The organism is Streptococcus sp. DD10, from assembly GCF_001578805.1.
In the GTDB taxonomy this organism is placed as follows: domain Bacteria; phylum Bacillota; class Bacilli; order Lactobacillales; family Streptococcaceae; genus Streptococcus.
In genome coordinates this window covers 557,523-598,605 of the sequence record NZ_KQ969157.1, presented here as the reverse complement: position 1 = coordinate 598,605, position 41,083 = coordinate 557,523, and the positions used below count along the sequence as shown (strand labels likewise).

Here is a 41,083-nt window from a genome sequence, read left to right as displayed (position 1 = left end):
TTTTGTTGAAACGATCCACGCGTCCATCTGCTTGAGTGAACTTTTGACGACCAGTATAGAATGGGTGTGAGTCAGATGAAATTTCCACACGGATTAATGGGTAAGTTTCTCCTTCGAACTCAACAGTTTCATTTGAGTTCTTAGTTGAACCACTGAGAAATTGGTAGCCAGTAGTAGTGTCCATAAATACAACTGAGCGATATTCTGGATGGATATCTTTTTTCATTTTTAAAAATTCCTTTCTGCCATGGTCACTTGTGTGCCATAGATGTTACCAAATAAGTTTATCAAATTATGAGGTATTTGACAAGTGTTTTTCTTAATTTTAGACAAAATTATTTTTTAGATAAATTTTGTCGATTTCATGATTTTCAGCTTTATGGAGGATAATTTCAGCACGGTTACGAGTTGGTTCGATATAATTTTCCAAATTGACTAAGTTTATAGTAGACCAAACTTGGTGGGCAAATTCTTTAGCTTCTGTTAAAGACATGTTGGCGAACTTGTAGTAGTAACTGTTAGGATTTGTTTTTGCAATGTCAAGTAACTTAAGGAAACGATCTTGATACCAATTTTCGATATTTTCTGTATCTGCATCAATATAAATTGAAAAATCAAAGAAATCTGTCATATAAAGTCGTTCGTTTTGAGGATTCTGAAAGACATTGATTCCTTCAACGATAACAAAGTCAGCTGCGGTAACAAGTTGCTTTTTGTTAGCCACAATGTCATAAACATCGTGAGAATAGAGAGGGACAGCAAATTCTTGCCCATTTTTAATGCTATCTAGAAAATTAGTTAAAAGGCCCATGTCATAACTTTCAGGGAAACCTTTACGGTTTAAGATACCCTTTTGGATTAAAGATTCATTGGGGAACAAAAAACCATCCGTAGTTACCAGTTCAACCCTACAACTTGGTAAGCTTCGGGAGAGAAGGATTTGTATAAGGCGACTGGCAGTTGATTTTCCAACGGCAACGCTTCCTGAAACTCCTATCAAAAAGGGTTGTTTTTTACTTTCCTCTTGTAGAAAGATTCCTTTTGAAAAAGCTAGATCCTCTTTGGCTCTCTTATAAATGTGAATCAGATTGGTTAGAGGCAGATAAACATCGATGACGTCTTGTAAACTAATTTTATCGTTAAAGCTTTTGATGGAATTTAATTCATGTTCTGTCAGGGGAGGAGTGGTTTTTCGGTGGAGGTTTTGCCAAGTTTCCCGACTGATTTTTCCAAAATGCAGAAATTCGTTAGTCATTTTCGCTTCTCCCGACTATTTTTGTTTATCATATCATAAAAAAATAAAAAAATACAGTATTTTATTGAAATAAGTCTGGTTTATATTATATAATAGAAATGGTTCAAGATGGTCAGTTGTTTTGGATAATATTATATAGGAGTTATCATGATGAGAAAGCTCAGGAATTATATATTGGAAATCTGTTTTGGGTTGAGTTTCTCATTGCCATTTTTAAAGTGGGCAAATGTTGATGATGGTAAGAGATTACTAGAAACTTATTATGGTTATGCTTTCTTACTAGATCACTTCTTAGTAACTTCCGTCTTTCTTTTGTCGCTCTTCTTTGCATGGAAACTTCAAAAAAAGTGGAGTATATGGTTGGCTGTAGGTAGTTATGTTTTTTTGGCTATTTGGGTTTCTACTGAGGGATATCTATTCCGTATGTCGCTCGAAGAATTGATTAGACTCTGGACCAGTTTAGATATTCTAACACAGATTTATCAACCGGGATTCTATCCCAACATTTTACTAGGTTTCCTTCTCTCGGTCAAGTATTTGAAGTTAAGCAATAAACATTGAGTAACAATGTTTGAATCAATAAAGATTGAAGAATAGGTTCTTATTTTGAGCTGAACTTCTTCAATCTTTTTATTTTCTATTCTATAACTAAATTGTAAACGATTTACAAAGCTATCTTCTTTGTGGTAAAATGATTCTATGAGTAAAATGTATTATGCAGAAAATCCCGATGCAGCTCACGACATTCATGAGTTGAGAGTGGAGCTTTTGGGAAACAAGATGACCTTTTTGACGGACGCGGGGGTCTTTAGTAAGAAGATGATTGACTTTGGTAGCCAAGTCCTGCTCAAAAATGTCTCAGCAAAAGAGGGAGAACGTCTCCTTGATGTAGGCTGTGGTTACGGTCCATTGGGATTGTCGTTGGCTAAAGCTTATGGGATAATCCCTACTATGGTTGATATCAATAATCGTGCTTTGGAACTTGCTCAACAAAATGCAGTAAAAAACAGGGTGGAAGCAGAGATATTTCAATCCAATATTTATGAACAAGTGAAAGGACAGTTTGATCAAGTTATTTCAAACCCACCTATTCGTGCTGGAAAGCAGGTGGTACATGAGGTTATTTCGGGTAGTTTTGATCACTTGGTAGCTGGTGGTGTTTTAACCATTGTCATTCAGAAAAAACAAGGAGCACCAAGTGCAAAAAACAAAATGGAAGAAGTCTTTGGAAATTGTGAGATTGTAAGAAAGGAAAAAGGGTATTATATCCTTAAAAGTGTGAAAGTATGAGAGCAGTGGATATCATCCAAAAAAACGAGATGGTTTTGAGTTATCTTCTGAAGAAATTACATGGTTGATAGAAGGGTATGTTACTGGTGTTATACCGGATTATCAAATGTCAGCATTAGCCATGGCGATTTATTTCAAAGGCATGACAACTAGGGAGATTTCTGATTTAACCATGAACATGGTAAAAACTGGTCAGGAGTTTGATTTATCTCAAATTCAAGGTATTAAAGTGGATAAACATTCAACAGGTGGAGTCGGTGATAAAGTTACCTTGATTTTAGCTCCTTTAGTTGCTAGTTTCGGCGTACCTGTTGCCAAGATGAGTGGACGTGGTTTAGGTCATACTGGCGGTACGATAGATAAGCTGGAAGCTATCAAAGGATATGAAATTGAGCGAAATCAAGCGGATTTTATCAAACAAGTTCAGGAAATCGGTTTATCTGTTATTGGACAATCTGATCAACTTGTGAAAGCTGATAAGCTTCTTTACGCTCTTCGTGATGTCACTGCGACGGTGGATACTATTCCTTTAATTGCAAGCTCAGTTATGAGTAAAAAAATTGCAGCGGGAGCGGATGCTATCCTACTAGATGTAACAGTAGGTGAGGGCGCTTTTATGAAAAATATAGAAGATGCTCGGAAATTAGCACGAACTATGGTTGATTTGGGAAATGCAGTAGGGCGTAAAACAGTTGCAGTTATCACAGATATGAGTCAACCTTTGGGGAGTGCAATAGGAAATCGACTAGAGATTTTGGAAGCACTGGAAATTTTACAAGGCAAGGGCCGCGAAGATATCACAAACTTTATTTGTGAGTTGGCGCAAATTATGCTAAGTTTAGCAAATGTTGAAAAAACAAAAGAACAAGTTCGTGAGCATCTGGTAAATGGAAAAGCTCTTCAAAAATTTGAAGAAATGATTGTTTATCAAGGCGGAGATATCGAGGATCTTTATAGAACATCATCAGCAGAATACGTGGAAGAAATTCGCTCAAGTGAAGATGGTTTTATTGTAGCCTTACCTGCTAAGGAGTTTGGTCTATTTGCTATGAGACTAGGTGCTGGACGTGCTGTTAAGTCAGATAAACTTGATTATGAAACGGGGATAGTATTTTCGAAAAAAGTAGGTGAATCTGTAAGAAAAGGTGAGGTAATTGCAAAAGTGTATGCGAATAAAAAAATTTCACAAGATTTAGTTACAGAATTCCAAAAATATGTTAAAATAAATGATGGAGTGAAAAGTTTACGAGAAATTTTAGAAATTATCTCGTAAAATGTGAAAAATACGAAAATGAACTTGAATAAATTAATTGATCATACGCTTTTAAAGCCTGATGCTACAAAAGAACAAATCGGTCATCTTTTGCTAGAAGCAAGAAAATATGACTTTGCAAGTGTTTGTGTCAACCCAACATGGGTAGCTTATGCAGCACAAAAATTAAAACAGTCTGATGTTAAGGTTTGTACCGTGATTGGTTTTCCGCTTGGAGCTAATACTCCTGAAGTTAAAGCTTATGAAACACAGAATGCAATAGAGAATGGGGCTGATGAAATTGATATGGTAATCAATATCGGTGCCTTAAAGTCTGGGGAAGTGGAAATAGTAGAGCAGGACATTCAGGCGGTTGTTAATGTAAGTGGTGACAAACTTGTCAAAGTGATTATTGAAACTTGTTTATTAACGAATGACGAAAAAGTTCTTGTCTGTCAGCTGGCTAAAAAGGCTGGAGCAGACTTTGTCAAAACTTCTACTGGCTTCTCAACAGGTGGAGCTACTGTAGTAGATGTCTCTTTGATGAGGCAGACAGTAGGCACAGAAATGGGTGTCAAAGCTTCAGGAGGTGCTCGCTCTTACAAAGATGCATTAGAATTTATAAATGCAGGTGCGAATAGAATTGGGACTTCATCTGGAGTAGCTATCCTGAAAGGAGAAGAGGTTAGTGGCGACTATTGAATTAATAGAGTTAGCAATTGAGACCAGTAGACGGGCGTACGTCCCTTATTCCCATTTTCCAATTGGAGCTGTATTAGTTTCCAAAGATGGAGACATTTATACAGGTGTCAACATAGAAAATGCGAGTTATCCATTAACCAATTGCGGTGAGAGGACAGCTATTTTTAAAGCAATTTCTGAAGGGGAAAGAGACTTTGATGAGTTGATTGTTTATGGGGAAACAGAAAAACCAATTTCTCCCTGTGGTGCTTGTCGTCAGGTGATGGCAGAGTTTTTTGAAAAGGATTTTAAAGTTACTTTAGTTGCTAAAGATAAATCGACGGTCGAGATGACGGTCGGGGAGTTACTTCCATATTCTTTTACTGATTTGAAATAATCGGTAAAATTGGTCATAGTGACCAGTCTATTCCAAACCGCAACAACGTTGCATAAATTATTTAGGAGGTTCAGTAATGAACAAGAAACAATGGCTAGGCCTTGGTCTAGTTGCAGTAGCAGCAATTGGTCTTGCTGCATGTGGTAGTCGTTCTTCTCGTAATGCTGCATCATCTTCAGATGTAAAAACAAAAGCAGCAATTGTAACAGATACTGGTGGTGTGGATGACAAATCCTTTAACCAATCAGCTTGGGAAGGACTTCAAGCTTGGGGAAAAGAGCATGGTTTAACCAAAGATAACGGTTTTACTTATTTCCAATCAACAAGTGAAGCTGACTACGCTAATAACTTGCAACAAGCTGCTGGTACTTACAACCTTATTTTTGGTGTAGGTTTTGCTCTTCATAATGCTGTTGAGGAAGCGGCAAAAGATCATACTGATATCAACTATGTTTTGATTGATGACGTTATCGAAGGTCAGAGTAACGTTGCAAGTGTTACATTTGCGGATAATGAAGCAGCTTATTTAGCTGGTGTTGCAGCAGCTAAGACAACAAAGACGAAACATGTTGGTTTTGTCGGTGGTATGGAATCAGAAGTTATCTCACGCTTTGCCGCTGGTTTTAAAGCTGGTGTTGAATCCGTAGATAAAACAATTCAAGTAGATGTTGCCTATGCTGGTTCATTCTCAGACGCAGCTAAAGGTAAGACACTTGCTGCAGCTCAATATACCTCTGGAGCAGATGTGGTATATCAAGCGGCAGGTGGTACAGGAACTGGTGTTTTCTCAGAAGCACTAGACCGTAACAAGGCAGCTAACGAAGCAGACAAAGTATGGGTTATCGGTGTAGACCGTGACCAAGCTGAAGAAGGTAAGTATACCTCAAAAGATGGTAAGGAATCTAATTTTGTTCTTGCATCAACTTTGAAGGAGGTTGGAACAACAGTTAAAGACCTTGCTAACAAAACTGAAAAAGGTGAGTTTCCAGGTGGTAAAACAACAACTTATTCATTGAAAGATAAAGGTGTTGATTTGGCAGAAACTAATCTTTCAGAAGATGCAAAAGCGGCTGTTAAAGAAGCAAAAGAAAAAGTTCTTGACGGTAGTGTAACAGTGCCTGAAAAATAATTATAAGTGGAAGTAATTTCTTAGGAAAGCGGCCATTGGTCGCTTTTTTAGGAGTTGAGACAGTATTTGTCTCAATAAAGCTTGTTACGCCTGAAAAATTTTTGTACAAATGATTCAGCTTAACAGGTTTTATTGACACAAAATAAGTTTCTGAAAGGAAGAGTACATGGCACAGAAAAATGTCATTGAAATGCGTGAGATTACCAAAAAATTTGGTGAATTTGTTGCGAATGATAAAATTAATTTGCAACTTCGCAAGGGTGAAATTCATGCACTTTTAGGGGAAAATGGAGCTGGAAAGTCAACATTGATGAATATGTTAGCGGGCCTCCTAGAACCTACTAGTGGTGAAATTTTAGTCAATGGGCAATCTGTAAAATTAGATTCACCATCTAAAGCAGCTAGTCTAGGTATTGGTATGGTTCATCAACACTTTATGTTGGTTGAAGCTTTTACTGTTGCTGAAAATATTATCCTTGGTAGTGAGTTGACTAAAAACGGAGTTTTAGATATTGCTCGTGCGACAAAAGAAATCAATGAGTTATCTGAACGTTATGGATTAGCTATTGATCCAACTGCGAAAGTTGATGATATTTCGGTTGGAGCTCAACAAAGAGTTGAGATTCTAAAAACCTTATATCGAGGAGCGGATATTCTTATTTTTGATGAACCTACGGCAGTTTTAACTCCTTCCGAAATTGAGGAATTGATTGCTATTATGAAAAATCTGGTAAATGAGGGGAAATCAATTATTTTAATTACCCATAAGCTAGACGAAATTCGTGCTGTTGCAGATCGAGTAACAGTAATACGAAGAGGGAAATCGATTGAAACAGTTGAGATTGCAGGGGCTACAAATGCTGATTTAGCAGAAATGATGGTTGGACGTTCAGTTTCGTTTAAAACAGAAAAACAAGATGCTCAGCCAAAAGAGGTTGTTTTATCCATTAAAGATTTAGTAGTTCTTGAAAATCGTGGTGTTCCAGCTGTAAAAAATTTCTCACTTGATGTTCGTGCAGGTGAAATAGTTGGTATTGCAGGAATTGACGGAAATGGTCAATCTGAGTTGATACAGGCTATTACGGGCCTTAGAAAAGTACAATCAGGTAGTATTCAACTAAAAGGGAAAGAAATTGTTGGCTTACATCCTCGTCAAATCACTGAGATGAGTGTCGGCCATGTGCCTGAAGATCGTCATCGTGATGGCCTTGTTTTAGATATGATGATTTCTGAAAATATCGCTCTTCAAACCTATTATAAAGAACCTCTAAGTAAAGGTGGTATTTTAAATTATTCCAATATTACATCTTATGCAAAGAAATTAATGGAAGAATTTGATGTTCGTGCTGCAAGTGAAGTAGTCCCCGCTTCCGCCCTTTCAGGAGGAAATCAGCAAAAGGCTATTATTGCAAGAGAAATCGACCGGAATCCTGAACTACTCATTGTTAGTCAACCAACTCGTGGTTTGGATGTTGGTGCTATCGAGTATATCCATAAGCGTCTAATAGAGGAACGTGATAATGGAAAAGCGGTACTTGTGGTTAGTTTTGAATTGGACGAAATCCTCAATGTTTCAGATAGAATAGCTGTAATCCATGATGGCCACATTCAAGGGATAGTTGCACCTGAAACAACCAATAAACAAGAACTGGGAGTTTTAATGGCTGGAGGTACATTGGGAAAGGAGAGCAGTAATGTCTAAAAAAATTCAAGAACTTTCGGTACCGTTAATTTCGGTATTATTGGGCATTTTTCTCGGTGCCATTGTTATGTGGATTTTTGGCTATGATGCGATTTGGGGATATGAGGAACTCTTTCGAACAGCTTTTGGTACCGTTCGTGGAATAGGTGAAATATTCCGTGCCATGGGACCACTTATCTTGATTGCTTTAGGATTTGCGGTGGCAAGTCGAGCTGGTTTCTTTAATGTTGGGCTCCCTGGACAGGCTTTAGCAGGATGGGTCTTGAGTACTTGGTTTGCATTGTCAAATCCTGATATGCCTCGGATTTTTATGATTCCTATGACTGTTATCATTGCTTTAATAGCTGGCGGGATTGCAGGTGCTATCCCAGGAATACTCCGGGCTTATTTAGGGACATCTGAGGTTATTGTAACCATTATGATGAACTATATTATTTTGTATGTAAGTAATGCTTTTATACACTCTTTCCCACAATCATTCATGCAAAGTACAGATTCAACAAATCGTGTTTCTGAAAATGCAAGTTACCAAACAGCGTGGTTATCTGAATTAACAGATAATTCACGGATGAATATTGGAATTTTCTTTGCCTTAGTCGCTGTATTTGTGATTTGGTTCTTATTGAAAAAAACGACACTTGGTTTTGAAATCCGGGCAGTAGGTTTAAATCCTCATGCTTCAGAATATGCTGGGATTTCAGCTAAACGAACAATCATCTTATCTATGATTATTTCCGGTGCACTTGCCGGACTTGGAGGGGCAGTTGAAGGACTGGGAACCTTCCAAAATGTTTATATTCAAGGTTCTTCTTTATCCATTGGATTTAATGGAATGGCAGTTAGCTTGCTGGCAGCTAACTCACCGATAGGTATTTTGTTTGCAGCTTTTCTTTTTGGAGTTTTGCAAGTCGGTGCCTCAGGTATGAATGTGGCTCAGGTTCCGAATGAATTGGTCAGCATTGTGACAGCTTCTATTATTTTCTTTGTCAGTGTTCATTACATTATTGAACGCTATGTCAAACCAAAAAAACAAGCAAAGGGAGGTAAATAAGGATGTCGATAGTAACAATGCTCGCTCTTTTAGTCTCATCAATGCTCATTTATTCCGCTCCACTTATTTTCACCAGTATTGGAGGTGTTTTCTCTGAACGTGGTGGAGTGGTTAATGTCGGACTTGAGGGAATTATGGTTATGGGTGCTTTCTCAGGAGTAGTTTTTAATCTTGAATTCGCAGATTCCTTAGGACTTGCCACACCTTGGATAGCTCTACTTGTTGGAGGTTTTGTTGGTGGAATCTTTGCTTTGCTTCATGCAATAGCCACTGTTCATTTCCGTGCAGACCACGTTGTCAGCGGTACTGTTCTTAACTTGATGGCTCCTGCCTTAGCTGTGTTTTTAGTAAAGGCTTTCTATGGAAAGGGGCAAACAGATAATCTTAGACAAACATTTGGTCGTTTTGATTTCCCTGGTTTGTCCGATATTCCAGTAATTGGAGATATCTTTTTCAAGTCTACTAGTTTGTTAGGGTACTTGGCTATTTCACTTTCTTTCCTAGCCTGGTTTGTACTCTTTAAAACTCGTTTTGGATTACGTCTTCGTTCGGTCGGGGAACATCCTCAAGCTGCTGATACGCTTGGAATTAATGTGTATTTGATGAAATATCTTGGAGTTATCATTTCTGGAATATTAGGTGGAATTGGTGGTGCAGCATATGCTCAATCTATTTCAGTAAATTTTTCAGTAACAACGATTGTAGGACCTGGATTTATCGCTTTAGCAGCAATGATTTTTGGTAAATGGAATCCTGTTGGTGCTATGTTTTCAAGTTTATTCTTTGGACTTTCACAAAGTTTGGCTGTTATCGGTACACAGTTACCATTTCTTCAAGGAGTTCCTGCAGTATACTTACAAATTGCTCCTTATTTATTAACCATCGTTGTCTTAGCAGCCTTCTTTGGTAAATCTGTTGCTCCAAAAGCAGATGGTGTAACTTATATTAAATCAAAATAAACAGAATAAATGATTTATCAAACTTGTCTTCCAACTTAAAATGTAACAATTTTTAAAAGTCTGGAGAGTTACAACATCAATTTTTATTTCAAATGCTCTATAATATCAAAGTGTAGTAACTTAAGGATATTCTAGAGCATTTTTTAATATTTGAGAAAAATCATTTACTCTTGTTTTTCTACTGTACTAAATTTAGGAAAAAGGGAGATTGTTATGATTGAAGAAGATTATACGAAGTATAGACTAAATCGTTTATGCTAAACTGAACAGATTTTATAAGGTATTCTCGACTAAAGGAAACAGGAGAGCAATAAAAGCTTTGTTGTCAGTTTATAGCTGTTTCAAACGACAAATCGTTGACTTTCAAGAGGTAAGAATGAAGGGGAATACCATTATCAAAAAATACAATCTAATCACTTTAACCTTGTCGATAATCTTATAAATGAACAGCATGAGCTCACTATCTTTAGAAAAGCAACAAAGAACTGGAAATACAAAGGATATTCTAAAGAAATAAAAAGTACTTGTGGTATAAAAAGCAAATAATCACTGTCAATACTGTTTTCATTTCTTAAACTGTGGAATTTTGCTGGGTGTAGTAAAAATCCCCCTATAATGAATAGTGAAATATCTATAATTTCACTATTCATTATAGGGGGATTATGTAAATAAAGTCTCACTTTACTCTTTTTAGAGTATTTTCTTGTTATATTTGTTCTAATAATTAGAAAGACTATTTTAAACGTTTTTCTGACTTTATTCCGACTTGTTTTCGAATTTTACTTCGTTTAAAAGATTCTCAATAAACTTTTCACCCATTTTTGAGAGACTCGTTTTTTCGTGTTTGATGTAAACTAATTCAATAGGATCTTCAATATCTAAAGGGATAGATACAATATTGTTTCCATTAAGATTACTGTTAAGAATACCTGTAGCTATAGTATAGCCATCTAAACCTATTAGGAGGTTAAAAAGAGTGGCTCGGTCACTTACTACAATAGACTTTTTATGGTGCTCTTGAGAAAGTATTTCTTCTGAAAAGTAAAAGGAATTATGTGTTCCTTGGTCATAGCTAAGATAAGGAAAATCCTCAAGATCTGATAACTTCACTAAGTCTTTTTTAGCTAATGGATTTGTCTTACTGACAAAAATATGTGGTTTTGCAGTAAAAAGATGTGTGGCTGTTAAATGATTATCATCTAACATTTTTGAAAGGACATCTCGATTGTAACTGTTTAAAAATAGAACACCGACTTCACTACGAAAGTTTTTTACATCGTCAATGATTTCCCAAGTGCGGGTTTCTCTCAGGAAGAGTTCATATTTTTCCATATCACTTTTCTTGAGAAGGGCGACAAAAGCTTCGACAACAAAGGCATAATGTTGAGAAGAAACACTGAAAAGTTCCCGATTTCCAACAGGATTCTTGTATCGTTCAGATAAGAGATCAATTTGCTCAATCACTTGGCGTGCATAAGAGAGAAACTCCATGCCGTCTTTTGTTAATGTAATCCCTTTTGGGTTTCGAATAAAAATTTCAATGCCCATCTCGTTTTCCAAGTCTCGTACCGCATTGGATAAACTGGGCTGGGTAATGAATAGCTGTTTGGCTGCTTCATTCATTGACCCTGTTTCCACGATTTTTATTATATATTGTAATTGTTGAATACGCATAGTTCTATTTTACCATATTTCTGTTGACAAACGTTCTTTTATGATGTAAAATATAGAAAATTAACCTTTAAAGCAGTTCAGAGAGACAGCAAAGGTTGAACGGTGAAAGGGGTTGAATTCCCCATTTTTCGTGGAACCTTGCTGCAAGCAGGTTCTTTTTTGATTCTGTTTTGCTGTCTAAAGTGAGGAGTTATGATGCGTGAAACACGGCCTATAATTGCATTGGATTTTTCAAGTTTTCAAGATGTGAAAGATTTTCTTGAACTTTTTCCGAATGAGGAAAAACTATATGTTAAAATTGGCATGGAGTTATATTATGCAGTAGGACCGGATATTGTAACCTATGTGAAACAGCTTGGACACTCTGTTTTTCTTGATTTAAAATTACATGATATACCAAATACGGTAAAATCAGCAATGAAGGTTTTAGCAAAACTAGGTGTTGATATGACAAATGTACATGCAGCTGGGGGAGTTGAGATGATGCGTGCAGCTAGAGAAGGGTTAGGAAATGGTCCTAAGCTAATTGCTGTAACCCAGTTAACTTCTACAAGCCAAGAAGCTATGCAAGAAGACCAGCTGATTGGGACAAGTTTAATGGAATCGGTGCTTCATTACGCTCAGAAAACTTCCGAAGCTGGTTTGGATGGTGTTGTCTGCTCTGCTCAGGAAGTAGAACTTATTAAACAGAGTACACCATATGGTTTTACCTGCTTAACACCAGGTATTCGTCCGAAGGGAGTGGAAGCAGGTGATCAAAAGCGAGTGATGACACCATCAGAAGCCTGCTCGATTGGGAGTGACTATATTGTTGTAGGTCGCCCAATTACTCAAGCGGACAATCCAGTTTTAGCTTATCGGGCTATAAAGGATGAATGGAACCTAGCGTAAAGGAAAGAAAACGAAAGCTATCTGTTTGAAAACTTGATTGAGCAGTATATAAAGGAGAAGACAAATGACATTAGCCACGAAAATTGCAAGCCATTTATTGAAAATTGAAGCTGTTTATCTAAATCCTCAAGATCCTTTTACTTGGGCATCAGGGATTAAATCTCCAATTTATACGGATAACCGTGTGACTTTAGCTTATCCTGAAACACGCACTTTGATTGAAGATGGTTTTGTTGAAACTATTAAAGAAGCGTTTCCAGAAGTAGAAGTGATTGCGGGTACTGCGACTGCGGGTATTCCACATGGAGCTATTATCGCTGATAAGATGAATCTTCCATTTGCCTATATTCGTAGCAAACCCAAAGCACATGGTGCTGGAAATCAAATTGAAGGACGTGTTATTGCGGGTCAAAAAATGGTTATTATAGAGGACTTGATTTCAACAGGAGGATCGGTCTTAGAAGCAGTAGCAGCTGCAAAACGTGAAGGTGTTGAAGTGCTTGGTGTTGTAGCTATTTTCACCTATCAACTAAAAAAAGCAGATAAAAACTTTGCAGAAGCTGGTGTAAAACTAGTCACATTGTCAAATTATTCAGAGTTGATTAAATTGGCTCAAAAAGAAGGGTATGTAAGCAAAGAGGGATTAGCTTTATTAGAGCGATTCAATGAAAATCAAGAGAACTGGCAAAATTAAATACTCGAGTGTTAAACGGTTGGGGCAACATTTCCCAGCTGTTTCGTTTTTGAGTATTATTTGGTGATAATCAATCCATGCTCTAGATGGATATTTTACAAAAGTCAGATAGAGTAAGAAGGAGAGAGTGAACTATAAGGGGCGTGTTGAATGCTTTTGTTTCTCTTCGATTGGTTAGCGGCTCTCTGATAATGGATGAAAAAAAGGGAGAATTCTGCTATAATAGACATATGTTATCAAGTATTAATAAGATTTTTTTTTCACTTTTACAAAAAGTCATGCTTTTTTTAGGTATTCATTGGGTAGTTGTGGCTCTTATTCGAATGGGAATGTTAGGTTTGTGGACGATTCCAATTGGGATTCTTATCGCTTTACTAGTTTGGTACTTTAGGAAGAAACTAACTATTTTTTATCGTAGGCTAATCGTCCATAAATGGCAAATTATGTTTGCCGCTGTTATCGTACAACTACTCTTTCTTTTTTCAGCTGAATTGCTAATTAGGCGGGATGCTGCGGTCGTCTTCAATGGGGCCTTTGGTTTTTTAAATGACCTGTCTATCGCAAGTTATCTGACTAGAAATCCCAATAATCTCTTTCTTTTTTATACGAACGTTTTTTCTTCCGTCTATTTGGAGAAGCTGGGCTCTGGATTTTACAAGGATTGAACCTACTATATGTAAACTTAGGTGCACTCGTTTTATATAAGGGAGCAAAAATTCACTTTAATCAAGCAGTTTCCGATACTAGTTTTGCATTTTACATGATTTTTCTTGGCTTTTCTCCTTACTTTTACGCTATGTACACAGATATTCCTCCTTTACCTGTAATTGCTTGGCAGATTTTTCTCGCTCTAGATATTTTACAGTCGGATGATAAAAAGAAAAACATATTACTAACAGCTACACTTGGTGTGGTTACGGGAGTGGTTATCCTTATGCGACCACCGGGTTTTGTTTTATTAATTGCATTTTTTATGGTTTTATTTTTAAAAGGAAATGCAAAAAAGATGGTATTGTTTTTTTTGACGTTTCTTTTGTCATTTGGACTTACCTTTGGGGCAGGAAACTATCTTATCAAGCATCAAAGAGAAGTAACTTTACTGCAAGGAGAAGGGTTATCGAAGGGAGCACTCTTATTTGTAAATCTTGGTTTAACACAATATGGACACAATCAAGAAGATATGAAGAAAGGATTACTTCAATATGTTGAACCTGAGAAACAGAAAAAATATAATAACGGGATGTTTAAAACGGAATATATCGTAAAAGAAATTAAAAGACGATTAGCAGAGTTCACTCCTTTAACATTCCTCTGGCACTTAACTTTAAAACAATCAATAACAGTATCAGATGGTGCTCTTGGTTGGCCCTACACAGCTGTATCCAAAGAAAAAACAGCCTATATTAATCCTCTCTATACATTTACGAAGAATAATATGATTGCTGAATGGATTAGACAATTCATTTTAACCAAGGATCACCCTAACTATTCATATTACAATTTCTTAAAACAACTAGTTTGGATTCTGTTAAGTATTGGTTTCTTTTTAGTTTTTAGATACTATCGTAATCTAGACAGTTGGAATTTTTTGAGTTTAGCTGTTTTCGGTGGATTTCTCTTTTTATTGGTTTTTGAAGGAGGAAAAACTCGCTATCTTATTCAATTCTTACCACAAATTTTCCTCTTATCAAGCCTAGGTTTAACAAATAAAAAGCAGAACTGAAATCCAAAATTGGATTTCAGTTTTTCTTCTAAAAAAATGAGCAAAAACAGTCAAAATTTGATATAATAGAGTGATAATTTGTAGGAAAGAGATGCACATGGTATTAGATTTAATAAAATCCGAATTAAATGGAATTGATATCCGGTATGATGAACCTTTGAAGCACTATACTTATACTAAGGTGGGCGGGAATGCGGATTTTCTGGTTTTTCCTAGAAACCGATTTGAGCTCATCAGAGTAGTAAAATTTGCGAATCAGCACGCTATCCCTTGGATGGTCTTAGGAAACGCCAGCAATTTAATCGTGCGAAATGGTGGAATAAAAGGCTTTGTAATCATGTTTAATAAACTGAATACAATCTCCGTTGATGGCTACGTAATTGAAGCAGAGGCAGGAGCAAGTTTGAGAGATACAACTCATGTTGCTCTTTTTCATAGTCTGTCGGGGTTTGAATTCGCCTGCGGCATCCCTGGTAGTGTAGGAGGGGCTGTTTACATGAATGCTGGTGCTTATGGGGGAGAAATTGCACATGTTCTTATCTCCTGTAAGATATTGACTCGAGAAGGAGAGGTTAAAACTCTTGAAGCGCAAGATCTTCGTTTTGGATATAGATACTCGGCTATCCAAGATAGTGGTGATGTAGTGATTTCAGCTAAGTTTGCACTTTCTCCAGGGACACATTCTATCATTAAGCAAGAGATGGATAGACTAACTTATCTAAGAGAGCTCAAACAGCCACTAGAGTACCCTTCGTGTGGTTCAGTTTTTAAACGTCCATTGGGACATTTTGCTGGTCAATTAATTGCAGAAGCGGGACTAAAAGGATACCGTATAGGTGGAGTTGAGGTTTCTAAAAAGCATGCAGGTTTTATGGTGAATATCGAAGATGGAACTGCACAGGATTATGAAGAGTTGATTGCGGATGTTATTACGAAAGTAAGAGAACATTCAGGTATTATTTTGGAACCTGAAGTTCGTATTATTGGCGAAAAACTATAGATTGAATGATTTGTAACATTCAGTAATGTTTTACAAGTTTAGTTTGTGACAAATTGACTTTGTCTGGGTAATTATAGAAAAAGGAATGTATGTGAATTGAATAAACCAATTATTGAGTTTAAAAATGTTTCAAAAGTTTTTGAAGATAGTAATACTGTTGTACTTAAAGATATCAACTTTGAGTTAGAAGAGGGAAAATTCTATACCCTGCTTGGAGCATCAGGGTCTGGAAAATCAACTATTCTGAACATAATAGCAGGTTTACTGGATGCTACCACTGGTGATATCTTACTAGATGGAAAACGAATTAATGATGTCCCGACTAATAAGCGTGATGTGCATACTGTTTTTCAATCCTATGCTCTCTTTCCGCATATGACTGTTTTTGAAAATATAGCTTTTCCATTAAAATTACGAAAGATAGAGAAGGATGAAATTAAGAAGCGTGTGACTGAAGTCCTGAAAATGGTGCAACTCGAAGGCTATGAAAAACGTTCTATCCAAAAGCTTTCAGGAGGACAACGGCAGCGTGTAGCAATTGCGCGTGCAATTATCAATCGCCCGCGTGTTGTTTTGTTAGACGAACCTTTATCAGCCCTTGATTTAAAATTACGGACAGATATGCAATATGAGCTTAGAGAATTGCAACAAAGTCTAGGGATTACCTTTGTTTTTGTTACCCATGATCAGGAAGAAGCCTTGGCTATGAGTGACTGGATTTTTGTTATGAACGAAGGAGAAATTGTCCAGTCAGGGACACCAGTTGATATCTATGATGAGCCTATTAATCATTTTGTAGCTACCTTTATTGGTGAGTCAAACATTTTATCTGGTACCATGATTGAGGATTATTTGGTGGAGTTCAATGGCAAACGCTTCGAAGCTGTGGATGGAGGGATGAAACCAAATGAAGCAGTAGAGGTAGTTATCCGGCCAGAAGACCTCCGAATCACTCTTCCTGAAGAAGGAAAACTGAAGGTAAAAGTTGATACCCAACTCTTTCGTGGAGTTCATTATGAGATAATAGCTTATGATGATTTGGATAATGAGTGGATGATTCATTCGACGCGTAAGGCTATAGTGGGAGAGGTTATCGGTCTTGATTTTGAACCAGAAGATATTCATATCATGCGACTCAATGAAACAGAAGAAGAATTTGACGCTCGTATCGAAGAGTACGTAGAGATTGAAGAGCAAGAAGCCGGTTTAATTAATGCTATTGAGGAGGAGCGCGATGAAGAAAACAACATCTAGCTTGTTTGCAGTTCCATATGTTATTTGGATTTGTTTGTTTGTTCTAGCACCTGTAGCCTTGATTGTATACCAGTCTTTTTTGGGATTAGATGGCGGTTTTACTTTAGCAAATTATCGTGAGTATTTTGCTTCTCAAAATCTAACTTACTTAAAAATGAGTTTCAATTCAGTTTTATATGCTGGTATTATTACTTTGGTTACTCTTTTAATTTCTTATCCAACAGCTTATTTTTTGACCCTTCTAAAGCATAAACAATTATGGTTGATGCTAATTATCCTCCCAACTTGGATCAATCTATTGTTAAAAACTTATGCTTTTATTGGAATTTTTGGACAAAATGGTTCCATAAATAGTTTCCTTACTTTTTTTGGTGTTGGACCGCAACAAATTTTATTTACAGATTTTTCTTTTATTTTTGTTGCTAGTTACATCGAGTTGCCTTTCATGATTTTACCAATTTTTAATGCTTTGGATGACTTGGATCATAATTTGATTAATGCAAGTTATGATTTAGGTGCCAATCGTTGGGATACGTTTCGACATGTTGTTTTTCCGTTGTCTCTTAATGGGGTTCGCTCCGGAGTTCAGTCTGTTTTTATACCAAGTTTGAGTCTTTTCATGTTAACGCGCTTAATTGGTGGAAATCGTGTTATTACGCTTGGTACAGCTATTGAGCAACATTTCCTAACAACTCATAATCTTGGTATGGGATCAACGATAGGGGTGGTTTTGATTGCAGCGATGCTCTTTATCATGTGGCTAACTAAAGAAAGGAGAAAAGGTTAATGAAAAAATTATCTAATCTCTATTTAGCCTTTATTTTCCTAATTTTATATTTGCCAATTTTTTATCTTATTTTCTATTCATTTAATGCTGGCGGCGATATGAATGGCTTTACAGGATTTACATTAGAGTATTTTTCCAATCTTTTTAATGATAGTCGGCTGATGTTAATTGTTGCTCAAACCTTCTTCCTTGCTTTTTTATCTGCATTGATTGCGACTGTGATTGGAACTTTTGGTGCGATTTATATCAATCAAAGATCGAGAAGAGAACAAGAAAGTATTTTATCGTTGAATAATGTACTGATTGTTTCGCCCGATGTTATGATTGGTGCAAGTTTCTTAATCTTTTTTACAATGTTACGTGTAGACTTGGGATTTGCTTCAGTTTTATTAAGTCATGTTGCTTTTTCTATTCCGATTGTAGTCTTGATGGTTTTACCGAGATTAAAAGAGATGAATATAGATATGGTACATGCAGCTTACGATCTTGGAGCTACCCAGTTTCAAATGTTACGCGAAATCATGCTACCTTACCTAACTCCAGCTATCATTGCCGGTTATTTTATGGCATTTACCTATTCACTGGATGATTTTGCTGTTACTTTTTTTGTAACCGGTAATGGTTTTTCAACTCTAGCAGTTGAAATCTATTCAAGAGCAAGACAGGGAATTTCTCTTGAAATCAATGCTCTTTCAACTTTAGTCTTTCTATTTAGTATCTTATTGGTTATAGGTTATTATTTCATCTCTCGTGAAAAGGAGGAAAGAGAATGAATAAACTTTATTCCTTTCTTGCAGGCATTGTTGCGATTATTTTGCTACTGTGGGGAATTTCCTCGCACCTTGAAGCACAGACTAGTGCAGGATCAGATGGGAAACTAGTCATTTATAACTGGGGAGATTATATTGATCCTGAGTTATTGACAGAGTTTACAAAAGAGACAGGCGTTCAAGTTTTATACGAGACCTTTGATTCTAACGAAGCTATGTACACTAAGTTAAAACAAGGTGGTACCACTTACGATATAGCTATCCCGAGTGAATATATGATTTCAAAAATGAAATCTGAAGATATGTTAATGAAATTAGATCATAGCCGTATCGAAGGTCTAGAAAATATCGGAAAAGATTTTCTAGATTTGTCTTTTGACCACGGGAATGAATACTCAATTCCTTATTTTTGGGGAACATTGGGAATTGTTTATAACGAAGATTTAGTAGATAAACCACCAGTTCATTGGGATGACTTATGGCGACCAGAGTTTGAAAATTCAATTATGCTGATTGATGGAGCTAGAGAAGCAATGGGGATTGGACTTAACTCATTAGGGTATAGTCTAAACTCTAAAAATCGAGATCAACTTCAAGAAGCAGTGGACAAACTTTATACTTTGACTCCTAATATTAAAGCAATTGTTGCAGATGAAATGAAAGGGTATATGATTCAAGGAAATGCTGCTATTGGAGTTAGCTTTTCTGGTGAAGCGAAGCAGATGTTAGATGGGAATGACAAACTTCACTATGTTGTACCGTCTGAAGCTAGCAATCTATGGTTTGATAATATGGTGATTCCTAAAAATGTGAAAAACCTAGATGCAGCGTATCAGTTTATCAATTTTATGCTTAGACCTGAAAATGCTCTTAAAAATGCGGAGTATGTTGGTTATTCGACACCTAATATTCCAGCAAAAAGTATGTTACCAAAAGAGATACAGGATGATAAAGCATTTTATCCAGATGAGGAGACGATGAAAAATTTGGAAGTTTATGAGTCTTTAAACCAAGAAATGCTTGGCCTCTATAACGATTTGTATTTACAGATGAAAATGTATCGAAAATAAAAGTTCCCCTAACATTAATAAAATAAGCTCCATAATTCTTAAAGTAGATTACCGACTACAGAATTATAGAGCCATTAAACCCAACTAAGAATTTCTTAGTTGGGTTTTTCTTAATTACTTGCACTAGAGGTTGCATCTGCTTCAGCAGTATTATCATCAGCACCACCTGATGCAGAAGCAGTAGCATCAGCGTGTCCTCCTCCATGTGGTCCAGCTGCTACAGAACCATTGCCTCCAACTAGTCGTTGACCAGTAGAAGCAAGGTACCAATCTAACCAAGGTTGGAAGTTAAATACAATCTCATTAATTCCAGCATAGGAACCATCTGGATAGTACATAGCTTGGTAATTATGCGTATTAATCACACCATCTGGGGAACCTGGGACAATAGTACGAACATACTCTTGATCCCCATTTCGCAATACACCAACTACCCATTCTACATTTTTCATCCGCCCTCCAGGTAGGGAATTGTGAACAGTTGATAGGCGATTACCTGATTGAGAAGGCACGCGTTTAGCGAACATAGTATCAGGGTCTTGGTGAGCATTGTTATAGTATAAGAACTGATTGTTATCATCTGCATAAGTCAACTCAAATGGCATTGCTTTAAGGAACATATCAATTTGATTGACAGTGAGGATACCATGGTCAAGTTTTACATAGGTATCTCCTGATACAGCGCCGACTAATTCGGCAGCTTTTTCAACCCATTCAGGGTCATCCGGGTCAATACCTTGAATAGTTGTTGCAATTGGATGAGTAACATCTAAATCTTCTGGAGCAATTGGTTTCGGTTTTTTCAATTTTGATACAACCTTCACATATTTGACAAAATTGTCTAAACAAGTTTCTAAAAAGTTAACTGTACCGGAGTTGGTAATGTTTCCTTTATCATCAAAGGCTTCCTTAGCTTTTCCGAGTAAAAATTCATTACCTGGCAAAGTGTATGCATTTACCCCAGGAGCCTCTAATATTTTGCGGAGGTGAACTTGTGCGCGTGAGGTTCCTTGATCGTAGTAAGAAGCACCAACAATCATAACAGGCTTGTTCTCAAATGGATGAACTTCAAAGGAGAGCCATTCCAGTACGCTCTTCAAGGAAGCAGAAATAGTATGATTATGTTCTGGAGTAGCGATAATGACCCCATCAGAGCGAGTAATTTTATTGTAAAGTAGTCTAAGTTGAAAACTTTCGTCCCATTTTTCATCTTGGTTGAACATTGGGACTTCATCGATTTCTAAAACTTCTAATTCGAATTTTAATTTGAATTGTCGACGAATAAACTCTAGCAATTTTCGGTTATACGAGTGATCATAGTTTGCTCCTACGAGTCCTACAAATTTCATATTTAGTTTTCCTTTCTAATATTAGAGGTTTTCCCAGTCAAAATCTTCAGCTTCTTTATGGAGAAGAGCATGAGCGCTTTTCAACTTTTGCGTGATTTTAACAAAAAGACGGAAGTCGTCAAACAATGCATCAAGTTTTTTGATAGTATCCAAATCAATCAAGTCTCCATTTTTGTCAAAGGCTTGTAGAGAGTGAGAGAGCAAAAATTCAGATCCTGGCATTACATTTGCTTTGAGTTCAGGCGCATCAAGTATTTGGCGTAGTTGTAATTGTGCACGAGAAGAACCTAAAGTACCATAGGAGGCACCAGTGATCATAACTGGTTTATTTAGCATCGGATAGATACCGTATGAAAGCCATGCAAGAGCATTCATCAAGACAGCTGGAATGGAGTGGTCGTACTCTGGTGTACCAATAATGACCCCATCTGCTGCATCAATCTTTTCTGAAATTTCGATAACCTCTAAAGGAAGTTGTTTGTCAGCTGGTTTATTAAAAACTGGCAAATCTTTAATTTCAATCAGTTCAATATCAGCTTTATCAACGAAATGTTTTTGCATATATTGAAGAAGTTGACGGTTTGTGGAACGTTTTGAATTTGTTCCTACGAGGGCAATAAAAGTTGTCATAATAGTTCCTTTCTTTTGGTTGGAAGTAGAGGATCTAGTCCAGATGAGAGTGTTATTTTCCCATGTTTGTCTACTAAAATAGCTTCTATGTTTGGTGTTTGTTCAATCTGCCAGAGGATATTGATTTCATTTTGACCAAACAGTCTTGTAGTCCAGATTTCTCCATCTATTGATTGTTCTGATAAAATGGTCAGGCTCCTTAAATCGGTGTGGCAAGGATAACCAGTAGAACTATCAAAAATGTGATGAAAATCATGCTCCTCAGTTTTGAGGTGACGCACATAGGTACCAGAAGTTACAACGGATTGATTGACGATAGGAATAATCCCTAGATGATGTCCATTTGGAGACTGAGGGGCTTGAAGACCAATTTTCCAAGGTTTCCCCTCTTTACTTCCTATTGTTAAAATATTCCCACCGAGATTGATAAGCGCAGAAGTGACGCCTTTTGACCTAAGGAAGCCAGCTAGTTTATCGGCGCTATATCCTTTTGCTAGGCAACCTAGGTCGATTTTCATTCCCTTTTCAGCAAGGAAAATACTAAAGTTTCTCTCATCCAAGATAATTTTTTTAGGATCAATTTTAGCTAATGCATGATGAATCTCGTCATCTGTAGGAACTTTAGCATCAGAAAATCCGATTCTCCAAGTCTGAACTAAAGGGCCGATGGCAATATTCATCTGACTATTTTCAGCTAGGCTATGTTTTTTACCTATAGAAATAAGTTCAAATAAATCCGGATGTACAATAACTGGTCTAATACCAGCCTCTTGATTAATCCTGGATAGTTCGGAATCCGAACTATTGGCGTTGAATCGATATTCTAGTGTCTCTAATAACTGAAAAGATTGACCCAAAATTTCTACTGCATCATCATGTTGAATGGTCAGACTAATAGTAGCTCCCATCAAATGAGTAGATTGAGAAGTGTAGGACATAGATTGTCTCCTCATTATTATATACTTCTAGCATATCATAAAGATAACGTTTTCACAATTCTTTTTTTATATTTTTGTCAAGAAATTTGCTTAAATTGAAAAATATTCCTCAAAAATCATAAAATTTTACAATTTACTTGCTATGCTTTTCAAAATTTTTTCAAGTTCGGGACTTTCTTCTTGTAAACGCTAACAGAAAATGATATACTATGAAAGAAATTAAGAAATGATATAAAAGGTAGGAATTTACTATGAGTAAAATCGTTGTCGTTGGTGCAAACCATGCTGGTACAGCAACCATCAATACTATGTTAGATAACTTTGGTTCAGCAAATGAGGTAGTTGTTTTTGACCAAAACTCAAATATTTCTTTCCTAGGATGTGGTATGGCCTTGTGGATTGGGGAACAAATTGATGGACCTGAAGGACTCTTTTATTCAGATAAAGAGAAATTAGAGGCAAAAGGTGCTAAAGTATATATGAACTCCCCTGTACTATCTATCGACTATGATAATAAAGTTGTGACAGCAGAAGTAGAAGGAAAAGAACATAAAGAAAGTTATGATAAGTTAATTTTTGCTACTGGTTCTACCCCAATTATTCCACCAATTAAAGGTGTTGAGCTAGAAGAAGGAAATCGAGAATTTAAAGCAACTCTTGAAAATATTCAATTTGTAAAACTTTACCAAAATGCTGAGGTAGTGATTGAGAAACTAAAAGATAGCAGTAAACATTTGAATCGTATTGCTGTTGTTGGTGGTGGTTATATTGGTGTTGAGCTGGCAGAAGCTTTCGAGCGTCTAGGAAAAGAAGTGGTCTTAATTGATATCGTGGATACAGTTCTTAATGGATATTATGATCGTGAGTTCACAGATATTATGGCTAAAAACTTGGAAGATAATCATATTAAACTTGCATTGGGACAAACTGTACAAGCAATCGAAGGTGATGGTAAAGTTGAGCGGATTGTGACAGACAAGGAAAGCTTTGATGTGGATATGGTGATTCTTGCAGTTGGTTTCCGTCCAAATACTGCTTTGGCTGATGGTAAGATTGAGTTATTCCGAAATGGGGCTTTCTTGGTAAATAAACACCAAGAAACGTCGATTCCAGGTGTATATGCAGTTGGTGACTGTGCCACAATTTATGACAATGCACTTAATGATACAAGTTATATTGCTCTTGCGTCAAATGCAGTTCGTTCTGGTATTGTTGGTGCTTACAATGCTTGTGGAGTTGAACTTGAAGGAATTGGTGTACAAGGTTCCAATGGGATTTCTATCTATGGACTGCACATGGTGTCAACTGGTTTGACCTTAGAGCGAGCTAAGAAGGCAGGATTCAATGCTACTGAAACTGGTTTCAACGACTTACAGAAACCTGAATTTATCAAACACGATAACCATAACGTAGGAATTAAAATTGTTTTTGATAAAGATAGTCGTGTCATTCTTGGTGCTCAAATGGTATCTCGAAACTCAGAAATCTCAATGGGGATTCATATGTTCTCGCTTGCTATCCAAGAAAAAGTTACTATTGACAAATTGGCCTTGACTGATTTGTTCTTCTTACCACACTTTAATAAGCCATACAATTATATTACGATGGCTGCACTTTCAGCAGATAAATAATCTATAAATGAAGCAAGCTATTTAGCTTGCTTTTTTATATAAAGTTTTCAAACACAGGGATTTTACATTTTTCTTCAAAAAATAGAAAAGAAGTTTTCCTATAAGAAAAGTTTATTCTTGACACCATTTGAAAAATAGGTTAAACTCAATAGCGTTTAAAATATTAAAGAAGGTGAAAAAGTTGGTTACAGCAACTAAAACAAAGAAAAAATCAAGTACAAAAAAAAATTTAGTCATTGTGGAGTCTCCCGCCAAAGCAAAAACTATTGAAAAATACTTGGGGAGAAATTACAAGGTAGTAGCTAGCGTTGGCCATATTCGGGATTTAAAAAAGTCGAGTATGTCAATTGACTTTGAAAATAACTATGAACCTCAATATATTAACATCAGAGGTAAAGGTCCTCTGATTAATGATTTGAAAAAAGAGGCCAAAAAAGCCAAAAAAGTTTACTTAGCAAGTGACCCGGATCGTGAAGGTGAGGCAATTTCTTGGCATTTGTCACATATTCTAAATTTGGATAAAGAAGATGAGAATCGTGTAGTATTTAATGAAATTACTAAGGATGCTGTGAAGAACGCCTTTAAGGAACCTCGTAAGATTGACATGGATTTGGTTGATGCTCAACAGGCCCGTCGTGTTTTGGATCGTTTGGTAGGCTATTCGATTTCTCCAATTCTTTGGAAAAAGGTAAAAAAGGGCTTATCTGCAGGTCGTGTGCAGTCCGTGGCACTAAAACTCATCATTGATCGTGAAAATGAAATCAATGCGTTTCAACCAGAAGAATATTGGACAATTGATTCTACTTTTAAAAAGGGAACGAAGCAATTTCAAGCAGCATTTTATGGAATGGACGGCAAGAAAATAAAGCTGACAACAAATGAGCAGGTCAAAGAAGTTTTAAGTCGTCTAACAAGTAAGGATTTTACACTTGATCAGGTAGATAAAAAAGAACGCAAGCGAAATGCACCGTTACCTTATACAACGTCATCTATGCAGATGGATGCAGCAAATAAGATTAATTTCCGAACTAGGAAAACCATGATGATAGCCCAGCAACTGTATGAAGGAATTAACATTGGTTCTGGAGTACAGGGATTGATTACTTATATGCGTACGGACTCGACTCGGATTAGTCCGATTGCTCAGAATGAAGCTATAAGTTTCATTACTGAAAAGTTTGGTGAGAAATATTCTAAACATGGTAGTCGTGTTCGAAATTCCTCAGGTGCCCAGGATGCCCACGAGGCAATTCGTCCATCGAGCGTTTTTAATACTCCTGACCGGATTGCGAAATATTTGGATAAGGATCAGCTAAAGCTCTATACTCTGATATGGAATCGATTTGTGGCGAGTCAGATGACAGCGGCTATTTTTGATACGATGTCAGTTAAGTTGTCTCAAAATGGGGTCGTTTTTACAGCGAACGGTAGTCAGGTGAAATTTGATGGGTATTTGGCTATTTACAACGATTCTGATAAAAATAAAATGCTTCCAGAAATGGCAGTAGGAGATGTGGTTAAGCAAGTTGCTAGTAAACCAGAGCAACATTTTACCCAGCCACCTGCTCGTTATTCTGAAGCTACTCTCATTAAGACGTTAGAAGAAAATGGAGTTGGTCGTCCGTCTACTTATGCTCCGACGATTGAAACGATTCAGAAACGCTATTATGTCCGTTTAGCAGCAAAACGTTTTGAGCCTACTGAGTTAGGTGAAATTGTTAATAAACTAATTGTGGAATTTTTCCCAGATATTGTTAATGTGACTTTTACGGCAGAAATGGAAGGAAAACTCGATGATGTCGAAGTCGGAAAAGAACAGTGGCAACGGGTTATTGATGAGTTTTATCGACCATTTTCTAAAGAAGTTGCTAAAGCAGAGGAGGAGATGGAGAAAATCCAAATCAAGGATGAGCCAGCAGGTTTTGATTGTGAGGTCTGTGGTCAACCAATGGTGATTAAACTTGGTCGATTTGGTAAATTTTACGCATGTAGTAATTTCCCTGATTGTCGTCATACGCAAGCCATTGTGAAAGAAATTGGGGTTGAATGTCCATCCTGCCATCAAGGTCAAATTATTGAGAGGAAAACGAAGCGGAATCGTCTCTTTTATGGGTGCAATCGTTATCCTGACTGTGAATTCACTTCTTGGGAGAAACCAGTTGGGAGAAGTTGTCCGAAGTGTGGTAGCTTCCTAATGGAGAAAAAAGTTCGTGGCGGAGGCAAGCAGGTGGTTTGCAGTAATGGAGACTACGAAGAAGAAAAAGTGAAGTAACGTTAGGTAGTTTACTTTAAATTAGGAGCAAATGAAGACAAATATTGATATTAGATATATTGATATTCATGGTAGAAAAGGCTCGGAAGAAGTGCAGATTTCCATCATGGATAAGGAAGAGACCATGTTGAAGACGGATGTAAAAGAACTAATTCCGTTAATAAAGGACTAAGACCCGAGTAGAGTTAACGTTCTAGATGAAAATGTGCTAGTTCGTAATCGAGACATACTCTTAAAAAGAGTTGCAGATAATCGTTTGACTTCTAGTATTGATATAGAACAGGTACGAAAACAAAATCTACAAGTAGTTCGTAAAAATATTGATAACTGGATAGACTCTAATTTTCAATACTTACTTGGTCAAATACTTCAAATTAATAAACTACCCAGTAATACAGAAGCAGTCATTAGAATCAGTTGCATAGCCCAAAATTATCGGCATGATTATAGGACATTCAGCTTCAATAAATAAAAACATTAAAAAGGCATTCAGAGTTCTTCCTGCTTGTCTTTTTTGTTCCCATTTTGTTATAATAGTCGAAGCTATTTTTATTTAGAAGAACGAAGGGAACAAAAATGTCATTATCTTATATTAACGTGATTGGAGCTGGTTTAGCCGGTTCTGAGGCGGCTTATCAGATTGCCAAACGTGGTATTCCAGTAAAACTTTATGAAATGCGTGGGGTCAAAGCAACACCACAGCATAAGACAACAAATTTTGCAGAATTGGTTTGCTCTAATTCTTTCCGTGGCGATAGCTTGACCAATGCTGTAGGGCTTCTTAAAGAAGAAATGCGTCGTTTGGACTCTATCATTATGCGAAATGGAGAGGCTCACCGTGTGCCAGCTGGTGGTGCCATGGCAGTTGACCGTGAAGGTTATGCAGAAGCAGTAACAGCTGAGATTGAAAATCATCCATTAATTGAAGTTATCCGTGAAGAAATCACAGAAATTCCTGATGATGCCATTACAGTTATTGCCTCAGGACCATTGACTTCTGATGCTCTAGCTGAAAAAATTCATGAGCTTAACGGTGGAGATGGCTTCTATTTCTATGATGCCGCTGCACCAATCGTTGATAAAGCGACTATCGATATGAACAAGGTTTACCTTAAGTCACGCTATGACAAGGGTGAAGCAGCTTATCTAAATTGTCCAATGACCAAGGAAGAATTCATGGTCTTCCATGAGGCTTTGACAACAGCTGAAGAAGCTCCTTTGAATTCCTTTGAAAAAGAAAAGTATTTCGAAGGGTGTATGCCTATCGAGGTCATGGCTAAACGTGGTATCAAGACAATGCTCTATGGCCCTATGAAACCGGTTGGTTTGGAGTATCCTGAGGATTACAAAGGGCCACGTGACGGCGATTTCAAGACACCTTATGCGGTTGTTCAGCTTCGTCAGGACAATGCGGCTGGTAGTCTCTATAATATCGTTGGTTTCCAAACTCATCTCAAATGGGGAGAGCAAAAGCGTGTCTTCCAAATGATTCCAGGTCTTGAAAATGCTGAATTTGTCCGTTATGGGGTAATGCACCGCAACTCGTACATGGATTCGCCAAATTTGCTCAAACAGACCTTCCAATCAAAATCAAACCCTAATTTGTTCTTTGCGGGACAAATGACTGGGGTTGAAGGTTATGTTGAATCAGCTGCCTCAGGCTTAGTTGCAGGAATCAATGCAGCCCGTCTCTTTAAAGGTGAAGACGAAGTGATTTTCCCTCATACAACAGCTATCGGAAGTCTTCCATATTATGTGACGCATGCTGAAAGCAAACATTTCCAACCAATGAATGTTAACTTTGGTATTATCAAAGAGTTGGACGGTCCACGTATTCGTGACAAAAAAGAGCGTTACGAAAAAATTGCGGAGCGTGCTCTTAAGGATTTGCAAGATTTTTTAACAATTTAGTGAAGAAAAATTAAGATATTATAAAAAAGTTAGGTCATTTCCTAACTTTTTTATATTTTTATGGTATAATGATATAAAATTTTGAATATAGAGAGTTTTCTGACAATGAACAAATCTTATTTTTATCTTGACATGAAAACGCATGATCTGGTGCTCCCCTACACAGGTCAGAGTCGCCGTGTGCGTGTACTTTTGCCAAAGAATTATGAAACAGATACGGATCGTTCTTACCCTGTCGTGTATTTTCATGATGGTCAGAATGTTCTTTATAGTAAAGAGTCTTTTAGTGGACATTCCTGGAAAATCATTCCCACGATTAAACGTAATCCAGATATTAGTCGTATGATTGTTGTTGCTATTGATAACGACGGACTTGCTCGGATGAATGAGTATTCAGCATGGAAATATCAGGAGTCTAATATTCCTGGTATGCAATTTGGTGGTAAGGGAGTTGAGTACGCAGAATTTGTGATGGATGTAGTTAAACCCTTTATTGATAAGCATTATCGTACTAAGTCAGAACGAAAGTATACAGCTATGATAGGTTCTTCCTTAGGTGGTAATATAACACAGTTTATGGGAGTGGAATACCAGGAACAGGTTGGTTGTCTGGGGATATTTTCATCAGCTAATTGGTTGCATCAAGATGCTTTTGAACGGTATATTGAACGAAAAAATTTGTTATCTGATCAACGAGTTTACATATATGTTGGGACCGAAGAAGCAGATGATACAGATAAAACGTTGATGGCTGGAAATATTAAGCAAGCTTATATCAACTCATCACTTCGTTATTACCATGATTTGATTAGAGGGGGAGTGGAACTTTCTAATATTGCTATCCATATTCAATCAGGGGCCATCCATAATGAAGAAGCTTGGGCTGAAAATTTACCTGATTGTTTACGATTTTTTGCACAGAATTGGTAATAAAATTTAGAAAAGAGGAAATTATGAATATTGAACATCTTAACCATTGGAGTGGTCAATTGAATCGTGAGATGTATGTTAACCGTTATGGGCATGCAGGAATTCCTGTTGTTGTTTTTGCTTCATCTGGTGGTAGTCATAATGAGTACTATGATTTTGGTATGATTGATGCTTGTGCTAGTTTTATTGAGGAAGGGCGAGTACAGTTCTTTACGTTGTCAAGTGTGGATAGTGATAGCTGGTTAGCGACTTGGAAGGAGGGGCACGATCAAGCAGAAATGCATCGAGCTTATGAACGTTACGTTATTGAAGAAGCTATTCCATTTATTAAACATAAGACAGGTTGGTTCGACCCTATGATGACAACGGGTTGTTCAATGGGAGCTTATCATGCTCTTAACTTCTTCTTACAACATCCAGATGTTTTTAACAAAGTTATAGCTCTTAGTGGTGTCTATGATGCACGATTTTTTGTTGGAGACTATCATAATGATGAAGCAATCTATCAAAATTCTCCTGTTGATTATATTTGGAATCAAAATGATGGCTGGTTTATTGATCGTTACCGTCAAGCTGAAATCATCGTATGTACTGGGCTAGGCGCTTGGGAACAAGATGGACTTCCTTCTTTCTATAAGTTAAAAGAAGCATTTGATCAAAAAGGAATTCCAGCCTGGTTTGCAGAATGGGGGCATGATGTTGCTCATGATTGGGAATGGTGGCGTAAACAAATGCCCTATTTTTTAGGTCAGATGTATTTATAAGGAGGTGTGTATGAATTATCTTGTTATTTCACCATACTATCCACAAAACTTCCAACAGTTTACAGTTGAACTTGCAAATAAGGGTATTAACGTTCTTGGTATTGGTCAAGAGCCTTATGAGCAATTGGATCAACCTTTGAAAGATGCATTGACTGAGTACTTTCGTGTAGATAATTTGGAAAATTTGGATGAAGTTAAACGTGCGGCAGCCTTTCTTTTCTACAAACATGGTCCAATTGATCGCATCGAATCTCATAATGAATATTGGTTGGAATTGGATGCTGCTCTTCGTGAACAGTTCAATGTTTTTGGTGCCAAACCAGAAGACCTTAAGAAGACTAAATTCAAGTCTGAAATGAAGAAGCTCTTCCAAAAAGCTGGAGTTCCAGTTGTGCCTGGTGCAGTCATTAAAACCGACGAAGATGTGGACAAGGCTGTGAAAGAAATTGGTCTTCCAATGATTGCTAAGCCAGATAATGGGGTTGGTGCAGCTGCAACCTTCAAACTTGAAACAGAAGATGATATCAATCATTTCAAGGCTGAGTGGGACCATGAAATAGTTTATTTCTTTGAAAAATTTGTGACTTCAAGCGAAATCTGTACTTTCGATGGTTTGATTGATCATGATGGCAATATTGTTTTCTCAACAACTTTCGATTATGCCCACACACCACTTGACTTAATGATTTACAAAATGGATAATTCTTACTACGTTCTTAAGGAAATGGATTCTAAGTTACGTAAGTATGGTGAGGCAATTGTCAAAGAATTTGGTATGAAGGAACGTTTCTTCCATATTGAGTTCTTCCGTGATGGTGATGATTATATTGCTATTGAATATAACAATCGTCCAGCAGGTGGCTTCACAATCGACGTCTATAACTATGCTCATTCTTTCGATTTGTATAAGGGTTATGCGGATATCGTTGCTGGTGAACCATTCCCAGCTTCTCAGTTTGAGCCACTTTACTGTTTGGCAACTTCACGTCGTGCAAGCTCACACTATGCTTACTCAGAAGAAGAACTTTTCGATAAGTATCGTGAACAACTTAAAGTTAAGAAAATCATGCCTGCAGCCTTTGCAGAGTTGCAAGGTGACTTCCTTTATATGTTGACAACTCCAAGTCGTGAGGAAATGGAACAAATGATTGAGGACTTTGGTAAGAAAAAGTAAAAGATGAGTATGACAACGAATAAGTTGTACTCAAAAAGCTCTATAACATCTATAATGGATTTACCTACTATAGAAATTATAGAGCAGAATAGATGTCTTGATGCAGACATCTATTTTTTTGTTGTTTGGTTAAGTTCAAGCCCCAAGGGACCAGATTTTCTTTTTTTGACGAATACGCGTTAGATTGTCTTTGTGCCTAACAATAATAATAGATGCTAATAGGAGCACAATCAGGCTAAATAACCAATCGTAGCTGTCTAGAAGGAACCCAAAGGCAGGGAAAAGAAAGGTCGCAATAATGGCGAAAATGGCTGCTACGACACTTGAGAGTGAAATCATGCTACTGAGATAAAGAGTTGTAAAAAAGATAGCAGCAAGAAAAAGGCAAAAATGAGGGGCGATACCAAAGATAACACCTGCACTGGTTGCGACAGCCTTGCCACCTTTAAAACCAGCAAAAATAGGGAATGTGTGCCCAATGACAGCTAAAAGACCAAATATAAGAGGAGATATTCCTTGTACTTGGAATAAATAAGGAAGAAGAGCAGCAAGTGTACCTTTAAAAAAATCAATGATAAACGTTACAATTCCTGCCTTAGTCCCTAAAATTCGGAAAGTATTGGTGGTTCCTGTATTTCCGGAACCATATTCACGTAGGTTTTTTTGAAAGAAAATGTGTCCAATCCAGAGTCCAGATGGTATCGAACCTAGGAGATAAGCTAGTATTAGTAATAAAATTGTAAATATCATATTTCTATTATATCATGAAGTTTAGAAATAGGAAATGGAATGTTACTTATAAGTTGTTACGTCTGAAAAATAAGAAAAACTTTGCAAATTCTGTTAAAAACCTGTAAAATAGAAAGGATGAAAAATTCTGGAGGCTAGTTTGGCTAAAAAAGAAATTAACGTAAACAATTACAATGATGATGCGATTCAGGTTTTAGAGGGGTTGGATGCGGTTCGTAAACGTCCGGGGATGTATATCGGTTCGACCGACGGTGCGGGTCTTCATCACCTGGTCTGGGAAATCGTGGATAATGCAGTCGATGAAGCCTTGTCTGGCTTTGGTGATCGCATTGATGTGACTATCAATAAAGACGGAAGTCTAACAGTAGAGGACCACGGTCGTGGGATGCCGACTGGTATGCACGCCATGGGAATTCCAACCGTAGAGGTTATCTTTACTATTCTTCATGCCGGAGGGAAATTCGGTCAAGGGGGGTATAAGACATCTGGAGGTCTCCACGGGGTGGGGTCTTCTGTTGTTAATGCCCTTTCTAGTTGGCTAGAAGTTGAAATTACCCGTGATGGAACGGTTTATAAACAACGATTTGAAAATGGGGGCAAGCCTGTTACAACTCTTGAAAAGGTCGGTACAGCACCCAAGACTAAGACAGGTACCAAAGTTACCTTCATGCCTGACGCAACGATTTTTTCTACGACTGATTTCAAGTACAATACCATTTCAGAGCGCCTCAATGAGTCAGCCTTTCTCTTAAAAAATGTCACTTTGTCTCTGACGGACAAACGGACAGATGAGGCTGTTGAGTTTCACTATGAAAATGGGGTTCAGGACTTTGTTTCCTATCTCAATGAGGACAAGGAAACCTTGACACCAGTTCTTTACTTTGAAGGGGAAGACAATGGTTTTCAAGTGGAAGTGGCCCTCCAGTACAATGATGGCTTTTCAGATAACATCCTATCCTTTGTCAATAACGTCCGTACCAAGGACGGTGGAACCCATGAGACAGGGCTCAAGTCAGCCATTACCAAGGTTATGAATGACTACGCTCGTAAGACGGGACTTCTCAAGGAAAAGGATAAAAATCTTGAAGGTTCCGATTACCGGGAAGGGCTAGCTGCTGTTCTTTCTATCTTGGTTCCAGAGGAGCATCTGCAGTTTGAAGGACAAACCAAGGACAAACTTGGAAGCCCTCTGGCTCGTCCAGTTGTGGATGGGATTGTGGCTGATAAGTTGACCTTCTTCCTTATGGAAAATGGGGAACTGGCTTCCAATCTCATTCGCAAAGCTATCAAGGCGCGTGATGCCCGTGAGGCGGCACGTAAGGCGCGTGATGAGAGCCGAAATGGCAAGAAAAATAAAAAAGACAAGGGCTTGCTTTCAGGTAAATTAACCCCAGCCCAGTCTAAAAATCCAGCAAAGAACGAACTCTACTTAGTCGAGGGGGATTCTGCCGGTGGTTCTGCCAAACAAGGTCGTGACCGTAAGTTCCAGGCTATCTTGCCCCTTCGAGGTAAGGTTATCAATACAGCCAAGGCCAAGATGGCGGATATTCTCAAAAACGAAGAAATCAATACCATGATTTATACCATCGGTGCTGGTGTGGGTGCAGACTTCTCTATTGAAGATGCTAACTATGACAAGATCATTATCATGACCGATGCGGACACCGATGGTGCCCATATCCAAACTCTTCTTTTAACCTTCTTTTATCGCTACATGCGTCCGCTAGTTGAGGCAGGCCATGTCTATATCGCCCTTCCGCCTCTTTACAAGATGTCCAAAGGGAAAGGCAAGAAAGAAGAAGTGGCCTATGCTTGGACGGACGGAGAGCTAGAAGAACTCCGCAAGCAGTTCGGCAAAGGCGCTACCCTCCAACGCTACAAAGGTCTTGGTGAGATGAATGCGGACCAGCTCTGGGAAACAACCATGAACCCAGAAACGCGTACCCTTATCCGTGTTACAATCGAAGACCTAGCACGCGCCGAACGCCGTGTCAATGTTCTCATGGGAGATAAGGTCGAACCACGCCGTAAGTGGATTGAAGATAATGTCAAATTTACGCTGGAAGAAGCGACAGTGTTTTAATGAAAGAAAATAATATGTTAGTAAACTGGAAATTAGAGTCGGATGTGAATGACTATGTGAAAAAGCAGTTTGAAAATCTTGGTTTGAAAAAATTGCAGGATTATAATGAAGAATCTGCTATGAGTGCTTATCTCAAAGAGGCGCTTAAGGGAGCTGCTAAGACGCAAACTAAGACTAATTTTGGGAAACCAGATTTTCATATTGAAAAATACAAACAAGTTCCTATCTTGATTGAAAACAAACTCAAATTATCTAAGCTAGTTGCTCAAACAAAGGACGGTATTAAGTTTGATGATAAATCCATTAGTGATTTTGCAGTGAATGGGGCTTTGCATTATGCGAGGGCAGTTATTGATAGCGGTAAATATCATGAAGCCGTTGCAGTTGGTGTTGCAGGTGATAACGAAGAAAATGTGACTATCAAAGTTTATTATGTCTTTGGTTCTGCTCCTAATGCCTATAAAGAGTTATCAAAGGTTACGACTTTTGATTTTTTGGAAAATGAGTCTATCTTTGAGACCTTCTACAAAGATGCTGTTCTGAGCGAAGAAGAAAAACACCAAATTCTGATTGATAGCCAAGCGACCTTGCAAGGCTATGCTAAAAAGCTCAATAAATTGATGCACAATCATAACATCACAGCTCCTCAACGGGTGCTTTATGTGTCTGGTATGCTATTATCTATGCAGGATATCGTAGATTGTAAGGGAAACAAGGTTGATGATGGCTTAATACCTGACGATTTAAAAGGTGTGCAGTCTGAAACCAAGCGTGATGGTAAGAAAGTTGTTGATCAAATCAAGGCATTCCTAGATGAACGTGAAATCAATGAAGACAAGAAAACTCTCATGTTGGCTTCTTTCGGAGAAATTTCCAAAGATAGCCAACGTGATGAGTTGACTACCAATGATAAAGAAGTAGCACAACTTCTCCCTCAAAAGGAAAATTCTGTTACCAAGCAAATTTTCACTTTTATCTATGAGAATATTTTCAAATCCATTGATGGTTTTGGGGGACATATCGATATTATGGGTGAGATGTACTCTGAATTTCTCAAGTACGCTTTGGGAGATGGAAAAGAAATTGGTATTGTCCTGACACCTCCTTATGTTACCAAAATGATGGCGCAAATTCTGGGGATAACAAGTGAGAGCAAGGTTATGGATTTGGCGACTGGTTCAGCTGGTTTCCTCATTTCAGCGATGGAGTTGATGATAGATCATGCAAATACCAGTTTTGGGAAGGGGACTTCTCGAGCTAACAATGAGATTGCAAAGCTCAAGAAAGATAATCTACTAGGAATAGAACTAAATGCAGAGATGTATACCTTGGCGACAACCAATATGATTCTTCGTGGAGATGGGTCTAGTCGAATTGAAAAAGGTTCTGCCTTTAATCGTCCTGAGAGTTTATTTACGGATTTTAAAGCTAATCGTGTTTTGCTGAATCCACCTTTCTCTTATGAAGAAAATGGTCTTCCTTTTATAGCTTATGGTTTGGACAAGATGGAGCGTGGCGGTCTTGGTGCTATTATCATTCAAGATAGTGCTGGTTCTGGTAAGGCAACAAAGACAGCTCAAGCTATTTTGAAAAAGCATACCCTACTTGCCTCTATCAAAATGCCCGTGGATCTTTTTGTTCCCATGGCAGGGGTCCAGACTTCTATCTATATCTTTAAGGCGCATGAGGCACACGATTATGACCAGACGGTTAAATTTATTGACTTTAGAAATGACGGTTTTAAACGTGCTAAGCGAGGTATTTCAGAGGTTGATAATCCTATCCAGCGTTACCAAGATGTGATTAAAATTTATAAGGCTGGAAAGAGAGCGGAAGTGAGTAAAGAGCTTTGGGATTTGGAGGCTGTCTTTATTGAGGACTTTATCACTGACAAGGGTAATGATTGGAATTTCGAACAGCACCAGATCATTGATACAAAACCAACCTTGGACGATTTTAAAAAGACTGTTGCTGACTACCTATCCTGGGAAGTAGAACAACTCCTGAAGAGTAAGGGAGAAGATAGCTCAAAAAAATCCTAAGCCCCAGACTCGCAAAGTTAGAGGATGACTTTGTCAAAGCTGGGGGAGAGTTTAAAGAATATAAAGTATCCGATTTATTTGATATTGTATCGGGGAATCAGCCGTCCCTTCGTAACCGTTTTAATGTAAAGGAAGAAGGAATGGTCAATACAATTACTGGAGCGACAACTCGAAATGGGATAAATTTTTATTCGTATAGCGATTTTAGTTATAATCATGAGTTGACAATATCAAAAGATGGTGAGTATGCAGGAACAGTTTTCTTACAGACAGAACCTTTCATTGTCGGAGGACACTGCATGGGGATTTTTGCTAGTAAAAACTATAAAACAATGTCTGATGAGAGTAAACTATATATTGCATCTCTTATTAATAAAGTACGTCCGATGTGGGCAGGTAATGATAGACCTAGCGTACAAAAATCTCGTCTTGAAAAATTAGAACTGGAATTACCATTTTTAAATAACGAGATAGCATTTGTATATATGGAAAGCTACATCAAAGCGCTCGAGGCTGAACGCATCGAGACGCTCGAGGCTTACCTAACTGTAACAAATCTTAGGGATTACCATCTTACAAAAAATGATGAAAAAGTACTTGACAGGTTTGCAAAACTTTCCGATACTAAGAGTAGAGTAGAGTAGAGGAGTCGGAGGACTATACTTATTTTAAATTGCAAGATGTATTGAAATGGTGTTCTGGAATTAAAGAGTTAAATCCGTTAAAATTAGATGAATTATCCGATGAAAGAGAAAATAAATATCCTTTCTATGGACAGGCAATAATTAATAATGGTATTATTTCTTATCACAGTTTGAGAAGAGAGGTTCTAAATAATCCAGATGGAAGACCAACAATTTTAATTCATTCTAATAATCAAAATATTGTCTATTTAGAGTCACCATTTTATCTAAAAGATGGACATGGTGCAACAAGTGACATACAATCAGAAAAATTGGACAAATATACGGCATTCTACTTAATGACTGCAATAAAAAAAGTTATTGAGAAGAGATTTAATTATAATGCCAAGGCTACCAAAATTGGGTTAAAAGAAACAGAGATTCAACTTCCAATTCAAAATGGACAAATCGACTATACATTTATGTCTGACTTTATTCGAGCAGTGGAGAAATTAGTTATCAAGGATTTAGTTATCTGGGCTGATAAAAAAATTGCTGCGACTAAGGAAGTAGTGGCAAGATAGTTCAGGAAATCTGTCCTTTTTAGGGATTAGCTGTCCTTTTTAGGCAGCTTTTCCCTAAAAAGGACAAGTTGAATTTGAAAAAGCCTGCAATGAATTTTGGTGAGTGTCAGCCTACGTGGTCAAGGGTATCTGTCGCAAGCAAGTCATTTATGCCACGGACCATCTCTATGGAATCTGTCAGAAAGAGTTATTAAAAGTCTTAGCTTGGCAGGTAGCAAGTGATAAGGGAACAGTAGACGTCGGCAAGAATTATAAGTATCTTTTTAACTATTTACCCACTGATAAAGAAAAGGAACTCTCAGATTTGCTTAATTTTTCAAGTATAGAAAAACTCACCCAATCTTTGTACGCTACAATGAAACTTTTCCATCAAGAGGCTCAGTACCTTGTTCAAAAAATGGGATTTGACTATGATAAATAAGTAGCTGAGAAGATGATTGAGTATGCTGAGGAAAGAGTGAAGAAGTTTGGGAATAATTGGAAAAATGAAAAAGCGAGAGGAGAAGACTCATGATTGAAAAAGTGGAACGCCTCATTACAGAGATTAATCGTATTCATCGAGAATATTCTAAAGATTATTTTGAAACGGGTAAGGTGGAGAAAATCAATCTCAAGCATACCTTTTCAAAAGTTCCGATGAAAGCTATTTTGGCCTATCGTCTGAATTTACATGAGTCAATTAATGACTATCTGATGAAAGCGGATGTTCAAGATATTGCCTATGTTTATCGTGTTAAAACTTCGGAGTCTATTTTAGATAAAATTACACGTTTTTCCGAGCGTCAAGAGGGTTATCCTGTGAATTCCATTCTCAATGATATTTTTGGTGCTCGTATGATTTTAAGTTCCAAAGAGATAGCTCAGGTTATGGAAGAACTAGATGATTGGCAAGAGTTGTACGGACTAAAAAACTGGTATTTACGTGATAAAGATGGCTATGTCGGTATTCATATCTATTTTAAAAATAAAAGTAATTTTTATTATCCATGGGAACTTCAACTTTGGGATAAGAAAGATGTAGATAGCAATATCGCCAGTCATATCAAGTATAAACGAGGATTTGTGGAGTAGACATTTCAAGTGGAAATGACGATATGGGAATTGGATGAAACTCACTTACTCTATATTTTTTCTTTTTCCATAATATTTACTTTTCATTCTTCGAAAGGAGTTGAAAACGCCTTAAATACTGTGTAAAATTCCTTATTACTCACTGAAGCAATAAATTTTAAACACATTAAACTACAGAAAGGGTCGATTGGTTATTTCTAGTAACTGAATACGAGATTAATTTCTGTAAAACATTCTTTATTTTATTAAAAAACCTACTCTACATTCTTTGAAAGGAGTTGAACACGCCCTATATGTCTAACATTCAAAACATGTCTCTTGAGGACATCATGGGAGAGCGCTTTGGTCGCTACTCCAAGTACATTATTCAAGACCGGGCTTTGCCAGATATTCGTGATGGCTTGAAGCCGGTTCAGCGTCGGATTCTTTATTCCATGAATAAGGATGGCAATACCTTTGACAAGAGCTACCGTAAATCGGCCAAGTCAGTCGGGAACATCATGGGGAATTTCCACCCACACGGGGATTCTTCCATCTATGATGCCATGGTTCGTATGTCTCAGGACTGGAAAAACCGTGAGATTCTAGTTGAAATGCACGGTAATAACGGTTCTATGGACGGAGATCCGCCTGCGGCTATGCGTTATACCGAGGCGCGTTTGTCTGAGATTGCTGGTTATCTTCTTCAGGATATCGAGAAAAAGACAGTTCCTTTCGCTTGGAACTTTGACGATACTGAGAAGGAGCCGACGGTTTTGCCAGCAGCCTTTCCAAACCTCTTGGTCAATGGATCGACTGGTATTTCGGCTGGTTATGCCACAGACATTCCTCCCCATAATTTGGCTGAGGTTATCGATGCGACAGTCTACATGATCGACCACCCAACAGCCAAGGTTGATAAGCTGATGGAATTCTTGCCTGGTCCAGACTTCCCTACAGGAGCCATCATCCAAGGGCGTGACGAAATCAAGAAGGCCTATGAAACTGGGAAAGGGCGCGTGGTCGTTCGGTCGAAAACTGAGATTGAGCAGCTAAAAGGCGGTAAGGAACAAATCGTTATCACTGAGATTCCTTATGAAATCAATAAGGCCAATCTCGTCAAGAAAATCGATGATGTTCGTGTTAATAACAAGGTGGCAGGTATTGCTGAGGTTCGTGATGAGTCTGACCGTGACGGTCTTCGTATCGCTATTGAACTTAAGAAAGATGCGAATACTGAGCTTGTCCTCAACTATCTCTTCAAATACACTGACCTGCAAATTAACTATAACTTTAACATGGTGGCGATTGACAATTTCACTCCTCGTCAGGTCGGGATTGTGCCAATCTTGTCTAGCTACATTGCCCACCGCCGTGAAGTGATTTTAGCGCGTTCCCGCTTTGACAAGGAAAAGGCTGAGAAACGTCTCCATATCGTCGAAGGTTTGATTCGCGTGATTTCGATTTTAGACGAAGTCATTGCTCTTATCCGTGCTTCTGAGAACAAGGCTGACGCTAAGGAAAACCTCAAGGTCAGCTATGAATTTACAGAGGAGCAGGCTGAGGCTATCGTTACCTTGCAACTTTACCGTTTGACCAATACCGATGTGGTTGTTTTGCAGGAAGAAGAAGCAGAACTTCGTGAAAAGATTGCCATGCTTGCAGCCATCATCGGTGATGAACGGACTATGTATAATCTCATGAAGAAAGAACTCCGTGAGGTCAAGAAGAAGTTTGCGACAGCACGTTTGAGTGAATTGCAAGACACAGCTAAGGTAATTGAGATTGATAGTGCCAGCCTGATTGCTGAAGAGGAAACTTATGTCAGTGTAACCAAGGCAGGCTATATCAAGCGTACCAGCCCACGTTCCTTTGCGGCATCCACTCTGGAAGAAATTGGCAAACGTGATGATGATCGTTTGATCTTTGCACAAGCCGCCAAGACCACTCAGCATCTCTTAATCTTCACGACACTTGGAAATGTCATCTATCGCCCCATCCATGAATTGGCAGATATTCGCTGGAAGGACATCGGTGAGCATCTCAGCCAAACCATTACCAATTTTGAAACAAACGAAGAAGTCCTCTATGTTGAAGTCCTGGATCAATTTGAGGATGCGACAACCTACTTTGCAGCTACTCGTCTCGGTCAAATCAAGCGTGTAGAACGGAAAGAATTTGCTCCATGGCGAACCTACAAATCCAAATCGATTAAATTTGCTAAATTAAAGGATGAGTCTGATCAAGTAGTAGCTGTCGCTCCAGTTCTACTGGATGATGTTCTTTTGATTAGCCGCAATGGTTATGCCCTTCGATTCAATATTGAAGAGGTTCCGGTTGTCGGTGCCAAGGCGGCGGGCGTCAAGGCTATGAACTTGAAAGCAGAAGATGTGGTCCAGGTTGCCTTTGTTGCGAACACCTCATCCTTCTATCTCTTGACCCAGCGAGGAAGTCTCAAACGGGTTGCAATTAGTGAGATTCCACAGGCTAAACGAGCTGGTCGTGGATTGCAAGTCCTTCGTGAACTAAAAAACAAGCCTCATCGGGTCTTTCTAGCCGGCGCAGTTGCTGAGTCAGTAGTCGTCGACGACCTCTTTTCGACTGAGGTGACCGAGACGGAACAACGGCTAGTTGTACAATCAACGAAGGGCAACATCCTGGAAACTCGCTTGCAAGATTTGAATTTATCCGAGCGAACCAGTAACGGCTCCTTTATCTCAGACACCATTTCAGATGAGGGAGTTTTGAGTGCAATGGTAAAATAAAAGTTTTT

General features: G+C 37.9%; 33 protein-coding genes and 5 pseudogenes. 30 read left to right on the top strand and 8 right to left on the bottom strand.

The features are described from left to right. Both STRDD10_RS02665 and coaA read right to left on the bottom strand, forming a co-directional pair. Positions 1-226: type B 50S ribosomal protein L31 (locus STRDD10_RS02665; protein ID WP_067192881.1), on the bottom strand; the 226-nt coding region annotated here is incomplete at its 3' end. Between the two features lie 99 nt (positions 227-325). Beyond that, a complete protein-coding gene (coaA, locus tag STRDD10_RS02660; protein ID WP_067192879.1) occupies positions 326-1,255 on the bottom strand; it encodes a type I pantothenate kinase in 930 nt (309 codons plus the stop codon). 150 nt (positions 1,256-1,405) lie between these two features. Between coaA and STRDD10_RS11430 the strand changes: the two genes are divergently transcribed. The 9 genes and pseudogenes from STRDD10_RS11430 (at position 1,406) to STRDD10_RS02615 (ending at position 9,716) form a co-directional block, all read left to right on the top strand. Beyond that, entirely contained in the window at positions 1,406-1,816 is a 411-nt protein-coding gene (locus tag STRDD10_RS11430) for a hypothetical protein (protein ID WP_067193030.1), read from the top strand. Between the two features lie 138 nt (positions 1,817-1,954). Next, the gene (locus tag STRDD10_RS02650; RefSeq protein ID WP_082782022.1) at positions 1,955-2,545 is read left to right on the top strand and encodes a class I SAM-dependent methyltransferase; all 591 of its coding nucleotides are present in this window, start codon (positions 1,955-1,957) and stop codon (positions 2,543-2,545) included. Next, positions 2,542-3,818 (top strand): annotated as a pseudogene (locus STRDD10_RS02645) (pyrimidine-nucleoside phosphorylase). Before STRDD10_RS02650 ends, STRDD10_RS02645 begins: the two are co-directional and overlap by 4 nt. An 18-nt stretch (positions 3,819-3,836) precedes the next feature. After that, the gene (gene deoC, locus STRDD10_RS02640) at positions 3,837-4,499 is read left to right on the top strand and encodes a deoxyribose-phosphate aldolase (RefSeq protein WP_067192874.1); all 663 of its coding nucleotides are present in this window, start codon (positions 3,837-3,839) and stop codon (positions 4,497-4,499) included. Then, a complete protein-coding gene (locus tag STRDD10_RS02635) occupies positions 4,486-4,875 on the top strand; it encodes a cytidine deaminase (protein WP_067192872.1) in 390 nt (129 codons plus the stop codon). Before deoC ends, STRDD10_RS02635 begins: the two co-directional genes overlap by 14 nt. 76 nt (positions 4,876-4,951) lie before the next feature. After that, entirely contained in the window at positions 4,952-6,004 is a 1,053-nt protein-coding gene (locus STRDD10_RS02630; protein ID WP_067192870.1) for a BMP family lipoprotein, read from the top strand. 166 nt (positions 6,005-6,170) lie between these two features. Further along, positions 6,171-7,706 (top strand): ABC transporter ATP-binding protein, encoded by a 1,536-nt coding sequence (locus tag STRDD10_RS02625; RefSeq protein ID WP_067192869.1) that lies wholly within the window; start codon positions 6,171-6,173, stop codon positions 7,704-7,706. Next, a complete protein-coding gene (locus STRDD10_RS02620; protein ID WP_067192867.1) occupies positions 7,699-8,757 on the top strand; it encodes an ABC transporter permease in 1,059 nt (352 codons plus the stop codon). Before STRDD10_RS02625 ends, STRDD10_RS02620 begins: the two co-directional genes overlap by 8 nt. Before the next feature lie 2 nt (positions 8,758-8,759). Beyond that, positions 8,760-9,716 (top strand): ABC transporter permease, encoded by a 957-nt coding sequence (locus STRDD10_RS02615; protein ID WP_067192865.1) that lies wholly within the window; start codon positions 8,760-8,762, stop codon positions 9,714-9,716. Positions 9,717-10,472: 756 nt separating this feature from the next. Here the strand turns inward: STRDD10_RS02615 and STRDD10_RS02610 are convergent. After that, entirely contained in the window at positions 10,473-11,390 is a 918-nt protein-coding gene (locus tag STRDD10_RS02610; protein ID WP_067192863.1) for a LysR family transcriptional regulator, read from the bottom strand. Positions 11,391-11,585: 195 nt separating this feature from the next. Here STRDD10_RS02610 and pyrF point away from each other — a divergent pair, with 195 nt between their 5' ends. The 8 genes and pseudogenes from pyrF (at position 11,586) to STRDD10_RS02570 (ending at position 19,579) form a co-directional block, all read left to right on the top strand. After that, positions 11,586-12,281, top strand: coding sequence for an orotidine-5'-phosphate decarboxylase (pyrF, locus tag STRDD10_RS02605; protein WP_067192861.1), 696 nt, complete (start codon positions 11,586-11,588; stop codon positions 12,279-12,281). A 64-nt stretch (positions 12,282-12,345) separates the two neighbouring features. Beyond that, complete coding sequence (gene pyrE, locus STRDD10_RS02600; protein WP_067192859.1) at positions 12,346-12,975, top strand: orotate phosphoribosyltransferase; 630 nt, start codon at positions 12,346-12,348, stop codon at positions 12,973-12,975. A gap of 230 nt (positions 12,976-13,205) precedes the next feature. Further along, a pseudogene (locus STRDD10_RS02595) lies at positions 13,206-14,698 on the top strand (glycosyltransferase family 39 protein). A 97-nt stretch (positions 14,699-14,795) separates the two neighbouring features. Beyond that, positions 14,796-15,698, top strand: coding sequence for a UDP-N-acetylmuramate dehydrogenase (gene murB, locus STRDD10_RS02590; RefSeq protein WP_197458292.1), 903 nt, complete (start codon positions 14,796-14,798; stop codon positions 15,696-15,698). A gap of 96 nt (positions 15,699-15,794) precedes the next feature. Then, positions 15,795-16,952: an ABC transporter ATP-binding protein gene (locus STRDD10_RS02585; protein WP_067192855.1), complete on the top strand. Its 1,158-nt coding sequence runs from the start codon at positions 15,795-15,797 to the stop codon at positions 16,950-16,952. Further along, positions 16,933-17,739 (top strand): ABC transporter permease, encoded by an 807-nt coding sequence (locus STRDD10_RS02580; protein WP_067192854.1) that lies wholly within the window; start codon positions 16,933-16,935, stop codon positions 17,737-17,739. The genes STRDD10_RS02585 and STRDD10_RS02580 overlap by 20 nt, the downstream gene beginning before the upstream one ends. Beyond that, positions 17,739-18,512 (top strand): ABC transporter permease, encoded by a 774-nt coding sequence (locus STRDD10_RS02575; protein WP_067192852.1) that lies wholly within the window; start codon positions 17,739-17,741, stop codon positions 18,510-18,512. The genes STRDD10_RS02580 and STRDD10_RS02575 overlap by 1 nt, the downstream gene beginning before the upstream one ends. Continuing rightward, positions 18,509-19,579: an ABC transporter substrate-binding protein gene (locus tag STRDD10_RS02570; RefSeq protein ID WP_067192850.1), complete on the top strand. Its 1,071-nt coding sequence runs from the start codon at positions 18,509-18,511 to the stop codon at positions 19,577-19,579. The genes STRDD10_RS02575 and STRDD10_RS02570 overlap by 4 nt, the downstream gene beginning before the upstream one ends. 110 nt (positions 19,580-19,689) lie before the next feature. Here the strand turns inward: STRDD10_RS02570 and STRDD10_RS02565 are convergent, their stop codons facing one another. The 3 genes from STRDD10_RS02565 to STRDD10_RS02555 are packed head-to-tail and all read right to left on the bottom strand — an operon-like array spanning position 19,690 to position 22,496. Continuing rightward, positions 19,690-20,928, bottom strand: coding sequence for an NAD(P)H-dependent oxidoreductase (locus STRDD10_RS02565; protein ID WP_067192848.1), 1,239 nt, complete (start codon positions 20,926-20,928; stop codon positions 19,690-19,692). Between the two features lie 21 nt (positions 20,929-20,949). Beyond that, entirely contained in the window at positions 20,950-21,558 is a 609-nt protein-coding gene (locus STRDD10_RS02560; RefSeq protein WP_067192846.1) for an NADPH-dependent FMN reductase, read from the bottom strand. After that, positions 21,555-22,496, bottom strand: a complete 942-nt coding sequence (locus tag STRDD10_RS02555) for an FAD:protein FMN transferase (protein ID WP_067192844.1) — start codon at positions 22,494-22,496, stop codon at positions 21,555-21,557. Before STRDD10_RS02555 ends, STRDD10_RS02560 begins: the two co-directional genes overlap by 4 nt. A 251-nt stretch (positions 22,497-22,747) precedes the next feature. On the opposite strand from STRDD10_RS02555, the gene nox reads away from it, so the two are divergent. Further along, entirely contained in the window at positions 22,748-24,127 is a 1,380-nt protein-coding gene (gene nox / locus STRDD10_RS02550; protein ID WP_067192842.1) for a H2O-forming NADH oxidase, read from the top strand. 111 nt (positions 24,128-24,238) lie between these two features. On the opposite strand, the gene STRDD10_RS11730 is transcribed toward nox, so the two are convergent. Further along, positions 24,239-24,364: a hypothetical protein gene (locus STRDD10_RS11730; RefSeq protein WP_269450114.1), complete on the bottom strand. Its 126-nt coding sequence runs from the start codon at positions 24,362-24,364 to the stop codon at positions 24,239-24,241. Between STRDD10_RS11730 and topA the strand changes: the two genes are divergently transcribed. The 5 genes from topA to STRDD10_RS02525 all read left to right on the top strand — a co-directional run bounded on the left by topA (position 24,309) and on the right by STRDD10_RS02525 (position 31,178). Then, positions 24,309-26,399, top strand: a complete 2,091-nt coding sequence (gene topA, locus STRDD10_RS02545; protein WP_067192840.1) for a type I DNA topoisomerase — start codon at positions 24,309-24,311, stop codon at positions 26,397-26,399. The two genes, STRDD10_RS11730 and topA, sit on opposite strands and share 56 nt — an antisense overlap. 576 nt (positions 26,400-26,975) lie before the next feature. Beyond that, entirely contained in the window at positions 26,976-28,310 is a 1,335-nt protein-coding gene (gene trmFO / locus STRDD10_RS02540) for a methylenetetrahydrofolate--tRNA-(uracil(54)-C(5))-methyltransferase (FADH(2)-oxidizing) TrmFO (protein ID WP_067192839.1), read from the top strand. A gap of 105 nt (positions 28,311-28,415) precedes the next feature. Beyond that, on the top strand, positions 28,416-29,240 hold the full coding sequence (locus STRDD10_RS02535) for an alpha/beta hydrolase (protein WP_067192837.1): 825 nt from the start codon (positions 28,416-28,418) through the stop codon (positions 29,238-29,240). A 23-nt stretch (positions 29,241-29,263) separates the two neighbouring features. Further along, on the top strand, positions 29,264-30,004 hold the full coding sequence (locus STRDD10_RS02530; RefSeq protein WP_067192835.1) for an esterase family protein: 741 nt from the start codon (positions 29,264-29,266) through the stop codon (positions 30,002-30,004). Positions 30,005-30,014: 10 nt separating this feature from the next. After that, positions 30,015-31,178: an ATP-grasp domain-containing protein gene (locus STRDD10_RS02525; RefSeq protein WP_067192834.1), complete on the top strand. Its 1,164-nt coding sequence runs from the start codon at positions 30,015-30,017 to the stop codon at positions 31,176-31,178. 76 nt (positions 31,179-31,254) lie between these two features. Here the strand turns inward: STRDD10_RS02525 and plsY are convergent. Continuing rightward, a pseudogene (plsY, locus tag STRDD10_RS02520) lies at positions 31,255-31,925 on the bottom strand (glycerol-3-phosphate 1-O-acyltransferase PlsY). A 142-nt stretch (positions 31,926-32,067) separates the two neighbouring features. Here plsY and parE point away from each other — a divergent pair. The 7 genes and pseudogenes from parE (at position 32,068) to parC (ending at position 41,075) form a co-directional block, all read left to right on the top strand. Further along, positions 32,068-34,011, top strand: coding sequence for a DNA topoisomerase IV subunit B (gene parE / locus STRDD10_RS02515; protein ID WP_067192832.1), 1,944 nt, complete (start codon positions 32,068-32,070; stop codon positions 34,009-34,011). Positions 34,012-34,025: 14 nt separating this feature from the next. Then, the gene (locus STRDD10_RS02510; protein WP_067193027.1) at positions 34,026-36,053 is read left to right on the top strand and encodes an HsdM family class I SAM-dependent methyltransferase; all 2,028 of its coding nucleotides are present in this window, start codon (positions 34,026-34,028) and stop codon (positions 36,051-36,053) included. After that, positions 36,047-36,697 (top strand): restriction endonuclease subunit S, encoded by a 651-nt coding sequence (locus tag STRDD10_RS02505; protein WP_082782020.1) that lies wholly within the window; start codon positions 36,047-36,049, stop codon positions 36,695-36,697. Before STRDD10_RS02510 ends, STRDD10_RS02505 begins: the two co-directional genes overlap by 7 nt. Positions 36,698-36,717: 20 nt before the next feature. Continuing rightward, positions 36,718-37,260 (top strand): annotated as a pseudogene (locus STRDD10_RS02500) (restriction endonuclease subunit S); the annotation flags it as partial. 64 nt (positions 37,261-37,324) lie between these two features. Next, positions 37,325-37,681, top strand: a pseudogene (locus STRDD10_RS02495) (aminoglycoside 6-adenylyltransferase); the annotation flags it as partial. An 89-nt stretch (positions 37,682-37,770) separates the two neighbouring features. Next, positions 37,771-38,331, top strand: a complete 561-nt coding sequence (locus STRDD10_RS02490; RefSeq protein WP_067192826.1) for a nucleotidyltransferase family protein — start codon at positions 37,771-37,773, stop codon at positions 38,329-38,331. Between the two features lie 293 nt (positions 38,332-38,624). Then, positions 38,625-41,075, top strand: coding sequence for a DNA topoisomerase IV subunit A (gene parC / locus STRDD10_RS02485; protein ID WP_067192824.1), 2,451 nt, complete (start codon positions 38,625-38,627; stop codon positions 41,073-41,075). Positions 41,076-41,083: the final 8 nt, after the last annotated feature.

What these genes read in the sequence shown, in the direction of transcription:
- coaA (WP_067192879.1), bottom strand. Translation starts at nt 1,255, where the DNA reads ATGACTAACGAATTTCTGCATTTTGGAAAAATCAGTCGGGAAACTTGG.
- STRDD10_RS11430 (WP_067193030.1), top strand. Translation starts at nt 1,406, where the DNA reads ATGAGAAAGCTCAGGAATTATATATTGGAAATCTGTTTTGGGTTGAGT.
- STRDD10_RS02650 (WP_082782022.1), top strand. Translation starts at nt 1,955, where the DNA reads ATGAGTAAAATGTATTATGCAGAAAATCCCGATGCAGCTCACGACATT.
- deoC (WP_067192874.1), top strand. Translation starts at nt 3,837, where the DNA reads ATGAACTTGAATAAATTAATTGATCATACGCTTTTAAAGCCTGATGCT.
- STRDD10_RS02630 (WP_067192870.1), top strand. Translation starts at nt 4,952, where the DNA reads ATGAACAAGAAACAATGGCTAGGCCTTGGTCTAGTTGCAGTAGCAGCA.
- STRDD10_RS02625 (WP_067192869.1), top strand. Translation starts at nt 6,171, where the DNA reads ATGGCACAGAAAAATGTCATTGAAATGCGTGAGATTACCAAAAAATTT.
- STRDD10_RS02620 (WP_067192867.1), top strand. Translation starts at nt 7,699, where the DNA reads ATGTCTAAAAAAATTCAAGAACTTTCGGTACCGTTAATTTCGGTATTA.
- STRDD10_RS02615 (WP_067192865.1), top strand. Translation starts at nt 8,760, where the DNA reads ATGTCGATAGTAACAATGCTCGCTCTTTTAGTCTCATCAATGCTCATT.
- STRDD10_RS02610 (WP_067192863.1), bottom strand. Translation starts at nt 11,390, where the DNA reads ATGCGTATTCAACAATTACAATATATAATAAAAATCGTGGAAACAGGG.
- pyrF (WP_067192861.1), top strand. Translation starts at nt 11,586, where the DNA reads ATGCGTGAAACACGGCCTATAATTGCATTGGATTTTTCAAGTTTTCAA.
- pyrE (WP_067192859.1), top strand. Translation starts at nt 12,346, where the DNA reads ATGACATTAGCCACGAAAATTGCAAGCCATTTATTGAAAATTGAAGCT.
- murB (WP_197458292.1), top strand. Translation starts at nt 14,796, where the DNA reads ATGGTATTAGATTTAATAAAATCCGAATTAAATGGAATTGATATCCGG.
- STRDD10_RS02580 (WP_067192854.1), top strand. Translation starts at nt 16,933, where the DNA reads ATGAAGAAAACAACATCTAGCTTGTTTGCAGTTCCATATGTTATTTGG.
- STRDD10_RS02575 (WP_067192852.1), top strand. Translation starts at nt 17,739, where the DNA reads ATGAAAAAATTATCTAATCTCTATTTAGCCTTTATTTTCCTAATTTTA.
- STRDD10_RS02570 (WP_067192850.1), top strand. Translation starts at nt 18,509, where the DNA reads ATGAATAAACTTTATTCCTTTCTTGCAGGCATTGTTGCGATTATTTTG.
- STRDD10_RS02565 (WP_067192848.1), bottom strand. Translation starts at nt 20,928, where the DNA reads ATGAAATTTGTAGGACTCGTAGGAGCAAACTATGATCACTCGTATAAC.
- STRDD10_RS02560 (WP_067192846.1), bottom strand. Translation starts at nt 21,558, where the DNA reads ATGACAACTTTTATTGCCCTCGTAGGAACAAATTCAAAACGTTCCACA.
- STRDD10_RS02555 (WP_067192844.1), bottom strand. Translation starts at nt 22,496, where the DNA reads ATGTCCTACACTTCTCAATCTACTCATTTGATGGGAGCTACTATTAGT.
- nox (WP_067192842.1), top strand. Translation starts at nt 22,748, where the DNA reads ATGAGTAAAATCGTTGTCGTTGGTGCAAACCATGCTGGTACAGCAACC.
- STRDD10_RS11730 (WP_269450114.1), bottom strand. Translation starts at nt 24,364, where the DNA reads ATGACTAAATTTTTTTTTGTACTTGATTTTTTCTTTGTTTTAGTTGCT.
- trmFO (WP_067192839.1), top strand. Translation starts at nt 26,976, where the DNA reads ATGTCATTATCTTATATTAACGTGATTGGAGCTGGTTTAGCCGGTTCT.
- STRDD10_RS02535 (WP_067192837.1), top strand. Translation starts at nt 28,416, where the DNA reads ATGAACAAATCTTATTTTTATCTTGACATGAAAACGCATGATCTGGTG.
- STRDD10_RS02530 (WP_067192835.1), top strand. Translation starts at nt 29,264, where the DNA reads ATGAATATTGAACATCTTAACCATTGGAGTGGTCAATTGAATCGTGAG.
- STRDD10_RS02525 (WP_067192834.1), top strand. Translation starts at nt 30,015, where the DNA reads ATGAATTATCTTGTTATTTCACCATACTATCCACAAAACTTCCAACAG.
- STRDD10_RS02510 (WP_067193027.1), top strand. Translation starts at nt 34,026, where the DNA reads ATGTTAGTAAACTGGAAATTAGAGTCGGATGTGAATGACTATGTGAAA.
- STRDD10_RS02490 (WP_067192826.1), top strand. Translation starts at nt 37,771, where the DNA reads ATGATTGAAAAAGTGGAACGCCTCATTACAGAGATTAATCGTATTCAT.
- parC (WP_067192824.1), top strand. Translation starts at nt 38,625, where the DNA reads ATGTCTAACATTCAAAACATGTCTCTTGAGGACATCATGGGAGAGCGC.